Source organism: Mycetohabitans endofungorum, assembly GCF_002927045.1.
Taxonomy (GTDB): domain Bacteria; phylum Pseudomonadota; class Gammaproteobacteria; order Burkholderiales; family Burkholderiaceae; genus Mycetohabitans; species Mycetohabitans endofungorum.
Window position 1 is genome coordinate 115343 of the sequence record NZ_PRDW01000004.1, and the last position, 57671, is coordinate 173013.

41 protein-coding genes, 1 tRNA gene and 2 pseudogenes (2 of these 44 running past the window's edge) are annotated in these 57671 nt (G+C 62.6%); 26 read left to right on the forward strand and 18 right to left on the reverse strand.

Going from position 1 to position 57671, the window contains the following annotated elements:
• The 8 genes and pseudogenes from B0O95_RS05340 to truB all read left to right on the forward strand — a co-directional run.
• A protein-coding gene (locus tag B0O95_RS05340) for a LysR family transcriptional regulator (protein WP_104076965.1) crosses the window boundary here: on the forward strand, positions 1-393 show its 3' portion. It extends 510 nt beyond the left edge of the window; 393 of the gene's 903 nt are visible here — the last part of the coding sequence; the start codon falls outside the window, past its left edge; its stop codon occupies positions 391-393.
• Positions 394-682: 289 nt separating this feature from the next.
• Positions 683-1253, forward strand: a pseudogene (scpB, locus tag B0O95_RS05345) (SMC-Scp complex subunit ScpB); the annotation flags it as partial.
• Between the two features lie 260 nt (positions 1254-1513).
• The gene (gene rluB / locus B0O95_RS05350; protein WP_104076967.1) at positions 1514-3196 is read left to right on the forward strand and encodes a 23S rRNA pseudouridine(2605) synthase RluB; all 1683 of its coding nucleotides are present in this window, start codon (positions 1514-1516) and stop codon (positions 3194-3196) included.
• A gap of 392 nt (positions 3197-3588) precedes the next feature.
• Positions 3589-4047: a ribosome maturation factor RimP gene (rimP, locus tag B0O95_RS05355; protein WP_104077100.1), complete on the forward strand. Its 459-nt coding sequence runs from the start codon at positions 3589-3591 to the stop codon at positions 4045-4047.
• Positions 4044-5519, forward strand: a complete 1476-nt coding sequence (gene nusA, locus B0O95_RS05360) for a transcription termination factor NusA (protein ID WP_076794966.1) — start codon at positions 4044-4046, stop codon at positions 5517-5519. Before rimP ends, nusA begins: the two co-directional genes overlap by 4 nt.
• Positions 5520-5624: 105 nt before the next feature.
• Positions 5625-8534 (forward strand): translation initiation factor IF-2, encoded by a 2910-nt coding sequence (gene infB / locus B0O95_RS05365; RefSeq protein ID WP_104076968.1) that lies wholly within the window; start codon positions 5625-5627, stop codon positions 8532-8534.
• A gap of 65 nt (positions 8535-8599) precedes the next feature.
• Complete coding sequence (gene rbfA / locus B0O95_RS05370; RefSeq protein ID WP_076784971.1) at positions 8600-8968, forward strand: 30S ribosome-binding factor RbfA; 369 nt, start codon at positions 8600-8602, stop codon at positions 8966-8968.
• Between the two features lie 21 nt (positions 8969-8989).
• On the forward strand, positions 8990-9934 hold the full coding sequence (gene truB / locus B0O95_RS05375; protein ID WP_104076969.1) for a tRNA pseudouridine(55) synthase TruB: 945 nt from the start codon (positions 8990-8992) through the stop codon (positions 9932-9934).
• 10 nt (positions 9935-9944) lie between these two features.
• Here truB and B0O95_RS05380 read toward each other — a convergent pair whose 3' ends face one another.
• Positions 9945-11135 (reverse strand): hypothetical protein, encoded by a 1191-nt coding sequence (locus B0O95_RS05380; RefSeq protein ID WP_146063987.1) that lies wholly within the window; start codon positions 11133-11135, stop codon positions 9945-9947.
• A gap of 61 nt (positions 11136-11196) precedes the next feature.
• Between B0O95_RS05380 and B0O95_RS15360 the strand changes: the two genes are divergently transcribed.
• Positions 11197-11388 (forward strand): hypothetical protein, encoded by a 192-nt coding sequence (locus B0O95_RS15360; protein WP_146063988.1) that lies wholly within the window; start codon positions 11197-11199, stop codon positions 11386-11388.
• Positions 11389-11521: 133 nt separating this feature from the next.
• Here B0O95_RS15360 and B0O95_RS05385 read toward each other — a convergent pair whose 3' ends face one another.
• From B0O95_RS05385 to B0O95_RS05405, 5 genes are all read right to left on the reverse strand, one after another.
• Positions 11522-13045, reverse strand: a complete 1524-nt coding sequence (locus tag B0O95_RS05385) for a hypothetical protein (protein ID WP_146063989.1) — start codon at positions 13043-13045, stop codon at positions 11522-11524.
• A 412-nt stretch (positions 13046-13457) separates the two neighbouring features.
• Positions 13458-15017, reverse strand: a complete 1560-nt coding sequence (locus B0O95_RS05390; RefSeq protein WP_104076972.1) for a DHA2 family efflux MFS transporter permease subunit — start codon at positions 15015-15017, stop codon at positions 13458-13460.
• Between the two features lie 9 nt (positions 15018-15026).
• Positions 15027-16283 (reverse strand): HlyD family secretion protein, encoded by a 1257-nt coding sequence (locus B0O95_RS05395; protein WP_104076973.1) that lies wholly within the window; start codon positions 16281-16283, stop codon positions 15027-15029.
• 68 nt (positions 16284-16351) lie between these two features.
• Positions 16352-17830 carry an efflux transporter outer membrane subunit gene (locus B0O95_RS05400; RefSeq protein ID WP_104077101.1) on the reverse strand — a complete coding sequence of 493 codons (1479 nt, stop codon included), beginning with the start codon at positions 17828-17830 and terminating at the stop codon, positions 16352-16354.
• A gap of 188 nt (positions 17831-18018) precedes the next feature.
• Positions 18019-18495, reverse strand: a complete 477-nt coding sequence (locus B0O95_RS05405) for a MarR family winged helix-turn-helix transcriptional regulator (RefSeq protein ID WP_104076974.1) — start codon at positions 18493-18495, stop codon at positions 18019-18021.
• A gap of 280 nt (positions 18496-18775) precedes the next feature.
• Here B0O95_RS05405 and typA point away from each other — a divergent pair, with 280 nt between their 5' ends.
• The 5 genes from typA (at position 18776) to zapE (ending at position 27862) form a co-directional block, all read left to right on the forward strand.
• Positions 18776-20602 carry a translational GTPase TypA gene (typA, locus tag B0O95_RS05410; RefSeq protein ID WP_104076975.1) on the forward strand — a complete coding sequence of 609 codons (1827 nt, stop codon included), beginning with the start codon at positions 18776-18778 and terminating at the stop codon, positions 20600-20602.
• 325 nt (positions 20603-20927) lie between these two features.
• A complete protein-coding gene (locus tag B0O95_RS05415; protein WP_104076976.1) occupies positions 20928-23783 on the forward strand; it encodes a 2-oxoglutarate dehydrogenase E1 component in 2856 nt (951 codons plus the stop codon).
• A 113-nt stretch (positions 23784-23896) separates the two neighbouring features.
• Entirely contained in the window at positions 23897-25192 is a 1296-nt protein-coding gene (gene odhB, locus B0O95_RS05420; RefSeq protein WP_104077102.1) for a 2-oxoglutarate dehydrogenase complex dihydrolipoyllysine-residue succinyltransferase, read from the forward strand.
• A gap of 15 nt (positions 25193-25207) precedes the next feature.
• A complete protein-coding gene (gene lpdA, locus B0O95_RS05425) occupies positions 25208-26638 on the forward strand; it encodes a dihydrolipoyl dehydrogenase (protein WP_104076977.1) in 1431 nt (476 codons plus the stop codon).
• 126 nt (positions 26639-26764) lie between these two features.
• Positions 26765-27862, forward strand: coding sequence for a cell division protein ZapE (zapE, locus tag B0O95_RS05430; protein ID WP_104076978.1), 1098 nt, complete (start codon positions 26765-26767; stop codon positions 27860-27862).
• 132 nt (positions 27863-27994) lie between these two features.
• On the opposite strand, the pseudogene B0O95_RS05435 reads toward zapE, so the two are convergent.
• A pseudogene (locus B0O95_RS05435) lies at positions 27995-28477 on the reverse strand (DUF2147 domain-containing protein).
• Between the two features lie 382 nt (positions 28478-28859).
• Here B0O95_RS05435 and B0O95_RS05440 point away from each other — a divergent pair.
• The gene (locus B0O95_RS05440) at positions 28860-29579 is read left to right on the forward strand and encodes a DUF2968 domain-containing protein (RefSeq protein ID WP_104076979.1); all 720 of its coding nucleotides are present in this window, start codon (positions 28860-28862) and stop codon (positions 29577-29579) included.
• Between the two features lie 111 nt (positions 29580-29690).
• On the opposite strand, the gene B0O95_RS05445 is transcribed toward B0O95_RS05440, so the two are convergent.
• Entirely contained in the window at positions 29691-30854 is a 1164-nt protein-coding gene (locus B0O95_RS05445) for an AI-2E family transporter (RefSeq protein WP_233203135.1), read from the reverse strand.
• 332 nt (positions 30855-31186) lie between these two features.
• On the opposite strand from B0O95_RS05445, the gene B0O95_RS05450 reads away from it, so the two are divergent.
• Together B0O95_RS05450 and B0O95_RS05455 are read left to right on the forward strand one after the other, a co-directional pair.
• Entirely contained in the window at positions 31187-31543 is a 357-nt protein-coding gene (locus tag B0O95_RS05450; protein WP_233203136.1) for a chemotaxis protein, read from the forward strand.
• A 149-nt stretch (positions 31544-31692) separates the two neighbouring features.
• Complete coding sequence (locus B0O95_RS05455) at positions 31693-32268, forward strand: DUF4142 domain-containing protein (protein ID WP_104077103.1); 576 nt, start codon at positions 31693-31695, stop codon at positions 32266-32268.
• A 155-nt stretch (positions 32269-32423) separates the two neighbouring features.
• Here B0O95_RS05455 and B0O95_RS05460 read toward each other — a convergent pair whose 3' ends face one another.
• Positions 32424-33233, reverse strand: a complete 810-nt coding sequence (locus B0O95_RS05460; RefSeq protein WP_233203138.1) for a MipA/OmpV family protein — start codon at positions 33231-33233, stop codon at positions 32424-32426.
• A gap of 507 nt (positions 33234-33740) precedes the next feature.
• On the opposite strand from B0O95_RS05460, the gene B0O95_RS05470 reads away from it, so the two are divergent.
• On the forward strand, positions 33741-34250 hold the full coding sequence (locus B0O95_RS05470; RefSeq protein WP_104077104.1) for a ferritin-like domain-containing protein: 510 nt from the start codon (positions 33741-33743) through the stop codon (positions 34248-34250).
• A gap of 377 nt (positions 34251-34627) precedes the next feature.
• Here the strand turns inward: B0O95_RS05470 and B0O95_RS05475 are convergent, their stop codons facing one another.
• Complete coding sequence (locus B0O95_RS05475; protein WP_233203139.1) at positions 34628-34984, reverse strand: CBS domain-containing protein; 357 nt, start codon at positions 34982-34984, stop codon at positions 34628-34630.
• Positions 34985-35505: 521 nt separating this feature from the next.
• On the opposite strand from B0O95_RS05475, the gene B0O95_RS05485 reads away from it, so the two are divergent.
• The 5 genes from B0O95_RS05485 to rpiA all read left to right on the forward strand — a co-directional run bounded on the left by B0O95_RS05485 (position 35506) and on the right by rpiA (position 41976).
• Positions 35506-36948, forward strand: coding sequence for an oxygen-independent coproporphyrinogen III oxidase (locus B0O95_RS05485; RefSeq protein ID WP_158249449.1), 1443 nt, complete (start codon positions 35506-35508; stop codon positions 36946-36948).
• Between the two features lie 114 nt (positions 36949-37062).
• Positions 37063-37147: transfer RNA gene (locus B0O95_RS05490), tRNA-Leu, on the forward strand.
• Between the two features lie 245 nt (positions 37148-37392).
• Positions 37393-39924: a ribonuclease R gene (rnr, locus tag B0O95_RS05495; protein ID WP_104076984.1), complete on the forward strand. Its 2532-nt coding sequence runs from the start codon at positions 37393-37395 to the stop codon at positions 39922-39924.
• Between the two features lie 142 nt (positions 39925-40066).
• Positions 40067-40816, forward strand: coding sequence for a 23S rRNA (guanosine(2251)-2'-O)-methyltransferase RlmB (gene rlmB, locus B0O95_RS05500; protein ID WP_104076985.1), 750 nt, complete (start codon positions 40067-40069; stop codon positions 40814-40816).
• A 461-nt stretch (positions 40817-41277) separates the two neighbouring features.
• Positions 41278-41976, forward strand: coding sequence for a ribose-5-phosphate isomerase RpiA (gene rpiA / locus B0O95_RS05505; RefSeq protein WP_104076986.1), 699 nt, complete (start codon positions 41278-41280; stop codon positions 41974-41976).
• Between the two features lie 110 nt (positions 41977-42086).
• Here the strand turns inward: rpiA and B0O95_RS05510 are convergent, their stop codons facing one another.
• Entirely contained in the window at positions 42087-44075 is a 1989-nt protein-coding gene (locus B0O95_RS05510) for an ATP-binding cassette domain-containing protein (protein WP_104076987.1), read from the reverse strand.
• A gap of 142 nt (positions 44076-44217) precedes the next feature.
• Here B0O95_RS05510 and B0O95_RS05515 point away from each other — a divergent pair, with 142 nt between their 5' ends.
• Positions 44218-44697: a glutathione peroxidase gene (locus B0O95_RS05515; RefSeq protein WP_104076988.1), complete on the forward strand. Its 480-nt coding sequence runs from the start codon at positions 44218-44220 to the stop codon at positions 44695-44697.
• Between the two features lie 244 nt (positions 44698-44941).
• Here B0O95_RS05515 and B0O95_RS05520 read toward each other — a convergent pair whose 3' ends face one another.
• The 7 genes from B0O95_RS05520 to dapC all read right to left on the reverse strand — a co-directional run bounded on the left by B0O95_RS05520 (position 44942) and on the right by dapC (position 53141).
• Positions 44942-46153, reverse strand: a complete 1212-nt coding sequence (locus B0O95_RS05520) for a porin (RefSeq protein WP_104076989.1) — start codon at positions 46151-46153, stop codon at positions 44942-44944.
• A 663-nt stretch (positions 46154-46816) separates the two neighbouring features.
• Entirely contained in the window at positions 46817-48262 is a 1446-nt protein-coding gene (cls, locus tag B0O95_RS05525; RefSeq protein ID WP_104076990.1) for a cardiolipin synthase, read from the reverse strand.
• Between the two features lie 190 nt (positions 48263-48452).
• Positions 48453-49346, reverse strand: a complete 894-nt coding sequence (gene prmB, locus B0O95_RS05530) for a 50S ribosomal protein L3 N(5)-glutamine methyltransferase (RefSeq protein WP_104077105.1) — start codon at positions 49344-49346, stop codon at positions 48453-48455.
• A 112-nt stretch (positions 49347-49458) separates the two neighbouring features.
• Positions 49459-50598, reverse strand: coding sequence for a succinyl-diaminopimelate desuccinylase (gene dapE, locus B0O95_RS05535; RefSeq protein WP_104076991.1), 1140 nt, complete (start codon positions 50596-50598; stop codon positions 49459-49461).
• Between the two features lie 12 nt (positions 50599-50610).
• Positions 50611-50985 carry an ArsC family reductase gene (locus B0O95_RS05540; protein ID WP_104076992.1) on the reverse strand — a complete coding sequence of 125 codons (375 nt, stop codon included), beginning with the start codon at positions 50983-50985 and terminating at the stop codon, positions 50611-50613.
• Positions 50986-51813: a 2,3,4,5-tetrahydropyridine-2,6-dicarboxylate N-succinyltransferase gene (dapD, locus tag B0O95_RS05545; RefSeq protein ID WP_104076993.1), complete on the reverse strand. Its 828-nt coding sequence runs from the start codon at positions 51811-51813 to the stop codon at positions 50986-50988.
• A gap of 68 nt (positions 51814-51881) precedes the next feature.
• Positions 51882-53141 carry a succinyldiaminopimelate transaminase gene (dapC, locus tag B0O95_RS05550; protein ID WP_104077106.1) on the reverse strand — a complete coding sequence of 420 codons (1260 nt, stop codon included), beginning with the start codon at positions 53139-53141 and terminating at the stop codon, positions 51882-51884.
• A 252-nt stretch (positions 53142-53393) separates the two neighbouring features.
• Between dapC and smc the strand changes: the two genes are divergently transcribed.
• Complete coding sequence (smc, locus tag B0O95_RS05555; protein ID WP_104076994.1) at positions 53394-56912, forward strand: chromosome segregation protein SMC; 3519 nt, start codon at positions 53394-53396, stop codon at positions 56910-56912.
• Between the two features lie 39 nt (positions 56913-56951).
• Positions 56952-57671, forward strand: partial view of a cell division protein ZipA C-terminal FtsZ-binding domain-containing protein gene (locus tag B0O95_RS05560; protein WP_104076995.1) — the 5' portion only. It continues 495 nt past the right edge of the window; 720 of the gene's 1215 nt are visible here — the first part of the coding sequence; its start codon is at positions 56952-56954; its stop codon lies beyond the right edge, outside the window.

Consider the following 57671-nt stretch of genomic DNA (forward strand, 5'->3'; position numbering starts at 1 on the left):
TGCCCGGCCAATCACCGGTTGGCCGCCGGCTCGCAAGTGCAATGGGGCGCTTTGGCCGGCGAGTCGCTCGTGCTGCTCGGCCCGGAGTCGGGCAGCCGGCCGATCATCGACCGGGTGCTGCGCGAGCATGGCGTCGTCTCGCCGGTCGTGCAGGAGTTGGGACACTCGGCGACGGTGTTCGGATTGGTCGAGGCCGGCGTGGGCATTAGTGTGCTGCCGTGGCTGTCGCTGCCGTTGCCGGCCAATTCCGGACTTGTCGCGCGTGCGTTGCTGCCACGCGCGCAGCGCACGGTGGAACTCGTGCGTCGCCGCGATCGTTCACTGTCGCCGGCTGCCCAGGCGGTATGGGAACTGGTGCGCACGCTGCCCGCCCGGGCTGAGGATCTGACATGAGCGGGCCTCGCAACACGCTGGGCGTGGCACACGGCACACGGCGGCTTACGCGCGTGCCTTGATCTTTACGCGTTGCGTTTTTTTGCGTACCATAACGTTCAGTCACGCGCTTCCTTATGGAATTCCTCTGGCTTCCCGGCGCGGTGTGGTCCGTGGTCATCCTGCCAACCCCCGGGCGTGCTCGCATCAATATGATCGATCAGAAGCGGGCGAGCGCGGTCTTTCGTCATGCGCGCTGTTCAGGCGCTTTTGATCCGATTCATTGACCAAACAGGTCTGGTCCAGCTGAATGAATACCCAAGAGGCGAAAATCGTCCTCGAGACTGCTTTGATTTGCGCGCAGGAGCCGCTCAGGGTCAGTGACATGCGCCGACTGTTTGCCGACGAGATCTCGGCTGATACGATCCGTGCGCTGCTCGAAGACCTGCGCACGGACTGGCACGATCGGGGTGTCGAGTTGGTATCGGTAGCAACTGGATGGCGATTCCAGAGCCGTCCGGCAATGCGTGCGTTCCTGGATCGGCTCAACCCGGAGAAGCCGCCGAAGTATTCGCGTGCGGTGCTCGAGACGCTCGCGATCATTGCGTATCGTCAGCCGGTCACGCGTGGCGATATCGAAGAGATTCGCGGTGTCACGGTTAGTACGCAGGTCGTCAGGCAGCTGGAGGACCGTGGATGGATCGAGGTGATCGGGCATCGTGACGTGCCCGGGCGGCCGGCGCTGTACGCGACCACTAAGCAGTTCCTGGACGATCTCGGGATGGCCACGCTGGACGAGTTGCCGCCGCTGTCTGACCCAAGCCCACAGGGACAGGCCGATCTGCTGGCGCAGCGCGCCATCGAGTTTGCCGATGGCGACGAGGAACCGAACTGCGCTGCGGTGACCGGTGAGGAAGTCCCGCCCGCGCACGATCCGGTAGATGACCTAGCAGCGCATGGCAATACCGACGGGGGTGACGGGCACGCGCACCCAGCAGCGGCGGCCGCACCTGGCGGCGTCGAAAAAATTGATGAGCAGGCGCCGAGCGACCCGATATCGCGCGACGTTTGACGTGACACGTACACCGACCCCGGCGCAGCTGAATGGCGCGTGCCGGCATTCTGACACTCAGAGGTTGTTTTGAACGAGAACCACGATCCCGATTCTCCCGAGTCCGGTCCTGCCCGCGTGGCGGCCGTGGACGATCGCGATGCGGGCCAGCGCGCCTTGCCGGTGCTGCCGGCCGCGGAAGGCAGCGACGGCCAAGAGCGGCCACGGCGCGGTTTGCGCCGTGGGCCGCGCAGCCTGATCGCTCGCCGTCGCGCGGTGGCCAAGTCGAAGGCGACCGATGCGGTCGATGCTGCGCCGGCCGCGATGACCGAGGCGCCACCCGACGGCGAGGTGGTCGCGCATGTGCGCATGCCCCGTAAAGATCCCGCCAACAAACGTCAGGGCAAGGGCGTCAAGCGTGACCCTGAGGCGCGCCGCGATGCCGACGCCCCCCATCGCGAGCCGCGCGCCAAGCGTGACGCCAGCGCGGCGCCGGCCAGCGGTTCCCAGCAAGGCGGGGGGCGCGACGACGACGTATTCGCCTACGTCACGTCGCCGGCGTTCGATGCCGATAACACTGGTGCGGGCGGTGTGCGCGCGCCGATGCTGCGGCGCGGCCGCAAGGGCAGCGCGCCGGCCGGCAAGCGCGTGTTGTCGGCCGACGACGACGCGCCGAAGCTGCACAAGGTGCTAGCCGAGGCCGGCATGGGCTCGCGTCGCGAAATGGAGGAATTGATCATTGCTGGGCGCGTGTCGGTCAATGGCGAGCCGGCGCACATCGGCCAGCGGATCATGCCAACTGACCAGGTGCGCATCAATGGCAAGCCGGTCAAGCGCAAGCTGCCGAACAAGCCGCCGCGCGTGCTGATCTATCACAAGCCGGCAGGCGAGATCGTCAGCCATGCGGATCCGGAAGGTCGCCCGTCGGTGTTCGACAAGCTGCCGCCGATGAAGACGGCGAAATGGCTGGCCGTCGGTCGGCTGGATTTCAATACCGAAGGCTTGTTGTTGCTGACCACATCCGGTGACCTCGCAAACCGTTTCATGCATCCGCGCTACCAGGTTGAGCGCGAATATGCGGTGCGGGTTATCGGCGAATTGGCCGAGAGCGCGCGGCAGAAGCTGCTCAGCGGCGTCGAGCTAGACGACGGTCCGGCGAGCTTCCTGCGTATTCAGGATGGCGGTGGCGAAGGCACCAATCGCTGGTACCACGTGGCGCTTGCAGAAGGCCGCAACCGCGAGGTGCGTCGCATGTTCGAAGCCGTGGGTCTGACCGTCAGCCGGTTAATTCGCACGCGCCATGGCCCGATCGTGCTGCCGCGTGGCCTCAAGCGTGGCCGTTGGGAGGAACTCGAGGACAACCAGGTGCGCGCGTTGATGTCAGCCGTCGGGTTGAAAGGACCGGGCGAGGACAAGGCGGAGCGCGGCAAGGCGACGCCGCGTCGCCAGCCCGATCCGATGCAGACGGCGCTCGGCTATATCGGCTACGATGCGCCGGGTCCGCAGCGGCGATTTGGCCGCGGTGCGCGCGGCGGCGCGAACTGGACTTCGTCCACGCCGCCGGTGCCCGGGTATACCGGCTTTGCCGCCGCGCACGGGCACGGCAATATGGCGGGTGGCAACCGTGATAACCGTGACGCCAATGGCAACCGGGCACCCGTCAAGGGCGCGCAAAAGGGCAATTCGCGTGGGGGTCGCGGCGCGCAGACGGCGCCGCGCCAAGGTGGTGCGCGGCAGGGCGGTGCACCGCGGGGGCGCCCGCGCGGTCGTTAAGCGTGCGCCTGCCGGAGGCGTCCCTCGTGCGTGGTATAGCGTGCCGCCGCGCCGCGCGCGTACCACCGCGTGGTCACGTTTCGGTTTCGATATGCCGCGTGGATTGCGGGTCGCGGCGAAAAACGCTATAATTTCGCAGTCGCTGGGCACACGTTTTATCAGTTAAGGTGCGGCTCGAGGCGCGACCACCGGTAAAAAGAAGATGGGCGTGTTGGCGCCCATTTTTTTTTGCCGTTGCCGCAGTGCGTCGTTATCGTGGCGGAGCTGGCCCGATGACGCTGCTTCGCAGTACTGCCGCTTCCGTGCGCCGCGTTGCACGAGCGTGCCCGGTACCGCGAAACAGGAAGCCGGACGCGCGTTGGCGCGGTCCGTGCTGCATGAGGTCAAACAACGTGCAATTGTCGGAACTGATTGAAAATACTGTTACCGGGCTCGGATACGAGCTCGTCGATTTGGAGCGCTCCGGCCGCGGCATGCTGCGCGTGTTTATCGACCAGCCGGCGGGCATCGCGATAGACGATTGTGAGAAGGTGACGCGCCAGCTTCAGCACGTGCTGACCGTCGAAAATATCGACTATGAACGTCTCGAAGTTTCGTCGCCGGGGCTAGATCGGCCGCTGAAGAAACGGGCGGATTTCGAACGTTTCGCCGGTAGCGAGGCGATGGTGACGCTGAAGCAGCCGCTGAACGGCCGAAAATCGTTCCGCGGCATCCTGCACGCGCCCGATGGCGACACGATAGGTTTGGAATTTGAAGGAAAAGACGGCCCGGCGAGGCTCAATTTCAAGCTCGCTGACATGGACCGTGCTCGTCTTGTTCCGCAAGTCGATTTTAGGAGCCGCAAACAATGAGTCGCGAAGTGTTGATGCTGGTGGATGCGCTGGCGCGCGAGAAAAACGTCAACAAGGATGTGGTATTCGCCGCGCTCGAGGCCGCGCTCGCTTCCGCCACGAAGAAGCTCTTCGACGAGGATGTCGACATACGCGTGTCGATCAACCGCGAGTCTGGCGAGCATGAGACTTTCCGCCGCTGGCGCATCGTGCCGGACGAGGCGGGCTTGCAGCAGCCGGACCAGGAAATCCTACTGTTTGAGGCGCGCGAGCAGGATCCGGATGCGCAATTGGACGGTTATATCGAAGAGCCGATCCCGTCGATCGAGTTCGGTCGCATCGGCGCGCAAGCGGCCAAGCAAGTGATTTTGCAGAAGGTGCGCGATGCGGAGCGGGAGCAGATCCTGAACGATTTCCTCGAGCGTGGCGAGAAGATCATGACCGGCTCGGTAAAGCGGCTCGACAAGGGCAACCTGGTCGTCGAATCGGGGCGGGTCGAGGCGTTGCTGCGCCGCGACCAACTGATCCCGAAAGAGAATCTGCGCATTGGCGATCGCGCGCGTGCGTATATCGCCAAGGTCGACCGCACGGCGCGGGGGCCGCAGATCGAGCTGTCGCGCACCGCGCCCGAATTCCTGATGAAGCTGTTCGAACTCGAGGTACCCGAGATCGAGCAGGGCTTGCTCGAAATCAAGTCGGCGGCGCGCGACCCCGGCGTGCGGGCGAAGATCGCAGTGGTGGCCTATGACAAGCGCATCGACCCGATCGGCACGTGCGTTGGCATTCGCGGTTCGCGCGTGCAGGCAGTGCGCAACGAGTTGGGTGGCGAGAACGTCGATATCGTGCTATGGTCGGAAGATCCTGCCCAGTTCGTGATCGGCGCCCTTGCGCCGGCTGCCGTGCAATCGATCGTCGTTGACGAGGAAAAGCACGCGATGGATGTCGTCGTTGACGAAAACGAGCTGGCTGTCGCGATCGGCCGAAGCGGCCAGAACGTGCGGCTCGCCAGCGAGCTGACCGGCTGGCAGATCAATATCATGACGCCGGACGAGTCCGCCGAGAAACAGTCGCAAGAGCGCAAGGTGCTGCGCGACCTGTTCATGGAGCGACTGGACGTTGATGAGGAGGTCGCCGACATCCTGATCGACGAAGGTTTCACGAGCCTCGAGGAGATCGCGTACGTGCCGCTCAACGAGATGCTCGAGATCGAGGCGTTCGACGAAGACACGGTGCACGAGTTGCGCAATCGCGCGCGCGATGCGCTGCTGACGATGGCGATCGCGAATGAGGAAAAGGTCGAAAACGCGTCGCTCGACCTGAAGAGCCTCGATGGGATGGATCGGGAGCTGCTCGCTAAGCTCGCCGAGCACGAGATACACACGCGTGACGATCTGGCCGAGTTGGCCGTTGACGAGTTGGTCGAGATGACCGGCATCGACGAGGAGGCCGCGAAGGCGCTGATCATGAAGGCGCGCGAGCACTGGTTCCAGTGACGGGCGCGAAGCGAGATTATGATGGCGCATTGAAATGACGCGGCCCGATAGGCCGCACCGGGATGTCAACTGCAAGGACCGCTGTCCTTGCCTCAAGAGGGATGAATGGCGAGCAACAACGTAGCCCAATTTGCCGCGGAACTGAAGATGCCTGCAGGCCTTCTGCTCGAACAGCTTCAAGCTGCGGGTGTGCAGAAAGCTAGCGCTGACGACGTATTGTCCGAAGCGGACAAGGCGCGTTTGCTGGATCACTTGCGCAAGTCGCACGGCAGCGCTGACGGCGACAAGCGCAAGATCACGCTGACGCGTCGGCAGACGTCGGAAATCAAGCAGGCCGACGCAACCGGCAAGGCTCGCACGATCCAGGTCGAAGTCCGCAAGAAGCGGGTGTTTGTCAAGCGCGACGAGCCAGGTACTGAAGCGCCGAACGGCGAGGACCAGGACAGTGCGACTGCCGAACTCGCGCGTCGCGAGGAGCAGGCGCGCCTCGAAGCCGAGGCGCTGGCTCAGCAGGCGCGCGAATTGCGCGAGCGGCAGGAGCGCCTTGAGCGCGAGGAGGCGGAGCGGCGCGCCCGCGAGGAGGCAGCGCAGGCGGAACGGCGTCGCGCCGAGGAGGAAGCGGCGAGGCGCGCGGAGCAGGCGGCCCAGGCGCAGGCTCAGGCGCGCGCGGCTGCCCAGCAGGTGGCCGAGCAGCAGCGCAATCACGATGTGCCACAACCGGCCGGCCAATCCGCCGCCGCCGACGCCCGTGCGGCGGCCGAGCGCGCCGCCGAGCGGGAGGCGGCGAAGAAGGCCGCCGACGATGCCCGCGCCGCCGCCGATAAGGCACGCCTGGAGCAGGAGGCCATCCGCAAGCGACGGGAAGCGGCGGAAGCCGAGGCGCGGGCGATCCGCGAGATGATGGCGACGCCGCGCAAGGCAATGGTCAAGGTGCCTGAGCCGCCAAAGCCGGCCGAACCGGCCAAGACCGCTGAGGCGAAGGGCACGCTGCACAAGCCGGCTAGGCCGGCGGGCGCGGCAGCGCCGGCCCGACCGGCCGCTGGGGCGAAGAAACCGGTGTCGGCACCGACGGCTGCACCCTCTGGCGACAAGAAGAAAGTCCCGGGCAAGAGCGGTTGGCAGGACGATGCGGCGAAGCGGCGTGGCATCAAAACGCGCGGTGATTCGAGCGGTGGTGTCGACCGTGGTTGGCGGGGTGGTCCGCGCGGCCGTGGCAAGCATCAGGATGCGCATACGAATTTCCAGGTGCCGACCGAGCCGATCGTGCGCGAAGTGCACGTGCCGGAGACGATCACCGTAGCCGATCTCGCGCATAAGATGGCCGTCAAGGCCTCCGAGGTCATCAAGGTAATGATGAAGCTCGGCCAGATGGTGACAATTAATCAGGTGCTGGACCAGGAAACCGCGATGATCGTCGTCGAGGAACTGGGCCATCATGCGGTTGCCGCGAAGCTCGACGACCCGGAAGCGTTGCTGATCGAAGGCGAAGCGGCCGATGTCGAGGCGCTGCCGCGCCCACCGGTCGTCACGGTGATGGGCCACGTCGACCACGGCAAGACATCGCTGCTCGACTATATCCGTACCGCGAAGGTCGCTGCGGGCGAGGCGGGGGGCATCACTCAGCACATCGGCGCATACCACGTCGAGACGCCGCGTGGTGTGATCACGTTCCTCGATACACCGGGCCACGAGGCGTTTACCGCGATGCGTGCGCGGGGCGCGAAGTCGACCGACATCGTGATCTTGGTGGTCGCGGCCGACGATGGCGTGATGCCACAGACGAAGGAGGCGATTGCGCATGCGAAGGCGGGCGGCGTGCCGATCGTCGTGGCGATTAACAAAATTGACAAGCCCGACGCGAATCCGGATCGGGTGAAACAGGAATTGGTCGCGGAAGGTGTGGTGCCGGAAGAGTACGGTGGTGATGCGCCGTTCCTCGAGGTGTCCGCCAAGACCGGACAGGGCATTGACGACCTGCTCGAGAACGTGTTGCTGCAGGCCGAGGTGCTCGAATTGAAGGCGCCCATTGAGGCGCCGGCCAAGGGTATTGTGATCGAGGCGAAGTTGGACAAGGGCAAGGGCCCGGTCGCGACGATCCTGGTGCAGTCCGGTACGCTGTCGCGTGGCGACGTCGTACTGGCGGGCTCCGCGTATGGCCGCGTGCGGGCGATGACCGATGAGTTCGGCAAAGCGGCGAAGTCGGCGGGGCCATCGATTCCGGCCGAGATCCAAGGGCTGTCCGAGGTGCCGAACGCCGGCGAAGAAGTGATCGTGCTGCCGGATGAGCGCAAGGCGCGTGAAATCGCGCTGTTCCGGCAAGGCAAGTTCCGCGACGTGAAGCTTGCGAAGCAGCAGGCTGCGAAGCTCGAAAGCATGCTGGAGCAGATGGGTGCCGGCGAAGTGCAGAATCTGCCGCTGATCGTGAAGGCCGATGTACAGGGCTCGCAGGAAGCGTTGGTGCATGCGCTGCAGAAGCTGTCGACCGACGAGGTGCGCGTGCAGATTGTGCACAGCGCGGTGGGCAGCATCAGCGAAACGGACGTCAACCTGGCGACCGCGTCCAAAGCCGTCATCATTGGCTTCAACACGCGTGCCGACGCCCAGGCGCGCCGGCTGGCCGAGGCGAACGGCGTTGATCTCCGATACTACAACATCATCTATGATGCGGTAGACGAGGTGAAGGCTGCGATGTCTGGCATGCTGGCACCGGAAAAACGCGAGGCGGTGATCGGCACGGTTGAGGTGCGGCAGGTGTTCAAGGTGCCGAAGGTCGGTGCGGTCGCCGGCTGTATGGTGACCGACGGCATCGTCAAGCGCGCGTCGTCGGTCCGGGTGCTGCGCGACAACGTGGTGATCCATACCGGCGAGCTTGATTCTCTCAAGCGCTTCAAGGACGACGTGAAGGAAGTGAAGCAGGGCTTCGAGTGCGGCTTGTCGCTGAAGAACTTCAACGACATCCAGGAAGGTGACCAATTCGAGGTGTTCGAAGTTACCGAGGTGGCGCGCACGCTGTAATCTAATGCGCCGGCGCTAGGGGCGGGGCCGTCAGGCTCCGCCTTTTTTGTTGGCAGGAGTGGACTATGCCGAAAAAACGCAGCAGTGGCGATCGCAACGTGCGGATCGCTGATCAGATCCAGCGCGATTTGTCGGAGTTGATCGCGCGTGAAGTCAAAGATCCGCGGATTGGCCTGGTGACGATCCAGGCGGTCGAGCTGACCCCGGATTACGCGCATGCAAAGATATTCTTCACGACACTGACTGGAGATCCCCGGCAGACGCAAGAAGCGCTCAACCACGCGGCCGGCCACTTGCATAACTTGCTGTTCAAACGCCTGCACATCCATACGGTGCCGACGTTGCACTTTGTGTTCGATGAGTCGATCGAGAAGGCCGTACACATGTCGCGGTTGATCGACGAGGCGAACGCAACGCGCGCCAAGGACGACTGACCCCGGGAGCGCGATATCGATATGACGCAACGACGCGATCCGACACGGCCGCGCCTTGTCCGGCGCCCCGTGGACGGTGTGTTACTGCTGGACAAGCCAGTGGGGCTGTCCAGCAATGATGCGTTGATGCGCGCCAAGCGCCTGTTCAACGCGAAAAAGGCCGGGCACACCGGAACGCTAGACCCGCTTGCGTCTGGTCTGTTGCCGCTGTGTTTCGGCGAGGCGACCAAGTTTTCGCAGGATCTGCTTGATGCGGACAAGACCTATGACGCGACACTGAAGCTTGGCGTGCGCACGACGACCGGTGACGCGGAGGGTGACGTGCTGCAGATACGGCCTGTTACGTGCGACCGGGCGGCGCTCGACGCGGCGCTCATCGCGTTCCGTGGTCCAATCATGCAGGTGCCGCCAATGTACTCGGCGCTCAAGCGCGACGGCAAACCGCTCTATGCATACGCGCGGGCAGGCCATACGCTCGAGCGCGAAGCGCGTGCGGTGACGATCCACGCGTTGGAATGCATCACGTGCGCATTGGACGGTGCAGCGTCCGTGACGATCCGCGTCACGTGCAGCAAGGGCACCTATATTCGCGTGCTGGCTGAGGACATTGGCGAAGCACTGGGTTGCGGCGCGCATTTGACGATGCTGCGCCGCACCGGTGTTGGAGCATTGACGCTAAACGACGCTGTAACGTTGGATGAACTGTCCGATGTGGACGAGCCGCGACGTTTGGCCTATCTGCAACCGATCGATGCGTTATTATCAACGTTTGCGCCAGTCGAGCTGGATGCCGAAATGGCCCGGCGTTTCACGCACGGCCAGCGGTTGCGGTTGGGAAATGAACCGAACGTGGGTGACGACGTCAGGGTCAGGGTATATGACGCTGACGGGCGTCGGCTGCTTGGGCTCGGCCGGTGGCAGTGTGGTGTGCTGTTGCCAGAACGCCTGATTGCTCCCCGCAGTTAACGCCGGTTCGTTACGCGATTTCGTTGAATTGACTTTCGAGCCACACCGCCATCCTTTGTCGCTGTTCGGCGGGCAGCGTTGCCGATATCGATTCGAGCAGCGAAAGCGCGGCGCTGAACTGTTCGAGCGTCATTTTGCCCGAGTGCCACAGCGTGTGGCTTAGCGCTTGCACCCGATCCCATCGATCCTGTTGCGCTGCCGCCGATGGCGGCGCGGCGTCATCGAACCGTGCTGTGTCGGCATTGGCAACGTGGTGCACCGCCGCGGTGGCGGCGATCAGCGGCCCGACCGCGTCCGCGTCGCTATGCTGAGTAGCAATCGATATCAAGTTGTCCAAACGGTCTTGCTGTTCGGTGCTTTCCAGCCGTTGCAGGCACGGCACGAGTTCCGCTATCGAAGTGGGTGGTTCTGCTATCGCGGCATGCACCAATGCGTCGAAACTGGCTGCGCGCTCGTCATCGGGCAAACGGTTTAACAGCGATGCCATGACCTCAATGGCGTCCACTTTGTCCGGTCCGCGCAACTTCCTAATTGCGTCGAGTCCTACATTGAATGCCGCTCGCTGCGCAGAGTGCTCTGGCACGATTGCATCGTGGGGGCTGTCGGAACTGTAACACATGTGGTTAAAGCACCTGGGCAGCACGTCGATCAATGCCCGGTACGGGATGGCACTTGCCTGTGCCGGTTGCCGCTCGAGTTTGGATAGCGTCCAATGAATTGCGTCCAGGTGCCCGTCCTGCATCCATGGGATTTGCTCGATTACGTGTGTTTGAAGCTTCGTCTTATCCATAGGCAACCGGCAAGCGGCGTCGAAGATGTCTTTGAATTCCTGCAGCGGCGCTTGCTGCTCATCGCTGCCCAGTTCCATCGCACGCGCGTGGAGCCGCGCTGCGCGGATTTGCAACCACGACGCTTGCCACGCATGGGACGACGCGGTCGCGAACGACCACAGGTGACGATAAGCAGTGGTTTGTTCGATGTTCGTCGTGGGTTCAGCGACTCGACAGGCGATGATCTCAAGCACTTCTAGCGGCAGCTTCGTCAGCGTTGGCGTGTGCTCTGGCAGTCTGCTCGCGCGATTGCGCGTCGGCGGAACCTCCGAGGCCGCGCTGCGCGGCAGTGACGCCAATGCGTCCAATCGATAGTCGTGTGACGTCGCCGGCATCTGGCGTGACGCCGGCATCTGATTGGATGCAACCAATGCGGTCTCGGCGTCCGGGACCTCAGGAGCGCAACCTGCGCCCGTCATGCAAGGTAAATAGGTGAACAAGTTTATTGACATCGCGTATTTTCATTTCAAGCCGTTTAACCCAGGGGCTGGCGGGCGCGCTGCGTCGATCATGCCGCCCAATGCGATGGGGCTGTATCGCATTGGCCAATGTCCCCTAATCGTGGCGAGTTGCCATGTGCTGCACAGCATAGTCATTACGCCAGCGCCGGAGCTAGTAAGGTAGTCGGAATCGACAGGGAAACGAAATTTACCCGTGCTCGACGCAGCCCACGTTGTGCCGGTGTCGTGCGGGTGTGGTCAGCAAATATCGCGGCCTAAGGGATCAGTGCGCTACCGATCGTTCCTGCTCCGTGCTGCTATGCGAAGGGGAATGCAATGCGTGCCAGACGAGACTGGGTGGGATCCGTGCACCGCTTGCGCCATTGGTCTATCCAAGGTTGCGAAGAGGGCGAAAAGTTGACGGAGCTGCCTCGGAGTCGAAATGGGTCTTCAAGCGCCGTCTGCGCATCGCGACTATTGTGTGGCGTGGCGCAATCTAGCATACGGGCCAGCATGTCGAAAACTTCGCGCTTTTGGTCATCTGGCGAACGGTGTATCTGTGCAACGAGGCAGGAAAGGAGTTCGACTCTCGAGTGCAATTGCGATCGGCTCAATACCTGGCTTTGTGTCGGAAACTCGCTGACTTTACGAAGTAGCCACTCGTACATTGGCTGTTGCTCTGCCTGAGGAACGGCACTTAGCTGGCTAGCAACGGCGGCTAATACCGTGTTTGCGTTGCGGTCCCTAGATGGGTCCAGCGATTGGTCTGCAAGGCTGCGAACCGCTGCGCACGCCGCGCTAGCATGTTCGCCTGGAAGACGGACCGCGGTATTCAGCAAAGGTTCGATCACGCCTGTGATGCGGTGTTGCGTTGCCACTTGCAGCAGTGCGTGCCAGCGTGCAGGTCTGTCGTTATTGGAAAGAAGATGGAGGTGAGCCACGAGCGTTGGTGCCGATGCACCGCCATGTTGCTGTACAACGGACAGCAAGCCATCGAATTTCGCAGCACGCTCTTCTGTTGGAAGTTGTGAAAGTAGTGGCGCAAGTGTTTCCACCAGCTTCGGACTGATGGCGTGTGCTGTGCTCACCAGTGCATCAAAACGGGGCGCCAAATCTTGCGCAGGCAGCTTGGGCAGCGCGGCCGCTAACATAGCCTCAGTCGCTTTCTTCTTGACGATTCTCTCAGCGACACTATTCGAGTGCGGCGGAAGCTGGGGCGCGGCGTCGATCAGTTGGAGCAGTAATGCGTGCAGGTTGGCACGAGTGTCTCCGTCGGACCGCCAGTCGTCGATGATGCTTGGTATCGCGTTAACGACGCGCGGTATTTCATTAAACAGCGCAATATACTGTGCTTGGCACTCATGGAGATCGGTCTGCTTGAGTCCGGCGGCGACGTATTGCGCCGCACGATAAGCGTCGTATGTCGGCAGGCAGTGCATCTGACCGATGATATAGGCTTCCACCGAAGGGCGCCGTGGTTGCAGTGTCATCGCGCTAGCAAAGATTTCTGTGAACTTGTCAACTCGCTTCGGTTCGTTGAGCCGCTTTAGGTCGCTGGCCTGCTGCGCGAGCTTTGCGCCCTCAAGTTCAGGCCTTAGCCATTCGGACAAACCGGGTATCACCAACGAAAACTGTTGCAGACTGTTGAAGTAGGATCTGCATGAATCCGTCCAATTCGGTTCGTTGATCATCTTCGCGATGATCATATGAATTTCGTTGGGCAACCTCAGCAAGTGCGGCGGCAAAGCTGTGACGTCCGTTTTGGGCGTACTCGCGCGAGAAGCGCGCGACGCGTTGCCCTTGTGCCATGTTGGTTGCCGCAGTGCCTTGAACTTTGTCAATGCGTTGGCTCGATCCGATGTGGAACCGGCCGATCGTGACGGGCGTTGCGGTTCGTGATCCATGACGTCGGGTTTGACGCAGGCCACCAAGTAACGAGAACAGTTTTTAAACCATGCGTTTGGCACGTTGCCCCCCGTAGATCGATTTTGGACGCAGATAGTAAATCGTCTAAATTAGTTTGTTATGCAAATTATCGAACTGGGCATTTGAATTACGAACGACTTCTATACGGTCAGTATTTGGGCGACACGAATATGATGGAAACCGACACTTGTCGCGGGCTGCGCTTAACAAGCGCGTTTGCCGGAACCACGACTCGACATGATCAGAGGGTGAAGCGGCCAATGTGTTGGAACGGGGGGCGCGACTGGCGGTCTGTAAGGGGGCCACCCGTCGCACCGAACCTGGCGTTCAATGTGCGGCTGATGCTGCGGCCCCTGCATCGCTGCCGCTGCCGCGTTCAGGCTTGGTGATCCAGATCAACGCAATCAGGGCGATGAAGATCGCAGCGGAGAGGTAGAACAGGTCGTTGACCCCCAATTGCGCGGCCTGTTGTGTCATGAGATTGTTGACCATCCCATATGACTGCGCTTCACTCATGCCGAGTGCGCGCATTTGAGCGACCGATTGCCCGAATACCGGGCTGAATTGACCGGTTTGCTCGGCCAGTTGCGCATGATGCAGGATCGTGCGATGGTCCCATGCGGTCTGGAAGATGGACGTGCCAATGCCGCCGCACATGATCCGCACGAAGTTTGACAGGCCCGAGGCCGCGGCGATCCGATGCGGCGGCAAGCCGGACAGCGTGATCGACACCAGCGGGATGAAGAACCCGGCCATGCCGATGCCCTGGATAAACGTGGGCACCATCAGCGCAAACGTATCGACGCCGGTCGTGTACCGCGAACGCAGGTAGAAACACAATGCGAACACGGTGAACGCTGCGGTCGCAATGTAGCGCGGATCGGTCTTCGGCATGTATTTGCCGGTTAGCGGCGACAACAAAATTGCGAAGATGCCGACCGGCGCCATGACCAGTCCCGCCTGCGTGGCGGTATAGCCGATGTGCGTCTGCAGCCACAAGGGCAGCAGCACCAGGTTACCGAAGTACAATCCGTAGCCGACCGACAGCGCCACCGTGCCGCCGGTGAAATTGCGCCGCTGAAACAACGACAGATCGACGACCGGATGCTTGTCGGTCAGCTCCCATACGACAAAGAATGCGAAGGTGATGATCGCGATCAGTGTCAGCACGATGATCGTTGTCGAGTTGAACCAATCGAGGTCCTTGCCCTTGTCGAGCATAATCTGTAACGAGCCAACCCACAGCACGAGTAGCATCAGCCCAACGCCGTCGATTGGCGCGCGTTTGACCTCGGAGTCGCGCTTGCGGAAGATCACCCACGTCGCGATCGCAGCGACGATCCCGACCGGGATGTTCACGTAGAAGATCCACGGCCACGAATAATTATCGGAGATCCACCCGCCCAGGATCGGGCCGAGCACGGGCGCGACGAGCGTGGTCATGCCCCATAGTGCTAGCGCCATCGCGGACTTGGAACGCGGGTAGCTTGCCAGCAGCAGCGTTTGTGAAAGCGGGATCATCGGACCGGCCACCGCGCCCTGTAGCACGCGCGATGCCAGTAGAAATGGCAGCGATGGCGCCAGCCCGCACAACCACGACGAGATGACGAACAGCACGATCGACGTGAGAAATAGCCGGACCTGGCCGATTCGCTCGGTCAGCCAGCCGGTCAACGGCACCGAGATCGCGTTGGCGACGGCGAACGACGTGATGACCCACGTGCCCTGGTCCGACGACACGCCAAGGTCACCGGAGATCGTCGGGATCGCTACATTGGCGATCGACGTGTCCAGTACGTTCATGAACACGGCGAGCGAGACCGCGATGGTCCCGACCACCAGTTGCATGCCCGACAGCGGCGGGTGAGACGCTTGTGTCTGGCTCATGGTATAGCCCTACCGTGCGGCGTGCCGGGCTGCGGCCGGGGCCGGCTTGGCCGTACCCGCGGAGGCGGAAACGGAAGCGGAGGCGGCAGCAGCGCCGCCGCTGCCGTCGTTCTCGCGGATGATGCGCTCGATTTCAGCATCGGCCTGCTTGCCGTACTCGTCGAACACGTCGGTCTGGTACACCATAGTCGGTGCGTTGCCGAGTTTGCCGCCTTGCTCGTCCTTGATCGACACGTTGGCGGTCATCGACAGGCCGATGCGCAGCGGGTGCTTCCTCAACTCCTCGGGATCGAGCTGCACGCGCACCGGCAGGCGCTGCACGACCTTGATCCAGTTGCCGGTGGCGTTTTGCGCGGGCAACAGCGAAAAGGCCGAGCCGGTACCGGCCGAAAAGCCCTGGATCTTGCCGTGGTACACGACCGATGAGCCGTAGACGTCGGAGGTGACCTCGACGGGTTGGCCGATGCGCATGTGCTTGAGCTGAACTTCCTTGAAGTTCGCGTCGACCCAGACCTCGTTCAGCGGCACGATCGCCATCAGCGGCGTGCCGGGCGACACGCGCTGGCCCACCTGCACGCTGCGCTTGGCGACATAACCGGTCACCGGTGCAGGCAGTATGTTGCGCGCGTAGCTCAGGTAGGCATCCCTAACCTTGGCCGCGGCCGCCAGTACGTTCGGATGCTGTGCGATCGCGATGTTGGCGGTCAACACGCGGTTGGACGCCAGCTGTTGCTGGGCGATGTCGAGAGCGGCCTGCGCGGCCTTAACCGCGTCACGCGCATGCGAGATTTCCTCCTGCGATACCGCGCCGGTCTGGGCGACCGTCAAACGGCGGCGCAGGTCGTCCCGCGCGCGTGACAGGTCGGATTGGCGCTGCGCGACCGCGGCCTGGTACTGGTTGTTGTTCACGTACAGCGTACGGACCTGGCGCACGGTCTGTGCCAAATCGGCTTCAGCCTGTTGCAGCGCGACGCGCGAATCAGCCGGATCGAGCAGTACCAGCGGTTGACCCTTCTGCACGACCTGGGTGTCGTCTGCCTTCACCGCGATCACCGTGCCGGTGACCTGCGGCGTGATCTGCACCACGTTGCCGTTGACGTATGCGTCATCGGTTTCCTCGTGAAACCGCGCAACCAACAGGTAATACGCGCCGTAGGCGATCGCGGCAATCACGATCACGATTGTCACCAGCACCATCAGGCGCCGGCGTTTGCCGTTGCCTGCGTTTGCGTCGGGCGTGGCGCCTTGTTGTTGGGGGCTGCTCATAAATCGCTCCGTGTCCTCAAGTCTGATTCATTGGCATGGCCGGGTGGCCGGACGTGCGGGTTGGCTCATCATTGGGCCGGCTCGGTTGCGCCGAGCACGGTGCCGTTCGCGTCGAAACCGCCGCCTAGCGCTTTGATCAGGGCCAGTTGCAGGTCGCGTCGACGCATTGTCAAATTGACCAGGGTCTGCTGCTGCGCCAACTGCAGGCTGTCGGCGTAGAGCGCCTGTAATTGCGGCGCCAGGCCGGCCTTATAGCGGATCACCGCTAGTTCGTACGCGCGTTGGCTCGCGTCGTAAGCGGCTTGCGCGTCGACGAGCTGCTGGTCGATCGAGCGGATGGCGGCTACCTGGGTCGCGACATCGTTCAGTGCACCGATTAGCGTCTGGTTGTAGTTCGCCACCGCGCTGTCGTAGTCGGCAAGCTTGCCTTTCAGGTTCGCGCGCAGCGTGCCGCCGTCGAAGATCGGCAAGTGGAGCGCCGGTCCAGCCTGGATCTGGCGGCTGCCGGACTGCAGGAACCGGCCCCAGCCGAAAGCATCGAAACCGAACCCGGCGCTCAGGTTAATGTCTGGGAAAAACTCGGCCTTGGCTACCTTGATGTTGTGCGTGGCGGCCTCCACCTGCCACCGTGCGGCGACGATGTCGGGGCGGCGCGACAGCAGGTCCGCTGGCAGGTTTGCCGGCAGCGCGATGCTGCCACCCACGCCAAGCCGCGGCGTCGCGATACGCAGCCCGCGGTCCGGTCCCTTGCCGAGCAGTGCGCCGAGTTGGTATCGCGTCGTGGTGATCTGTCCGTCCAGGTCAGTCAGCGAGGTCTTGCTTGTCGCAATGTTGCCCTCAGCGGTGCGGCGCTCCACCTCAGTATCCAGGCCTGCGGCGAGGCGCCCTCGCGTGATGGCGCCTACATCGGTGCGGTTCGAGACCTCGCGCTGCGCGACCTCACGCAGCGCGTACAGTTGCGCGAGCTGGTTGTAGGCGCGCGCTACCGACGTCGCCAGCGTTAGCCGCGCCTGTTGCGCCTCAGCTGCGGCGACTTTCTCCTGGGAGATCGCCGAGCGCAGCGCTTCCCGGTTTTTGCCCCACAGGTCCAGTTCGTACGTCGCGCTTGCCAGCACATTGTTTTCGCTGTACCACGCGCCGCCATACGGCGGCGGGAAGAGCGCATTGCCCGAGTAAAGTTCGCGCGTCCAAGTGTATTTCGCGTCCGCCTTGGGCAGCGTGCTGGCGTTGGCGCCCTGCACATACGACGCGGCCTTGGCCAGCCGCGCCTGCGCCAGGGCAATGGTCGGACTGTCGGCCAGCGCCTCGTCGATTAGTTGCGGCAATTGTGGATCGCCGAACTGAGCAGCCCAATCCAGCGCGGGCCAGGTGCCGCCTTCAGTGGGCAGACTTTGCGCGCTGTCGAAGCTGTCGGCCCGCGCCGGCTGCTTGTCGCTGCGCAGCCCGATATAGTTGGCGCAGCCGCCGAGCACTAGGGCGGTCGCCACCAGCGCGGCGGCGCACCGGGCCAGCCGCGCCGGCGGGGCGGAGAATGAAACGACTTTCATCGATCGGTCCTTCGGATGACCCATATATTGGACATTGCAACCAAATTCCTACTATCAGCCAACAAAAAGTCAACTAAAAAGCTTGCCAATACAACTGATTGCACGCGGCATAACCGGATTCGTCGGCGCGATCTGGCCGCTGATGGTGCGATCTGGCCGCCGACTTAGGCAGCGGGGTCGCCTGGCGCTTAACTGGGCGTTTCGTCGCAGTTGACCAGGATGCGGCGCAGCATGCTTTTGAGGAAACCGACTTCGTCGGGGGTGAAACCGGTCAGCAGCTTGTCCAGTACCCGGTTGTATATCGCTGGCATCCGTGCGGCCAGCGCGGTCCCTTCGTCCGTCAGCTTGAGGCGCACGACACGACGGTCTTCTTCACTGCGCACCCGGCAGAGCAGGCCGCGTTTCTCGAGCCGGTCGATGAGCCGCGTCACCGCGCTCGCGTCGATGCCATATTCGCGTGCAAGCTCGGCCGCGGCAAGGCAACGGCCACTGCCGAGCATGAACAGGATGCTTGCCTGCGTGCTGGTGATGCCTAGTTCGGCCATCGTTTGCTGCGACACCATGTTCCAGATGTTCGAGCGGACCCGCGCGAGCAGATAGCCGACGCTCTCGCCGAATGGGTAATTTGCGATTTCGGGCGGCAATTCGGTGTTCGGACTCGACATAACAGGTGTATCGGCAATAGTTGACTTGGCATGGATTATAGGAACCGCCGTGGAACATCGCAACGGGGTTTTCCGCAAAACTGCTTAAAACCGTAGGATAGTGCGCCGTGCGCACTGCGCATGCATGTCGCGGACGCCGCAGCGTGGTAGAATCTTTGGTTTCCAATTTGGCGCCCGTGCCTGCGTCGCTCGCCGCTGCGGTGCGACCTCCGGGCTGCGTGCAGCCGCTTTGCCTTGCGTCGGCCCGCTTCGCCACGCACCGCGTTCGAACGATTCCTCTATGACACGCCCGCTCCGCAATATCGCCATCATCGCGCACGTCGACCATGGTAAGACCACGCTCGTGGACCAGCTGCTCCGGCAGTCCGGCACGTTCCGTGAAAACCAGCAAGTCGCCGAGCGCGTGATGGACTCGAACGACATCGAGAAGGAGCGTGGCATCACGATCCTCGCAAAGAACTGCGCCGTCGAATACGAAGGCACGCATATCAACATTGTTGACACGCCGGGGCACGCCGACTTCGGTGGCGAAGTCGAGCGCGTGCTGTCAATGGTCGATTCAGTGCTGCTGCTGGTCGACGCGGTCGAAGGGCCGATGCCGCAGACGCGCTTTGTCACGAAGAAGGCGTTGGCGCTCGGGCTCAAGCCGATCGTGGTCGTCAACAAGATCGACCGTCCGGGCGCGCGGCCGGACTGGGTGATCAACCAGACGTTCGACCTGTTCGATAAGCTCGGCGCAAACGACGAGCAGCTCGATTTCCCGGTGGTCTATGCATCGGCGCTGAACGGTTATGCCAGCCTGGACGCGCAGGTACGCGAAGGCGACATGCGCCCGCTGTTCGAAGCGATACTGCAATACGTGCCGGTGCGCGAGGCCGATCCGCACGCGCCGCTGCAGTTGCAGATCACGTCGCTGGACTATTCGACCTATGTCGGCCGCATCGGTGTGGGCCGCATCACGCGTGGGCGCATCAAGGCCGGTCAGCCGGTCGTGATGCGTTTTGGCCCGCAGGGCGAGCTGTTGAACCGCAAGATTAATCAGGTGCAGGTCTTCAAGGGGCTGGAGCGCGTGCAGGTGGACAGCGCCGAGGCCGGCGACATCGTGCTGATTAACGGCATCGACGATGTCGGCATCGGCGCGACGATTTGCGCACCGGACGCGCCGGACGCGCTGCCGATGATTACCGTCGATGAGCCGACGCTGACGATGAACTTCTGTGTGAACACGTCGCCGTTGGCGGGCAAGGAAGGCAAGTTCATCACTAGCCGCCAGATCCGCGAGCGGCTGAACCGGGAGCTGAATCATAATGTCGCGTTGAGAGTCAAGGATACCGGCGACGAGACGGTGTTCGAGGTGTCCGGCCGCGGCGAGCTGCATTTGACTATCTTGATTGAGAACATGCGTCGTGAAGGCTACGAACTCGCGGTATCGCGCCCGCGTGTGGTGGTGCGCGAGATCGAGGGTGTCAGGCATGAGCCGTATGAGCTGCTGACCGTGGATCTCGAGGACGGTCATCAGGGCGCGGTGATGGAGGAGCTGGGACGCCGCAAGGGCGAGCTGCTTGACATGGCGTCCGACGGCCGCGGGCGTACACGGCTGGAATACCGGATTCCGGCGCGTGGACTGATCGGCTTCCAAAGCGAATTTCTCACGCTGACGCGCGGCACCGGCCTGATGAGCCACATCTTCGATGCATACCAGCCGATGCGGGACGGCACGATCGGCGAGCGGCGCAACGGCGTGCTGATTTCGCAGGATGACGGCGCCGCGGTCGCGTACGCGCTGTGGAAGCTGCAGGATCGTGGTCGCATGTTCGTGTCGCCGGGCGATGCGCTATACGAAGGGATGATCATCGGCATTCACAGCCGTGACAATGACCTGGTGGTCAATCCGATCCGCGGCAAGCAGCTGACAAACGTGCGCGCATCGGGGACCGACGAGGCGGTGCGTCTCGTTCCGCCGGTCCAGTTGACGCTCGAGTATGCGGTCGAGTTCATCGACGACGACGAGCTTGTCGAGGTCACGCCGCAGTCGATCCGGCTGCGCAAGCGGCACTTGAAGGAGCACGAGCGCCGGCGCGCGAGCCGCGAGGCCGCGGCCGACTGACGGGCGACGCTGTAGCGACGCCGCCGGTCGGCGAAGCCCGTTGTGCCGCATCGGCGTCATGCCAGCATGAGTCGGTGTGGCGTTTTTGTATCGGTGTGGTGCAGGCGACCCGTCCTCGGTCTGCTCCGTTCAGGCCCGGCATCGGCCCGCTTGCAGACGAGGCAAATAGCCGCAATATGCTAAACGTGATAAGCTTCGCCGATGCATGTTTTAGGTCCTTCCCAGCAGACTTGATTCGCGCAATCCGCTACACGGTCAGGCCGTCGCGCGGAAGGTTTCGTAACCCGCTATTTCTCGAGAAACTCGAAGAAAGGTGAGCGTCAAAATGATGAAGCAATTCCAGCTGAACTCGTATTTGTTCGGCGGCAATGCTCCGTACGTGGAAGAATTGTACGAAGCATATCTCGATAATCCGGCGTCCGTGCCCGAGAACTGGCGCAGCTACTTCGATGCATTGCAAAACGTACCTGCGTCGGACGGCTCGAATGTGAATGACGTGGCCCACGCGCCGATCGTCGAGTCCTTCGCCCAACGGGCCAAAGCGAATGCATTCATTCCACGTGGCAGCAACAACGATCTGTCCACTGCGCGAAAGCAAGTCTACGTTCAATCGCTGATCGGCGCCTATCGCTTCCTCGGCTCGCAATGGGCCAACATCGATCCTCTGAAGCGCCGCGAACGTCCGCATATTCCCGAACTCGAACCTGCGTTTTACGATTTCACCGAAGCCGACATGGACCAGACGTTCCATGCGACGAATCTGTACTTCGGTTTCGAGCAAGCATCGTTGCGCGACATCGTGAAGGCGCTGCGCGACACGTACTGCGGCACGATCGGCGCGGAATTCATGTACATCAGCGACCCTGAGCAGAAGCGCTGGTGGAAGGAGCGGCTGGAGTCCACGCGCTCAACGCCGAATTTCTCCGCCGACAAGAAAAAGCACATTCTCAAGCGGCTGACCGCGGCCGAAGGCCTGGAGCGTTACCTGCACACGAAGTACGTCGGCCAGAAGCGTTTCTCGCTCGAAGGCGGCGAGAGTTTCATCGCGGCGATGGATGAGGTCGTGCACCACGCAGGCAGCAAGGGCGTGCAGGAGATCGTGATCGGCATGGCCCACCGCGGGCGCCTGAACGTGCTCGTCAACACGCTCGGCAAGATGCCGGCGGATCTGTTCGCCGAATTCGAAGGCAAGCACGTTGACGACCTACCGGCTGGCGACGTGAAGTACCACAAGGGCTTTTCGTCCGATGTCTCGACGGCTGGCGGTCCGGTGCACCTGTCGCTAGCGTTCAATCCGTCGCACTTGGAAATCGTCAACCCGGTGGTGGAAGGCTCCGCGAAGGCGCGCATGGACCGTCGTGGTGACCTGGACGGTCTGCAGGTGCTGCCGGTGCAGATCCATGGCGACGCGGCTTTTGCCGGCCAGGGTGTCGTGATGGAGACGCTGAATCTGGCGCAAACGCGCGGCTACGGCACGTACGGCACGCTGCACATCGTGATCAACAACCAGATCGGCTTCACCACGTCCGATCCGCGCGATGCGCGCTCGACGCTGTATTGCACCGATGTCGTGAAGATGATCGAGGCGCCGGTGTTGCATGTGAACGGCGATGACCCAGAGGCGGTCGTGTTCGCCACGCAACTGGCGATCGATTTTCGGATGCAGTTCCACAAGGATGTCGTGATCGACATCGTCTGTTTCCGTAAGCTCGGCCACAATGAGCAAGATACGCCGGCGGTCACGCAGCCGCTGATGTATAAGAAGATCGCGCAGCATCCCGGCACGCGCGCGCTGTATGCGGAGAAGCTGGTAACGCAGGGCGTGATCGGCGCCGACGAAGCCGATCAGTATGTGAAGACGTACCGCAAGGCGATGGACGAGGGGCATCACACGAGCGACCCGGTGCTGTCGAACTACAAGAGCAAGTATGCGGTTGACTGGGTGCCTTTCCTGAACCGCAAGTGGACCGATGCGGCGGATACCGCAGTGCCGCTGGCCGAGCTTAAGCGCCTGGCCGAGCGGATCACGACGATCCCGGAGAATTTCAAGCTGCACCCGCTGGTTGAGCGCGTGGTCAACGACCGTCGCAAGATGGGAGCCGGTGAGCAGCCGCTCGACTGGGGCATGGGTGAGCACTTGGCGTTTGCATCGCTGGTGGCCTCTGGCTACGCGGTGCGCTTGACCGGACAGGACTCGGGCCGTGGCACGTTCACGCACCGCCACGCGGTGCTGCATGACCAAAATCGCGAGCGCTGGGACGATGGCACGTATATTCCGCTACAGAATGTTGCGGACGGGCAGGCGAGCTTCACCGTCATCGATTCGGTGTTGTCCGAGGAAGCGGTGCTCGGCTTCGAGTATGGATATTCGACGGCCGAACCCAATACGCTGGTGGCATGGGAGGCTCAGTTCGGTGACTTCGCCAATGGCGCGCAAGTCGTCGTTGACCAGTTCATCTCGTCCGGCGAGGTCAAGTGGGGCCGTGTGTCTGGGCTGACGATGCTGCTGCCGCACGGCTACGAAGGGCAGGGCCCGGAACACTCGTCGGCGCGCACCGAGCGGTACCTGCAATTGTGTGCGGAGCACAACATGCAGGTCGTGCAGCCGACGACGCCGGCACAAATGTTCCACCTGCTGCGCCGCCAGATGATCCGGCTGTTCCGAAAGCCGCTGATCGTGTTGACGCCGAAGTCATTGTTGCGCCACAAGGAAGCGGTGTCGGACCTGTCCGAGTTGGCGAGCGGCGCGTTCCATCCGGTGCTCAGCGAGACCGATGCGTCGATCGACCCGAAAAAAGTCAAGCGCGTGCTCGTTTGCTCGGGCCGTGTCTACTACGATCTGATCGCCCATCGCCGCGAGGCAAAGAATGCCGACGTCGCGATCTTGCGTATCGAGCAACTTTATCCGTTCGCGCACAAGCAGTTCGAAGCCGAGTTGAAGAAGTACGACAACGCGACCGAGGTCGTCTGGGTGCAGGATGAACCAAAGAATCAAGGACCCTGGTTCTACATCGAGCACCACCTCGCTGAAGGGATGCGGGACGGCATGAAGCTCGCGTACAGCGGGCGTCCGGCGTCCGCGTCGCCGGCGGTCGGCTACTACGCGAAGCACTACGAGCAGCAGAAGGCGCTGGTCGAGGGTGCGTTTGGCCGGCTCAAGAGCGCGACGCTGATCAAGTAATCACGCAACGATGAAGCCGAGGGGGGCGAATGCTCGTCCCCCCGGGGGCCGTGCGCCGCGTCTCCAGCGCCTGGTCGCCCGATACGGCACGATACGTATTCAGGATAATGACGATGGCTATTGTTGAAGTTAAAGTTCCGCAGCTTTCGGAGTCGGTGTCCGAAGCTACGATGCTCCAGTGGAAGAAGCAACCGGGGGAAGCGGTTGCGCAAGATGAAATACTGATCGAGATCGAGACCGATAAGGTCGTGCTCGAAGTGCCGGCGCCGGCTGCGGGCGTGCTCGCTCAAGTGATCAAGCACGATGGCGACACAGTCGTTGCCGATGAGGTGATCGCCAAGATTGATACCGAAGCGAAGGCCGGCACCGCGGCGGGTGCGACGGCGACGGAAACAGCCGCCGCAGCAGCAGGCGCCGAAGTGAAGCCGGCGCCGCAAACCTCGCCGACTCCCGCGGCGCAACCGGCTGCGACCGGCTGCGCAATCGCGTCGCCGGCCGCCTCGAAGCTGCTCGCGGAGAAGAACCTGAGCGCCGGCCAGCTGAGCGGCACCGGCCGCGACGGTCGGGTGACCAAGGGTGACGTGCTAGCAGCCGGCGCGTCGCCGGCCGCCAAGCCGGCCGCGCCGGCCAGCGTCGCTGCGAAGGCGGCGCCGTCGCGCGCCGCGTTGCCGCAAGTCGCTGCGCCGGGTGCGGACACCTGGCTGACGGACCGCCCGGAGCAGCGCGTGCCGATGTCACGGCTGCGCGCGCGGATCGCCGAGCGCCTGCTCGAGTCGCAACAGACTAACGCGATCCTGACCACGTTCAACGAAGTGAACATGGCGCCGGTCATGGATCTGCGCAGCAAGTACAAGGATCGCTTCGAGAAGGAACACGGCGTGAAGCTTGGCTTCATGTCGTTCTTTGTGAAGGCGGCCGTGCATGCGCTGAAGAAGTTCCCGCTCGTGAACGCGTCGATCGATGGCAACGACATCGTCTACCACGGCTACTTTGACATCGGCATCGCGGTCGGCTCGCCGCGCGGCCTGGTTGTGCCGATCCTGCGCAACGCAGATCAGATGAGTGTTGCGGACATCGAGAAGAAGATTGCCGAGTTTGGTGCGAAAGCCCGGGACGGCAAGCTGTCGATCGAGGAAATGACCGGCGGCACGTTCTCTATCTCGAACGGCGGCGTGTTCGGCTCGATGCTGTCGACGCCGATCATCAACCCGCCGCAATCGGCGATCCTCGGCGTGCATGCAACGAAGGAGCGGCCGGTCGTTGAGAACGGCCAGATCGTGATCCGTCCGATCAACTATCTTGCGCTGTCGTACGATCACCGAATCATCGACGGTCGTGAGGCGGTGCTGTCGCTCGTCGCGATGAAAGAAGCGCTGGAAGATCCGGCACGCTTGCTGCTCGACCTTTAAGCGAGGAATGTCTTCATGGCAAAAGAATTTGATGTCGTCGTGATCGGTGCGGGCCCCGGTGGCTACATTGCGGCAATCCGCGCCGCGCAGCTCGGCAAGAGCGTTGCTTGCATCGAGAAGTGGAAGAACCCGGCCGGCGAACTCAAGCTCGGCGGCACCTGCCTGAATGTCGGCTGCATCCCGTCGAAGGCGCTGCTGGCCTCGTCCGAGGCGTTCGAGGATGCGTCGCATCACCTCGCCGATCACGGCATTTCGGTATCGGACGTGAAGATCGATATCGCGAGAATGCATGCGCGCAAGGACGCGATCGTCAACAAGATGACCAAGGGCATCGAGTTCCTGTTCCGCAAGAACAAGATTACGTGGCTCAAGGGACACGGCAAGTTCACCGGCAAGACGGACGCCGGTTATCAGATCGATGTAGCCGGTGAAGGCAGCACGGAGTCGGTGGTCGCACGCAACGTGATCATTGCAACCGGCTCGAAGGCGCGCCACCTGCCGTTTGCGAAAGTGGATAACCGGATCGTCGCGGACAACGAAGGGGCGTTGGCATTCGATTCGGTGCCTAAGAAGCTGGCGGTGATCGGCGCGGGCGTCATCGGGCTCGAACTGGGTTCGGTGTGGCGGCGCCTCGGTGCCGAGGTGACAGTACTCGAGGCGTTGCCGTCGTTCCTCGGCGCCGCCGATCAGGGATTGGCGAAGGAAGCCGCGAAGCAGTTCGCGAAGCAGGGATTGAAGATTCACTTGGGCGTGCAGATCAGCGAGGTGAATGCGACCGATAACGGCGTAACGATCTCGTACGCGGACAAGGACGGTCACGCGCAGAAGCTCGAGGCCGACCGCTTGATCGTGTCCGTGGGCCGCGTGCCGAATACCGACGACCTCGGTCTCGACGCGATCGGGCTGACGGTTAACGAGCGCGGATTCATCGACGTCGACGACCATTGCCGTACCAAACTGCCCGGCGTCTATGCGATCGGCGATGTGGTGCGCGGTCCGATGCTCGCGCACAAGGCCGAGGACGAGGGCGTGCTAGTCGCCGAGGTAATCGATGGGCAGAAGCCGCACATCGATTACAACTGCATCCCGTGGGTCATCTACACGGAGCCGGAGATTGCGTGGGTCGGCAAGACCGAAGAGCAATTGAAGGCGGAAGGCCGACAGGTCAAGACCGGACAGTTCCCGTTCATGGCCAACGGACGTGCGTTGGGCATCAATCGCGCCGATGGTTTCGTGAAGATGATTGCCGACGCGAATACCGATGAACTGCTCGGCGTGCACATCATCGCGGCGAATGCGTCCGATTTGATCGCCGAGGCGGTCGTCGCGATGGAGTTCAAAGCTGCATCGGAGGACATCGGGCGGATTTGCCATCCGCATCCGTCGCTTTCCGAAGTGATGCGAGAGGCGGCGCTCGCCGTCGACAAGCGCGCGTTGAACATGTAACGCGAAGCCGGGTCCGCCTCGAGTCGAGGCGGATGCCGGGGCTGGCTGCCGGCCGGGCTGGCGTGAGCCCGCCATGCGACAGGCGGCGAAATGGGGCGGGCAATACCCGCCCATTTTCTTGTACCGATGAACGTCACCGAATACTACGAGAAGGAACTGGCTGAACGCGGCTATCAGGCCGATGTGGCGCAACAACGCGCGATCAGCCGGCTGCAGCGCTGCTACGACGACTGGTTGGCCTACAAGGCGCGGCGTTCCAATGCGTTCAGAAAGTGGATCACTCGAGCGGAGCCGCCACGCGGGGTCTATATGTGGGGCGGCGTTGGGCGCGGCAAGAGCTTCCTGATGGATAGTTTCTATGCTGTCGTGCCGGTGCAACGCAAGACGCGGCTGCATTTTCACGAATTCATGCGCGAGGTGCACCGTGAGCTTGAGGTGCTTAAGGGCCGCGCCGATCCGTTGGACGAACTGGCACGACTGGTCGCGAAGCGTTATCGATTGATTTGCTTCGACGAGTTCCATGTCTCGGACATCGCTGATGCGATGATCCTTTATCGGTTGTTGTTGAAGCTGTTCGATAACGGCGTGCAGTTCGTGATGACGTCCAATTACGAACCCAGTACGCTATACCCGGACGGGTTGCATCGCGACCGGCTGCTGCCTGCGATCGACTTGATCAACGAAAGGCTCGACGTGTTGAACGTGGATGCGGGCACTGACTACCGCCAGCGCACGCTGGCACAGGTGCAGACTTACCATACGCCGCTGGGTGCCCATGCCGACAGGGCATTGCGTGAGGCGTTCGCGCGGTTGGCTGCGGTACCAGACGAGAACCCGGTGCTGCATATAGAAAAACGCGAGATCAAGACGCTGCGCCGCGCCGATGGTGTCGTCTGGTTCGATTTTGCGACGCTATGCGGTGGACCACGGTCGCAAAACGACTACCTGGAGTTGGCGACACGCTTTCACACGATCATTTTGTCGGACGTGCCGCAGATGGCGCCGCGTATGGCGTCTGAGGCGCGTCGCTACACGTGGTTGATCGACGTACTGTACGATCATAAGGTCAAGCTGTTGATGTCGGCCGCCGTGCCGGCCGAGCAGCTGTACGTGGAAGGGCCGATGGCCAATGAATTCGCGCGGACCGTGTCGCGCATTATCGAGATGCAATCGAAGGAATATCTCGAAGCGCCGCGGCGCATCGTCGACACGTCATTGACGTGACAGTGCGCGGCCCCGTGGCCGTGCGCGGCGCGCCGTCGGCATGCCGCAGTTCGATGGGCGCGTACAACACGTGACTGCTGGCTGGCGGGGACATACAACGCGTGATTGCTGATTGACGGGGCGTGTAACGCGTTACTGCTGGCGGTTCCATGTCTGTGAGCGGCCGATCAGCGACACGCCGATATAACCGCGCACGACCAGCTTCTGGCCGTTGTCCTCGACGTGCATCTTGCACTTGTAGACCTTGCCGTTTTCCGGATCAAGGATATGTCCACCTTTCCAGCCGTCTCCGTCCTGTTTCATGCCATCGATGATCGTCATGCCAAGCATCAACTGGTTCTTGCGCGCGCCCGTGCATGCGGTGCAGCGGCGATCGGGTTGATTGTTTGCGGCCAGCCCCTTGACGATTTTGCCTGACAGCGTGCCGTCGGCTTCCTGCGCGATTTGGACCAATGCCTTCGGTTGTCCTGTGTGGTCGTTGATCGTTTACCAAACGCCAATCGGCGATGCGTTGTCGGCGGCGAAGGCGCGGGTCGTTATCTTCACGGGCCATGGTGAACCCGGTGCGATGGTGGTGTGCCGCGTCGCATGATGCAGGGTCGCGAACCGACACATACTCACAGTGCGGTACGGCACGGCGTCGACGGTGCCACCGATCATGAAAAGCATACGGCAAAGCGGCGCTGCCGTTTGGTAGAACGACTTCTAAGCGCACGTGCGGTCGCTGGCATTTGCTCATTGCGCCCAACCCGTGCCGGCCGATAGCACGCCCGAAGTGTTGGTCGATCGTAGTCAGTGAGATATGGCGGAATGCTCGCGAATTATTGCGGCGCTGGGCATCAAGGCTGGAAGTGGCACGACACCGTGCAGCATCTGGGCTTTAGCCGCGCGGTATTATAGGAAAAGATGCATCAATACTAGATCTCCGACGAGGAACCCGAAACCCACGAATTTAAGTAATATTGACCCCACGAAAAAGCGCACACTCGGAAAACAAATGAATCAATTACCACGAGCAAGGGGTAGGGTGCTGACGGCGGTTGCCGTGGCCATCGTCAGTCAAGCAGCGACCGCGTGGGCCGGTGCGCCGTCACAGGAGACGGCCAGTAGCGTCGCTATCACGCAGGAGCCGGCTGCCAACGTTGTGTTGCCCGGCGCGGTGGCGTCCAGCGCGCTAACGGCTGACGAGGCACACAATTCAACCGGCGGCAATGTCGCGGAATTGCAACGGCTGATCCACGCTTCGGCGTTGACCGAATTTCGCACGGCGTATAACGGCAGCTACGGTGCGAGCCTGCTGTTCTACGGCAAGGAGATGACCTATTACATTGCATTGTTCCAACAAAAAAACTTTTGGCGTGTGATCAAGACGCAGGACCCGGTCCGGGCCGAAGCCATCTATGCGGGTTTAGTGCGGCAGACCGTGCAACTGTCCGATATCGAAATTCGTCGTGCGCGGCTGGAGGCGCAGAAGGCATTCACCGACCGCATGATCGCGCTGTCGCGTGATCGAGCTGTGCGGTTGCAGGCAGACCTGAACGTGGCGCGCGTGCAGGAGGCGGAAGTCACAACTCGCCAGAAACAGACCGCGGCGCAGGCGCAGGCACTGGGCGAGCAGAAAGCTGCTGCGCAAACGCAGCTGCGCGAGTTGCAGCGGCATATCCGTGACTTGCAACGTCAGACCGAAGCCGGCTTGCCGCGCTCGAAGCCCCGCTGAGCGGCGTGCCTGCCGCTACGTGACTTAGCTCCGCGCAGGCGATCGAGCGCACGGCGCTCGACACCGCGGGCAGCGGCAGTTGAGCGCCGCGCTTACGCATCGCTGGATCGCTCACGCATCGCTGGACAAGTCCTCGTGCCGCGCCGCCCGCGGTGTCCGACGCCGCCGCCGCGCGCCGTTGCGCGGCAGCGGCATCGCGCCATCGACAGCGGAGGGCGGATGGGTCTCGTCGCGCGCAATGAGCACTGAAATGTCCCAGCACGCGATGAACAGCGCGGCAATCAATGGGCCGATGACAAAGCCGTTGATGCCGAACGTGGCCATGCCACCGACCGTGGAGATCAGCACGACCCAGTCAGGCAGCTTGGTGTCCTTGCCCACCAGGATCGGGCGCAGGAGGTTGTCTACTCCACCGATCACCAGTGAGCAGAACAAAACGAGCACGATCGCCTTCCACAACGGACCGGCCAGCAGGAAATAGATCGCCGCCGGCCCCCAGACCAGCGCCGAGCCGATCGCCGGCAGCAGTGACAGGAACGCCATCAACGTGCCCCACAGCAGCGAGCCGCTGATGCCGAGAATGAAGAAAATCAGGCCGCCGAGCAGGCCCTGCACCGCAGCCACCGCGATATTGCCTTTGACCGTCGCGCGCACCACGGTGGTGAACTTGCCGAGCAGCTTTTGCTTGTGCGAGTCGGCCAGCGGCACCGCTTCACGGATACGCAGCGAGATGGCGCCGCCGTCGCGTAGCAGGAAGAACACCATATACAGCATGATGCCAAAGCCGACGGCGAACTGCAGCGTATTCTGGCCGATTTCGACCGCCTGCGCGGCCACGAATTGACTGATGCGGGCGGCCCCTTCGGTCAGCCTGGCCTGCAGGCTTTGCATGTCGGCCAGGCCGACGTCGTTCAGCCAGTGCTGCGCAAACGCGGGCAGCGCGCCAACCGCCTTCTGGAAATACAGCGCGATGTTCCACTGGCCGGTCTTGATTTGCTCGTAGGCGAACGAGACTTCTTGCACGAGCGTGCCGATCATCAGGCTCACAGGCAGGATCACGACCAGCACGCACAGGCTTAACGTCGCCAGGGCCGCGAGGTTCGGGCGGTTGCCCAGCCGCATCGTCAGCGTGCGCTGCAACGGCTGGAATAGGATGGCCAAGATCGTGCCCCAAAAAATCGCGCCGAAGAACGGCAGCAGGATCCAAATGAGCGCGAACGATACCGCGAACAGCAGAATTTGAAAGCCTCTTTGATTCCGTGTGTCTTTATCCATGGGTTCGGTCGGCCGCGCCGGGCGGGCCGCGCGTAGAGAGTAATGACGTTTGCCAAGCATTCGTGCAGCGCAATCTTGACATGGTGTGTGCGACGCGTCACGCGATGGCTGCGCGCGCTGATGGCGTTCGGCGCCGCGTACAACCGGATCTTAAGCCGACGTCATGTGGCGTCCTGTGCTTCGCACTGAATACATTGGCCGCACTGGATGTGCAGCAGAGCGGTCACTCGCAATGCATCGGCTTGGCTGAAGCAGCACTCGTGTATGGACCGGGGCACGGCATCTGCTACGCATTTGCTGCTAACACAGGCCCATTTTGCATGGAGAGCATTATGAACAGCACACTGGATCCCGACAACGATTTGCCGCAACCCCACGTGCCCGGCCACGATACCGAAGCGCTCGGTCCTGGCGATTCGTCAGACACCGGCAGTGACACGGTCGGCGCGAAACGTCATGACTTCGATCGTGACACGGAGTTGGACAACCATGCGCTTGAAACGGGCATCGCGGAACAAGGCAGTGACACCGATAGCGCCGGCACGGGCGAGCGTGCTGCCGCCGATGGCGACGAGACGATAGCGCTCGATGCGGACGTGATGCCGGACCGGATCGAGCACCTACCTTCCCAGGGGCAGGCCGACAGCGAGCTGAGTGAGCCCACAGACGCTGGCGTACGCGATCGTTGACAGGGCAGCCGGAATGCTGCGGATCGATTCGGCACGTTTTCACGACAACCCGTGGCAGTGTCTCCGCAATGCGCGTGCCGGTGTGGCTGCAAAAAAACACCATAAAGGCACGGTGTTTGCTAATATCACCCGTGAGTTACGGCGGGGCTATGGCCGTGCTCGACCATGCCACTTTAATTGGAGAACCGATAATGAAGTTAACTACAGTCGCTTGCATTGGTGCACTGCTGTTTACCCCGGTTGTTCACGCTCAAACGCAGGCTGCGTCAACGACGGCCGCGAATCCGCTATCCAGCGTGGACCGTGACTTCATACAGGCGGCCACGATGTCATCGTCAACCGAGATTGATGCGGGGAAGATCGCGCATAAGAATACGAGTAACGCAGACGTCAGATCGTTTGCGCGTCACATGATCGCCGACCATATGAGGCTGACGGTGCAGCTCAAAGCGGTGGCGCCTCATGGCGTGGTGGTGCCGAAGGACAACTCCGACACCGCGCTGCTCGATTCACTTAAACCATTGATTGGCGCGGACTTCGATCGCGCGTACGTGCGTAAAATGGGCTTAGAAATGCACAAGCAAACTATCGCCGCATTCGAGAAAGAAGCGAAGGAGGGGGAGAATCCGTCGTTGAAGCAAGCGGCGCTAGAGGCTCTGCCCACACTTAGAGAGCATTACAAGATGTCGCAGAACCTTGCGGAAAAGCTGGGGGTGACCGAGTAAGTCGCAAGCAAGCCAACCTGCGCCTGTTTTGTAACGGGCGCAGGGTCGGCGAAGAGTTGCGCACGCATGACGGTTGCCGCGCTGCCACACTCGTCATCGTAGGGCTGTTGAGCGCCGTTGTGAGTGCATATCGACTTATCTGGCAAGGCCCGTCATTAAAACTGGTAATTGATCGACACGTCGCAGACGCCGTTGAGCCGCGTACGGGTAATCGGACTGTCGGCCGCGCTGCCCAGCAGGCGTTTGAATGCACCATCGGCGCTCACGAACCAGTGTTTGTTCACGAAGTAGACCATCGTCACACCAAAGCCGGCTGATTTCAGCCCGGCGCTCGCATCATAGCGGCGATACCCGGAGCGCAAGGCTTGGTCGGCAGTGACGCCGAACCAGCTGTTCATGTATTTCGAGTCCGCAAATGTTACGGACGGACCCGCGAACCAATAGAATTTCTCCGAGCTGCCCGGTAGGGGCATATAGGTGCCTAGGTCGAACGTCCAACCGTTCGAGCCGCCGAAGCTGCGTGTGGCTACGCCCCGGACCACCAGTGGAAACGCCTTCGATACCACGTACTCGGCGGCGATCTTCATTTCCGGCGCCGGGTTGATGTTGTCTAGTCCAGCCAGCCGTGACGCATCGTCGTGTGCGCGTCGGCCAAGATCGTATGCCGCCGCGACGCTCACGCGCCAATTCGGACCGCGCAGCACATTGACGCCGATGCCTTCGCCGGTCGATAAGAAGGCGAGGTCGCGATAGCGCATGTCCACGCTCGGGCCGACCAATGTGCGATACCGATTCTCACCCTCGTAGCGTGGCTCGAATGTCGAGCCGATGCCAATCCTCGCCTCCCATTCCGGGATGGACGACATGTACAGTTTTTGCAGTGGAACACCAGCCGAATACTGCCATTCGCCCAGCGGCGACGGGGTTTGCGCCTGCGTCGGCGCAGTGTAAATCGTCAATGCCATTGCGGCTGCGGCAAACGGGACGGCATCCCGTCGCAGCGAGCCGCGAACGCGACTCGTTGAGCAGGGTCGTTGTTTCGCAGTGCAGATGTCGAGCGCCATTGAGTCTCCGATTGTTAAGCGGACGAGCCAGGGAAGCACGTACTGTGCCAATCGGACGCAGGGCCGTCCCGTTCCTGTGTTGCAATGCAGCCTCGCTGGGGTACTGTCATGTGCAGCAGTCTGCGGCGAAGACTGGATGCGGCAACGACAGCACAGTGTAGTGAAAAATTTGCCGTCATGGGGCGCTGTCTCGCGCCAGGCCACACGCCGCTTACCTGGCCTCTCGGGCCGGCACCGGTTGATCGCGCACCCGTGCTATTGCCAGAACGAGTCGATCGTGATGAGCGACCTGTATCGCATGCCACGCAGAGGCCACCGCGTCCTGCCGGGTATGACGGTTGCGCACACCGATGTGCCGCGCATGTTGCGCGGCGCGCTATACGGTGCGGTACCGGCGAGGAAAACATGATGACGAGCCCACGCGAACATATGATCGATTGGTTGAAGGATGCCTATGCGATGGAGCAGCATGCGGAGTCGATGCTCAAGGCGCAAGCGTCGAGGCTGGAACATTATCCCAAGCTCAAACAGCGCATCGAGCAGCACATTGACGAGACGCTGTCCCAGCAAAAGCTGCTCGAACAGTGCTTGGACCGGCTAAACAGCAGCCCGTCAACGATCAAGAACCTTGCCGCTCGGGCTGCCGCGTTTGGGCAGGCGCTCGGCGGGATGACCGTCACCGATGAGGTGGTCAAGGGCAGCATGGCCAGCTATGTGTTCGAACACATCGAAATTGCCGCGTACACGACATTGATTGCGGCCGCCCGCGCGGCCGGAGACGCGGAGACGCAACGTTGCTGCGAGCAGATCTTGCCACAGGAGGTCGAGATGGCACGCTGGCTGCACGACAACCTACCGGACGTCGTGACCGCCTACCTGGCTCGTTCCGCGGGCGAGCGCGACGACGCCAAGCGTTGACACTCGCTACAGGCATGCAAGGAACCCGCTCATGGGCATGGCCAGCATCTCGCCGGGCCGGCGCGGCTTCATTCGGATGCTCGCCTATGGCGCACCGGCCGCCGCCGGCGCGCTGGCGACAGCGGCGGCCGGTGGCGACAGAGACGGGCTGCACGCTCGGCGCCGCGCCGCAACACGGCGACGTGCTGTGTTACATCACGGGCGCCAGCGGGTACGGTACGGGGTGGTCCTCGACGGCGTTGACGCTGGGGATGTTCTGCGCGGCGACGCGCATCGCCCTGATTTCGTTATCGGACCATTGTTAGCCCCACAGGTGAACGATCCCGTTGCGCACGACGATGTTGTGCTCCGCAAACGTCCACTTGCGTTCCGCCAACTCAGCGATCAACCTTGCGCGCAATTTCGCGTCGCTTGCCGATGCGCCCGGCGGTGACGTATCTTTCGATGCCGGGATGCTGGTCAGCGCCCGCACGAAGTCGGCGCGGCTCGCGATGCCACCAGCCGGTCCACCTGTATGACGGGCAGGCGCTTGATGTGCGATGCTGTTCATCCGTGCGTAGTTCGATGCGATGCCACCGATCCGGCTCGCTGAGCATGCCGACCAGCACACCCGCGTCGTCGACCATCGGCACGCCACCGATAGGGTGCTCGACCAACATCTTGGCGGCATCGCGCACCGTCATGGCAGGCGTCACGGTAATGACGCCGGTAGTCATCACGTCGATGGCTTTCATGGTCGTGTCCTCTCAAAAAAGAATCAGATTACCCACGGATAGCTTGTCAGTTGGCGCGGGCGGTTGAGTTGATCGAAATCAAGCCGTGCCTTGAGGTGGCGCGTCGGTGGGCGACGTGTGATTTGATTCCAGTCAAGGGCTCGGGCGCGGATTGAGGTGATCATTGATACGTGGAGCGAATACTTGTGTTCGCGTCGTGTGCTCGGATGGTTGGCTACCGCGATGCTTATTGATTTGCGTCATGGCGCATCGGCACGCGATACACGATGCTGCGTTTATCAATGTTGCGTCCTTTGTACACGACGGGCATCCGGCGAGCCGGCCTGCCGGGCGGCGGACCAGCTTACGAGGCGTATGCCAGAGGGAAAAATGAGTTATTTGACGTGGATGATCGGTGTGGGTGCGGCGCTGTACGCGGGCTTTGCCAGTGCGATGTGGTTCGAGACGAATCGGGGTTCGATGCGCATCCCATGTCCCGGGCGAACTGCGCCAACGGAGGAATCGAAAAGGAGAACAGGATCTTGAAGGGGTGCACGAGCGACGCGATGTCTGGTGATGCGGACCCGCACGCGCTGCGCCATTACGCGACCTATCCGGAACGCGGATGGTTCGTCGGCGCGTTCGACGAAGCGGCGCTGGTGGCCTGCTACGCCAATGTGTCGCCCATCAGCGGCGTCGGCTTGATCGACGGGGCGGGGACGAACGAGGCGCATATCGCGCTGTCGGTTGTCATACCGGCGCTTGCGCCCGGTAATGCCGCCTATCTGGCGTTTGCGCGCCGCATCGACGACGACATCGCGTTTCACCGGCAATGGGACCCGGCGCGATCCGGCGTCGCGGAGTTGCACTGGAGCGGCGAACTCGGCTTGCTCGGGGCAAGCGGCACCGCGCGGCTTGTTGCGTTGTTGCGGCAGCGGTTCGCGTTCGCGCGCGATGCCCGCTGGTCGGTTTCGCTCGATTGGCGTGTCGCACACGACGAGACGTTACTTGACACGTTGGTATTGAGCGGCTTCGCGCAGCTCGAACTGCGCGGCGGCGCAGCGCCGACGCAGCGGCTTGACGACATCGGTGGGGGTACGCGGTCGTCGGCGCTATCTCCGGACGTGGGCGAGCAGGGGCCAATGGACGCCGAGCGGTGGCGTTTGCCCGAACTCGTCGCGCTGGCCCGCACACACGGTTTTGCATCCGTAGGAACGGTGCTCGAGTACGGTGCGGGTCCATGCGGCCCGCGCGGCGTCGCACCGGGCGCGCCGCGATCGCCGGGCACGCTACAGACGCTCGATGCATTGATCGCCGCGCGTGCCATGCGGATCCGTCTGCAAACGCGTTGCACACGCGCCGATGTGCTCGCCGAGCGAGTGGCGCTGGTCGAGCGGCTGCATGCGTCCGGCTACGTGCAATTGGGTATCGACGACTACGCGCAGCGCGACGATCCGTTGGTGTCGGCGCAGCGGTTTGGCCGTCTCGTGTGCAAGCCGTTCGGCTTGTCTTCGCGTGCGACGCGATGTGTTGTGCCGCTCGGGCCGGGGGCGATCGGCGCCACCGCCGACACCTATTTCCAGCACCTGGAGGAAGTCCCGTCCGTCCCCGTGCGTTCTATCGCGGGGCGCAAGGTGTACGCGCCCGGCTTGCGCGGATGGCGCTTGTCGGCCGACGACGCGATCCGTCGCACGGTCATCCAGTCGCTGGCCACCAATTTCTTCATTGACCGGCAGGCGATCGAACTGGCGCACAACATTGAGTTTTCCGACTATTTCGCTAACGAGATCCGCGTGCTGCGCCGCTGCGCGAATGCCGGCCTGCTGTCATTGGAGGACGATTTTATCGAGACGACCGATGCAGGGCGCGTGCGTTTGGACAATCTGTGCGGCATTTTTGACCGTTATCGACACCTGCGCCATACGTGGCTGCGTTCACTGGCTGGCACAGCCCGCACGCTTGAGCCATTGCTAATGGATCACTGATCGCCAGCATTCGGGCGCGATTGGCGCAGACCAGGATCCGATTTTTACGTAATTGTTGACACAACGGCGGCAGATCAGCATAATAGCGTTCTTCGCTGATTACGCAGCAAAGCCGCCCAGGTGGCGGAATTGGTAGACGCACTAGTTTCAGGTACTAGCGGGTAACTCCGTGGAGGTTCGAGTCCTCTCCTGGGCACCAACGGTTGCGCTGTCGTGATATGACGAAGTGGTACGAGAAACCCCGTAAGATAAAGGTCTTACGGGGTTTTTTGTCTTTTCAGCCGGCTGGCGGCAAGCCGGTGGTTTACCCGTGTCAATGTGCGTGCTGTCCGCCACGCCGGCGCACCAAGCGCATCTAGCCCTGCATCGGCCAAACCCGGTGTTAGAATCATTCTCCAGTGAGTTGGCCGGCGCCACCGTGCATCGGCCGGGCAGTGACGATGCGTGACACGCCAATCCGTGCGTCGCACGCATTCACGACAACCATTCATCGACAAGGCTTTGAGCAAATACCCCTATCCGATTCCTAGCCGCGAAGAAATTCTTGGCGTATTGCGCACGACCGAACAGCCGCTTGCCGGCAATGACATTGCTGAAGCACTCGCGATCAAGCGCCAGGAGCGCGAAGGGTTTTTCAAGCGCCTCGGCGCGATGGAGCGCGATGGCCAGATCAAGCTCGACAAGCGTGGCTATTACCAGCTCACGCATCCGTCGAACTTTGTCGCCGGTCGGGTTCAGGGCCATCGCGACGGCTACGGCTTCCTGATTCGCGACGATGCCGGTGGCGACCTGTTCCTGTCCAATGTAGAGATGCACAAGGTCATGCACAACGACCGGGTGCTCGCGCGCGTGACAGGCTATGACCGGCGCGGTCGTCCGGAAGCCCATATTGTCGAGGTCACCGAGCGGGCGAACAAGCGAATCATCGGCCGGCTGCTGAACGAGAACGGTGTATGGGTCGTTGCGCCGGAGGACAAGCGGATCGGCCACGACATCCTCGTGACGCAGACGGGCAAGGTCAAGCCCAAGTCCGGCCAGGTCGTCTCGATCGAGTTAACGGACTTCCCGAGCCGTCATTCGCAGCCGGTCGGCAAGATCGTCGAGGTGCTGGGCGACATCGACGATCCCGGCATGGAAATCGAGATCGCCGTGCGCAAGTATGGCGTGCCGCACCGGTTCTCGGACGCGGCGCTGGCCCAGGCGGCCAAGCTGCCCGACGAGGTGCGCGCAGCGGATCTGCGCCAGCGCGTGGACTTGCGTGACGTGCCGCTCGTGACGATTGACGGCGAGGACGCGCGCGATTTCGACGACGCGGTCTATTGCGAGCCGATCCGGATCGGCCGGCAGAACGGCTTTCGCTTGCTGGTCGCGATTGCCGATGTGTCCCACTACGTCACCGATGGCGATGGCCTCGATCATGACGCGCTTGAGCGCAGCACGTCGGTGTATTTCCCGCGCCGCGTGATCCCGATGCTGCCCGAGAAACTGTCAAATGGGCTGTGTTCGCTGAACCCGGACGTGGACCGTTGCACGCTCGTCTGCGACATGGTGATCAATTCGCGTGGCGACATCAAGGCATACCAGTTCTATCCGGCAGTGATGCATTCGGCCGCACGGCTCACATACACTGAGGTGGCGGCCATCCTGTCGAACACGAAGGGGCCCGAGGCGGCGCGGCGTGGCGCGTTGCTGCCGCACCTGCAGCACTTGCACGGCGTGTTCAAGACGTTGCTGCAGGCGCGCGAGAGGCGCGGCGCGATCGAGTTCGACACGACTGAGACCTATATCGTGTGCAACGCCCAGGGCAAGATCGAGCAGATCCTGCCGCGGCAGCGCAACGACGCGCACAAGCTGATTGAAGAGTGCATGCTGGCCGCCAATGTGTGCGCGGCCGATTTTCTCAAGCGCAACAAGCATCCGGGGCTGTATCGAATCCATGCCGGGCCGACCGAGGAGAAGCTGGCGAACCTTCGGACCTTCCTGCGCGGTTTTGGGCTGACGTTGGGCGGCGGCGACAAGCCGCATGCAAGTGACTACGCGGCCTTGATGAAGCAGGTGCGGGAGCGTCCGGACGCATCGATGCTGCAAACGATGCTGTTGCGCTCAATGCAACAGGCGGTCTACAGTCCCGACAATATCGGGCACTTCGGCCTCGCCTATGACGCTTATGCGCATTTCACCAGTCCGATCCGTCGCTATCCGGATCTGCTTACGCACCGGGCGATTCGTGCGATCCTGGCCGGCAAGAAGTACCAGCCGCAACTTTGCGGTGACGTCGTGCTCAGTACTTCGCTGGCGCCTCAGGCGCGTGCGTTGCAGCGAGACGACGAGCGCATGCTTACAGGTGGCCGTTCGCACGATGCCATCTGGGAGGAACTCGGCCTGCATTGTTCGGCCAACGAGCGGCGCGCGGATGAGGCCTCGCGCGATGTCGAAGCGTGGCTCAAGTGCTATTTCATGCGAGACAAGTTGGGCGAGGAATACGGCGGGATGATCAGCAGCGTGACGCCGTTTGGTATTTTTGTGCAATTGGATTCGCTGTTCATCGAAGGTTTGGTCCATGTCACCGAACTGGGCGCTGACTACTTCCAATACGACGAAATCAAGAATGAGTTGCGTGGCGAGCGCACCGGGATCCGCTTCCGTCTGTCCGAGCGTGTGCGCGTGCAAGTGAGCCGTGTCGACCTGGACGCGCGCAAGATCGACTTTCGACTGGTGCGGGAGGCGTCGGCCAAACCGGTGGCGCGTGCCGCCGCACGCGGCATGCCGGCGACCGGTGGCGCTGCGGTCAACGCCAACGGGCAGGAGCCGCGCGTGCGCTCGCTCGTGGCATCCGATGGCGGTTCGCATGTGAAGAAGGCGGCGCCTGCGCCAAGTCTCCACGTCAAAGAGGCGCGCGCCGCCCGCGCCGCGGCGAAGAAACGTTCACCGGCCGGCACGGCCACCAATGGCCGCACGCGCAGCAAGAAGCGATAGATAGATCGGGACACAAGGCCGTCACGATACGGCGGCAATCGATGAAGGCGCCGCAGTCGGCGTGTTGGCTCTGCGCTCGGCTCCGGGGCGCGATGCTGTGGGCCGGCATCGCGCGCGCCGCACTTTTTTGAAAGCAGCGTTTATGGCACGTTTAAAGGTTCTATACGGATTCCATGCGGTTACGGCGCGCTTGCGTCATGATTCGTCCAGTATCGAAGAGATCTTGTACGATCCGACGCGGCGCGACCGCCGCATGCAGGATTTCCTGCAACTGGCGCAATCATCTGGGGTTCGATTGATTGCCGCCGAGGATGCACGGTTGCATGGCTTAGCCGGTACGCATCGGCACCAGGGTGTCGTTGCGCGCGCGACGGATCTACCGCTTGCGCAAAACTTGGCCGAGCTGCTCGACGTGCTGCCCGGGCCCGCGCTGCTGCTGGTGCTCGACGGGGTCACCGATCCGCATAATCTCGGCGCATGCCTGCGCGTGGCCGATGCGGCCGGCGCGCATGCGGTAATCGCGCCGCGTGATCGCGCGGTGGGACTTAATTCGACCGCTGCGAAGGTAGCCAGCGGCGCGGCCGAGACCGTGCCGTACATCACGGTAACCAACCTTGCCCGCACGCTGCGCGAGTTGAAGGACGCCGGCGTCTGGGTGATCGGCACGGCTGGCGACGCTCAGCGCAGCCTGTACGAGACCGCGCTCGATGGTCCAGTCGCACTGGTCATGGGCGCCGAAGGGGAGGGCATGCGCAGGTTAACGCGCGAGACTTGTGACGACTTGGTACACATCCCGATGATGGGTAGTGTAGACAGCCTGAACGTATCGGTTGCCAGCGGCATTGGCTTATTCGAGGCGGTCAGGCAGCGCAATCCCATCAAAAATCGATGATTTGCAGCGCGTATTACGGCTTTGATTAGAGACTGCGAATGTGTGCGCATGGGTGCATTGCGGCTGGGAGGTTCGCTGACAGTGTCGCAAGCCGCGTCTGCGTGCCGCACGTCTGACGCGAGTGAAGCAAAGCGACGGGGCCAGTCATAACGGCGGATACGTCACATCCGCTGCTGTTTGAGGGAACAGCAATTAGCAGCGTTCGAGGCTAAAACTCGAAATCAGACTTAACTGACGGGCGGCGTCACACCTACCGCCCGACTACATCATGCGGCCGATGACAGCGGATCCCGCTGATTGTGTGCCTCTTCCATTGGCGCTTCATAACACGGGTAGTCCGCGTTCGTGGAGAGGGCCCAGCGGCCAGTTCGGTGCTGCCGGCGACGATATGCATTGAATCGCGCCGCGGCCGCTCGGTTACACTATTGCGTTCCTCGTATTTTTTCTGCTGTATTTTCTAGATGACTCAAGACGAACTCAAACGGCTCGTCGGCCAGGCGGCCGCTGACTATGTGAACGAGCACGTGCCCGAAGGCGCGGTGATCGGCGTCGGGACTGGCTCGACCGCGAATTGCTTCATCGATGCATTGGCCGGCAGTCGCGAACGGTATCGCGGCGCAGTATCGAGTTCCGTTGCCACGACGAACCGGCTGCTATCGCACGGGTTTCGTGTATTCGAGCTGGGTGAGGTTGAATCGCTGCCGGTGTACGTCGACGGTGCGGACGAAATCGACCCGCATGGCGCGATGATCAAGGGCGGCGGCGGTGCGCTGACACGCGAAAAGATCGTCGCATCGGTCGCCGACGTATTCGTCTGCATCGCGGACGGCAGCAAGCTGGTGCCCACGCTCGGGGCGTTCCCGCTGCCGATCGAAGTGGTGCCGATGGCGCGTGTGGCGATCGGCCGCCGGATCGCGCAGGCGACCGGCGGCGTGCCGGTGTTGCGGGTGAAACAGGACGGCACGCCGTATATCACCGACAATGGCAATGAGATCATCGACGTCAAGGGACTCGCCATCGACGGCCCGGTGGCACTCGAGCGCGACGTGAACCAATGGCCCGGCGTCGTGACCGTTGGGCTGTTTGCCGCGCGCGGCGCCGACCTGTGTCTGATTGGCACCGAGCGGGGGGTGCAGCGCATCGACTACGCGCGGCGTTGAGCCGGATTGCGCACCGGTGACGCGGTGCGACATGCGGGGCGGTAGCGCGATGCAAGAGCGGGCACGCGGCGTACGACAGGCGACAACGCGCCGATTGCGCAATGTCGCGTTCAGCCGATTTGCTCCAGCGCCTCGTTCAATTCAAGCCATTCGGCCTCGAGCGTGGCAATCTGGTCCGCGACTTCGGCTTGGCGTTTCAATGCGTCGGTCAGTTTCGCCTTTTGCGACGGCTCGTAGCTGGTCGGCGCCGCGATGAGCGCGTCGAGCGACGCCCTCTCGGCGTTCAACGCGTCCATTTGGTGCTCGATCTTACCGATCTGGTTCTGCAGCGGTTTGCGCAGCTGTGCGGTCTTTTGGCGGGCTTGGGCATCCGCCCGGCGTTGCTCCTTGCGATTGATCGACGTGTCGGCACCGGCGAGGCCGGCCGTGTCGTTGCGCTGTGCCACGCCGGGGTCCGCTGTCTGCGCATTGGCCTGCGAGCCGGCCCGCTTTACCGCTTCGCGCTGCTCGGCCGCGTGCTGCAGCAGCCAGTCACGATAGTCGTCCAGGTCGCCGTCGAAGGATTGGATTCGATGCTGGGCGACCAGCATGAACTGGTCGGTGGTTGCGCGCAGCAAGTGCCGGTCGTGTGATACCAGGATCAGCGTACCTTCGAATTGGGCCAGCGCCATCGTCAATGCATGGCGTGTTTCAAGGTCCAGATGGTTGGTGGGCTCGTCCAGCAACAGCAGATTTGGGCGCTGCCAGACAATCAGCGCGAGCGCCAACCGGGCCTTTTCGCCGCCGGAAAATAGGCGGATCGGCGTGGTAGCCATTTCGCCGCTGAAGTTGAAGCTGCCCAAAAAGTCGCGCAACTCCTGCTCGCGCGTGTCCGGGGCGAGCCGTGCCAGATGCTGCAGGGGTGTGTCGTCCTCTCGCAACGTCTCCAGCTGGTGCTGCGCGAAGTATCCGATCGTCAATCCTTTTGCGTTGCGTACGACACCCCCGATCGGCGCTAGGGTGCCAGCCAGCGTTTTGATCAACGTCGACTTGCCTTGGCCGTTCGCGCCGAGCAAACCAATGCGCTGGCCACTCTGAATCGATACGTTGACGTCGTCGACGATTACAGCCGGTGCGTCGCCGCTGTCCGACGGATAACCGCAGCGAACCTGCTCCATCACGAGCATCGGGTTTGGTGCGCACGCGGGTTCGCGAAACTCGAAAGTGAGCGGTGACGACGCGTGCGCCGGCGCGATGCGCTCCATTTTTTCGAGTGCCTTCATCCGGCTTTGTGCTTGCCGAGCTTTCGTGGCCTTGGCCTTGAATCGGTCGATGAAGCTATGCAGGTGCGTAATCGTGCGCTGCTGCTTCTCGTATGCGCTTTGTTGTAACGCGAGCTGTTGTGCCCGCTGGACTTCGAATTGACTATAGTTACCACCGTAACGCTTGATCTGGCGTTGTTCCAGGTGCAGCGTGACATTGCATACCGAGTCGAGAAATTCCCGGTCGTGCGAAATGACGATCAGCGTGCCCGCGTAGCGATGTAGCCAGTCTTCGAGCCATACGATGGCGTCCAGGTCCAGGTGGTTCGTGGGCTCGTCCAGCAGCAGCAGGTCGGAGCGCGACATCAGCGCCTGCGCGAGGTTCAGCCGCATGCGCCAGCCGCCGGAGAAACTGGCGACCGACGCCAGCGTCTGTTCGAGCGTGAAGCCCAGGCCGAGCAATAGCGCTTGCGCGCGCGCTGGGGCCGAATAGCCGTCGACATCCGCCAGTGCCGCATGCGCGAGCGCTTGCTCGGCGCCATCGTCGTTGGCGCACGCCGCGGCGATACGTGCTTCGATGTCGCGCAATTGTGTGTCACCGTCCAACGTGTAGTCGAGCGCGCTGCGCTCGACCGCGGGCGTTTCCTGTGCCACATGCGCAATGCGCCATGAAGGCGGCAGCGCGAGTTCGCCGGCATCCGGCTGCAGTTGACCGCGTAAAAGGGCGAACAGCGTTGACTTGCCCGCGCCATTCGCGCCGATCAGGCCGGCTTTTTCACCCGGGTTCAGCGTGAAGGTTGCTCCTTCGAAAAGCGACTTCGTGCCGCGCGACAGACTGAGTTGGTTGAAGCGGATCACGGCAGGACCATCATGGGGATGCGTGGAAAGTCATTATTGTAGATCGGCCCGGCATCGGACAGTCGTGCATCCGGCCGATGCCGGGCAGTCCGGAGTTGCTCTACACTGCGAGTATTATCTCGTGTTCGTACAAGGAGTCCGGATGAGCCAGCTCTATTCATTTTCCGCTCGCTCGCTGCAGGGCGACGACATTCCGCTGGAGCGCTACCGCGGCAAGGTCCTGCTGATCGTCAACACCGCCAGCGAATGCGGGTTCACGCCCCAATATGCGGGGTTGCAGGCCTTATATGAGCGATATGCGGCGCGTGGCCTGGAGATACTGGGCTTTCCGTGCAACCAGTTTGGCAAGCAGGAGCCGGGCGACGCGCAGCAGATCGGCGCATTTTGCGAGAAAAACTACCAGGTCAAGTTCCCGATGTTTGACAAGATCGATGTGAACGGCGCCCATGCGCATCCGCTGTATCGCTATCTGACCGAGGAAGCGCCCGGCTTGCTCGGGACCGAGGCGATCAAGTGGAACTTCACCAAGTTCTTGATCGATCGCGAAGGCAGGCCGGTCAAGCGCTATGCGCCTGTCACCAAACCTGACGCGATCGAGCCGGATATTGAGAAGTTGCTTTGACGCGGCTGAACTTGTCAGCATACGTGCCGGTGCATCTTCTTGCATTTGTCGGCCGATGCACGTGATGGGAGGGTGACGACGACCGAGGGCTTCTGCCCACCGGCTAGCGGATGGTGAGACCATCGGTCAATCGCGTAATGCAGCTTTCTGTGCGGCTGCGTGTCCACGCGGACACGCAGCCATGTGGGCGCCGCTGCTGCCATTAACGAACAGCTGTCAGCGCTTCGATCAAGACCGTGACAACTTAGAACCGGTGCACGATCCCCGCGGCGGCGGCAAACTGACTTTGCGATGACGAGGGCGCAGCGTTCATCGCATCGCCGATCGACGCGGTGGCCTTGACCACGCCCGTGGTGCCGTCCGGTGCAACGGTAAACGTATTGCCGCTTGCCCGTTGGTAAGCCTGCACCATGTAGATACCGGTACGCTTTGACAGGCTATAGTACTGCGACAGATTGAACTGATTATACCGCGCTGCGTGTTCGATTCCGTTGGCCTTACTTGCGCGCGCATGGTTATAGCCGGCAGCGAGGTCCCACACCGGGCTCGGTTTCCAATGCAGCGCTACACCTGCCGCATTGAATGTGGCTTGATTATGAAAGCGCGACAGAATACCTGGCACGTACTGTGTGTTCGTATAAGAGAGCGAAACATCAAAGTCAGGCGTAAATTTCCACCCGCCTGTCACGCCGACGCGTTGTTGTGCCTGCGCGGTTTGATACCCATAGTTGATCGCCGACACGGGGGGCTTGCCGTTGGAGTTGGTCGCCGATTGCACGTCCCACTCGCCGCCGCCGACGGCGGCGTTATTGACGCGTTGGAATCCCGCAGCGATACCGAACGGTCCGTTGATATATTGCACGCCCGCACTCCACGTCGAACCACGGTACGCACTGCCGGGCACGCCCGCGAATGCATACGATCCTCCGAACTTCAGTCCATTGAGGTTGGGGGACATATAGACAATCGAACTGTTCGTGCGGTACGCCATATTAAGGGAGCTGATGTCACCCGGGTGCGAGCCGTACGCCGTGAGCCACGTCGTCGGGCTATATGGCGCGAGCAATGTGTAATAGGCTGTATATTGGCGGCCTGCTGTCACGGTCCCGAACTCAGGATGCGCCATGCCCACGAATGCCTGCCGACCGAACTGAGCGTTTTTTTCGAATAGGGCGTCACCATTTGCGCCGTTGAAACCGGCTTCTAGCGTGAATAGGGCCTTCAGCCCGCCGCCAAGATCTTCGTCGCCCTTGAAGCCGATGCGGTTGCCTAACCAGACGCCGTGGGCCATCTTGATGGCCGACCGTCCGCCATTGATCGAGCCCGGCGCTGTCTGGCTAGTTTGATAGCCAATTCCGTTGTCCACGGCCCCATATAACGTGACGTTGCTTTGTGCCCAAGCGGCATTCGCGGCAAGGCCACTGAAGGCCACAATGGTCATCGCTCGCTTTTTCATTGGTTCTCCTTTTTTGCAGCTGACGCTGGTCGCGCGCTGCGTGTGGCGGTTCGGTTTGGACGGATTGAAGCCGTCAAAACGCAAGCTCGGCGGCAGCCTGTCCCGGACCTGACCACCCGGCAGGGCTGCACGCTACTTTGTGTCCGGCCATTCGACGGACCGGACAGTCTTAATGGTAAGTGGCAAAAAGTACGGCGTTTCGTGCGGATGGCTTGTTTAAAGCGGAATCTGGCGGCCAACGTACAGATATCAGGAAAAGATTGCGGTTCAGCAAACACTTTGCGGCGTGACACTAAAGTCATCCGGGATCACGCCGTCAAAGGACGGTAATGTCGGCATTTCGAAGATTGATCCGATGGGTCGATTAGTGTGAACAATGCAATCAAATTCGTAGTCGTTACTATGAATTTTGGAGCAGTGAGCATGATGAAGCTAGCATTGAAATTGCTTTTGGCCGCCACGTTCCTACTGTTGATGTTCAGCAGCGCCATGTATGGATTGGCTCGTTGAACCAGTCGATCCATGCATGCGACGATGGGTCAGGGTCACCGTAAAAGCCTGGAGGCGTTTAAGTCGGCACACGATGGTCTGTCGTGGGCGACCGTGTGGTGGCTGGCTTCGATTGCGTACCGGTTACCCGGTCATCACATCGAGCCCGCGTCGCTATAGAATCGGCGCGAACAGCCGCGCGACGTGCATCGCCATGCGCCGCCACGCCGGCGTGCGCGCGTGTTCGCTGGTTTGGACCGGATCAGACAACGCGAAATCGGCCTCGAGCATGGCCGCGACCTCTGCGGCAAACGTGGAATCGACAGTCAATAGCATGATCTCGAAGTTCAGGCGAAATGACCGATTATCGAGGTTCGCACTGCCGATCGCGGCGGCGACACAATCGATTAGCACAACCTTTTGGTGAAGGAAGCCGGGGCGATAGCGGAAGACCTGGATGCCCGCATGCACCATGTCATGCGCGTACAGTCGGGAGGCTTCGAAAACGACGATATGATCGCGGCGCGACGGAATCAGCACGCGCACGTCGACGCCGCGCATCACGGCGAGCCTGAGGGCGGCGAATACGGCCTCATCGGGTATCAAGTAAGGGCTGGTGATCCAGATGCGCTCGCGGGCCGCATGAATCGCTGCGACGAAGAACAGCGAGCAGGTTTCCTGACGGTCGGCCGGACCGCTGGCGATGACCTGACAATGCATGTTGCCACCGCACGGGCGGATGGGTGGCGTGGTACGGGGCAGCCGCTGCGTGGCCCAGAACCAATCCTCGACAAACACGAATTCGATTTGCTTCACCACGGGCCCACGCACTTCAACGTGCGTATCACGCCACGGCGATAACGGTGGTTTGCCACCCAGGTATTCGATACCGACGTTGTGGCCGCCAACGAATGCGCGTTCGCCATCGACGACGACGATTTTGCGGTGATTGCGGAAATTGAGTTGGAAGCGGTTGACGAAGCGGCGGTTGGTGGCGAACGCATGCACCTGCACGCCGCCGGCACGCAGCGCACTGACGTAGGCCACCGGCAGGTCGATACTGCCGATGCTGTCATACAGCAAATGCACCTGCACCCCTTGTGCCGCCTTGGCCAGCAGTGCATCGCGCAGCATGTCGCCGACTGTGTCGGCCCGAATGATGAAGAACTGGATGAGCACGTAGTGACGTGCCGCGTCGATTGCGTCGAAGATCGCCGCAAACGTCGCCTCGCCGTTGACCAGCGTGCGCACGTGGTTGCCGGCCAAAAACGGCATGCGCGCGAGCGACGACAGTGCGGTGATCGTCTGTACGTCCAGCCGATCGACCGGCGCGCTGTCCAGCGCGTCGGATTGCGTGCCGATGTCGCCGACCAGGTCCAAACGCCGCTCCCGGATCGCCTCGTACTCGACGCGTCGCGCGTCGACATAACCCTCGAAACGGCTACGCCCCAGGAAAAGGTACGGAACCAGCGTCAGGTAGGGCATTGCGACGAGCGAAACCGCCCACGCGATCGCCCCTTGCGACGTACGCGTGTGGAGAATCGCATGGCAGGCGGCGATGACGCCGAGCACATGCGCACAAGCGACCCATGTACCGAGATGGAGCCAATCCAGTTGCATGAAGGAAAGCGAGCCGATGACGGCTCGCGCAGTGCGGCATGCGTTGCATCTTACCTGTCATGGCCTTTTTTCGGCAGTGCCGATGTGGTGTGCATGCCGCAACGGCGCGTGTATCGGGGCGATGTGGCGCCGCAGCGTGCGGTTGCGTCTTTTGTTCAGCGGTGCTGTATCATGACAGGGCTGTCTTGCATCATGATTTGCGACGCGGCAGGTCTGCCGCACGCAGCAAGAAGACGCTGTCGTCGCCGGCATGGGTCGGCAGCCACGTCAGCGGCAGGCCGCCGAACGCGGCTTCGACGTGGTGCCGCTCGTTGCCGATCTCGACGACCAGCAGGCCGTCGTCGGTCAGCCAGTCGCGCGCGGCGCCGATGATCCGGCGCACGATGTCCATGCCATCGGAGCCCCCCGCCAGCGCCATGGCCGGTTCATGGCGATATTCGGCGGGCAATGCCTGCATCGACGCCTCGTTGACATAAGGCGGGTTGGCCAGAATCAAATCGTACCGGCGTGGCGGCAGCGGCTCGAACAGGTCGCCTTCGAATAGCGTGATCCGCTCATTCAAGTCGTAGTCATCGACGTTGCGCTGCGCCACCTGCAGCGCATGCGCCGACAGATCGACCGCGTCGATCTCGGTGTAGGGGAATGCGTCGGCCGCCATGATCGCAAGGCAGCCAGAGCCGGTGCACAACTCGAGCACCGCGCCTTGTTCGTCGGGCGTGTCGATCCACGGCGACAACCGCTCGAGCAGTAACTCACCGATGAGCGAACGCGGCACGATCACGCGCTCGTCGACATGGAAGCGATAGCCGTGCAGCCAAGCTTCGTGTGTCAGATAGGCGGCCGGTAACCGCTGCGTGACGCGCCGCTCGATGATGTCGAGTACCGCGCCGATTTCGTCGTCCAGCAGACGCGCATCAAGGAATGGGTCCAGCGTGTCGAGCGGCAGGTGCAGCGTATGGAGCACTAGATACGCGGCTTCATCATAAGCGTTTGCGTTGCCGTGGCCGAAGGCCAATTGAGCCTGGTTGAAGCGGGTGACCGCGTAGCGCAACAAGTCGCGGACGGTCGAAAACGAATGATTCATGGTAAGCGACGGCATGAGCGCCGGGTTGAGCGTTGGCGGGTAGGAAGGGGCGCGGCGGCGTCAGGCCGGGCTGGGGTTGGCGCCGCCACGGTAGCGCCAACCGCCCCGTACATCATGCAACGAGACGCTCCAGTACACCCCGATACACGTTTTTCAGCGGCTCAATGTGGGCCAACTCAATATGTTCATCGACCTTGTGAATCGACGCGTTACACGGGCCAAACTCGATGACTTGCTTGCAGATCCGCGCAATGAAGCGGCCATCGGAGGTGCCGCCGGTGGTCGAGAGCGCGGGGCGTATGCCGGTCTCGGCCTCGATCGCCTGCTCGAGCGCGTTGGACAGCTCGCCGCGCGGTGTCAGGAACGGCATGCCGCTCAGGTTCCACGTCAATTCGTAGTCCAGCCCGTGGGCGTCGAGGATCGCGTGCACGCGCGCTTTCAACTCGTCGGGCGTCGTCGCGGTCGAGAAGCGGAAGTTGAAGTCGACGCTTGCACTGCCCGGGATGATATTAGTTGCGCCAGCTCCGGCATGCAGGTTCGATACCTGCCATGTGGTCGGCGGGAAGTACTCGTTGCCCTGGTCCCATGCTACGCGCACGAGGTCAGTCAGCGCGGGGGCGAGCAGGTGCACCGGATTCTTGGCCAGGTGTGGGTACGCGATATGACCCTGTATGCCACGTACGGTCAACGTACCGGACAGCGAACCGCGTCGCCCGTTCTTCACCGTGTCGCCGAAGCGATCGCCGGAGGTTGGCTCGCCGACCACGCAGTAGTCCAGGCGCTCGCCGCGCGCTTCGAGTCGTTCGACCACCTTGACCGTGCCGTAGCGCGCTGGTCCTTCCTCATCGCTGGTGATCAGCAGGCCGATCGAGCCGCGGTGCCGCGGATAGGCGGCGACGAACTCTTCGGCCGCGACGACAAAGGCGGCCAGCGACGCCTTCATGTCAGCCGCGCCGCGTCCGTACAGCCGGCCGTCACGTTGCATCGGAACGAATGGATCGCTGCTCCATTGCTCGAGCGGCCCGGTCGGCACCACGTCGGTATGGCCGGCGAACGCCAGCAGCTTGCCCGCCGGGCCGTCAGCGCCGCGCTTGAGTGCCCACAGGTTGGTGACACCGCCCTCGGCGATGGTTTCACAGTTGAAACCGAGCGCCACGAGGCGCTCGGTCATCAATGCCTGGCAGCCTTCGTCCTCGGGCGTGACGGACGCACAGCCAATCAGGGCCTCGGTTAGGGCAAGCGTGCGGCTCATAGGCAGGAAAGGTCAGAACAGCGTTTGATACTGGTCGGCCGAGAAGCCGACCGCTTTAATGCCGTCGTCGGCCACGACCACGGGACGCTTGATCACCGACGGCTTGTCGATCATCAATGCGATGGCGCCGTCAGTCGTGCCGGCCGCCGCCTTTTGCTCGTCGCTGAGCGCGCGCCATGTGGTGCCGCGCCGGTTCACGAGCGTGTCCAGCGGCACTTGGGCGAGCCAGCCGCGCAGCAATGCGGCGTCGACGCCGGCCTTTTTGACGTCGTGGAACGCGTACGTGACACCGTGCGCGTCGAGCCAGTCGCGCGCCTTTTTCACGGTGTCGCAGTTTGGGATACCGTAGACGGTCAGCGCGTTGCCGCGCGACTTGCTGGCGGCCATTCAGTCGCCCCGTAGCAGTTCGTTGATGCCGACTTTCGAACGGGTCTTGGCATCGACTTTCTTAACGATCACCGCGCAGTACAGGCTGTATTTGCCGTCAGCCGACGGCAGGTTGCCGGCCACGACGACAGAGCCCGGCGGCACGCGGCCGTACATGACTTCACCGGTCTCGCGATCATAGATTTTCGTGCTTTGGCCGAGATAAACGCCCATCGAGATGACCGAGTTCTCCCCGACGATCACGCCCTCGACCACTTCGGAGCGCGCGCCGATGAAGCAGTTGTCCTCGATGATCACCGGATTGGCCTGCAGCGGCTCGAGCACGCCGCCGATGCCGACCCCGCCGGACAGATGAACGTTTTTGCCGATCTGCGCGCACGAGCCGACGGTGGCCCACGTGTCGACCATCGTGCCTTCATCGACGTATGCACCGATGTTGGTGTACGACGGCATCAGCACGACGTTCTTCGCGATATACGAGCCGCGGCGCGCGATCGCCGGCGGCACGACACGAAAGCCCCCGGCGGCGAAGTCCTCGGGCGTATAGTTCGCGAACTTGGACGGCACCTTGTCGTAGAACTGCGAGTAGCCGCCGGCGGCCATCGGCACATTATCCTCGAGCCGGAACGACAGCAGCACCGCCTTTTTCAGCCATTGGTTGACGACCCAGTCGCCCTCTTTCTTTTCTGCCACGCGAAGCGTGCCGCGGTCCAGCTCGCCGATCACATGCGCGACAGCCTCGCGGATGTCGGCGGGGGCGGACTTCGATGACAGCTCGGCGCGGTTTTCCCAGGCGGTGTCGATGATTTGCTGCAATGGTTGCGACATGGCTTGATGACTCGAATATGGTTGGTATCGATGCAATGCTTGCGCGCCGTGCGGTAGGCGTCGGCGCGCTACAGGCTTTGGCAGAATTGGACGATGCGCCGCGCGCCTTCGACGCATTCGGCGCTGTCCGCGACCAGCGCGATGCGCACGTAATCGCGTCCCGGGTTGGCGCCGTGCGCGGTGCGCGCGAGATACGAGCCTGGCAGGACGGTGACATTATAGTCGGCGTATAAGCGTCGCGCGAATGTGCAATCGTCCAACCCGGTGCGCGACACCCGCGCCCACAGGTAAAACCCCGCGTCGGGCATCGTGACATCCAGCACGTCGGCCAGCATCGGGGTGACGGTGCCGAACTTCTCGACGTACTGCCGGCGGTTGTCGCACACGTGCTGCTCGTCGCCCCACGCAGCGATGCTCGCGGCCTGGTAGACGGGGCTCAATGCCGAACCGTGATAAGTACGGAACAACAGGAAGCGCTTCAGGATCGATGCGTCGCCGGCAACGAACCCGGAGCGCATGCCCGGCACATTCGAGCGCTTGGACAGGCTGGAGAACATTACGATGCGCTCGAAGCCGCGGCCCAGTGCATGGGCGGCCTGCAGCGCGCCGAGCGGCGGATTGCATTCGTCGAAGTAGATTTCGGAGTAGCACTCGTCGGACGCAATCGTGAAACCGAAGCGCTCGGACAGCGCGAAAATCTCCCGCCAGTCATCCAGGCTCAACACGGCGCCGGTCGGATTGCCCGGCGAGCACACGTACAGCAGCTGCGTGCGTGCCCAGACATCATGCGGCACCGTGCCGTAATCGCATACGTAGTGGCGGGCCGGATCGCTGTTCACGTAGTACGGTTGCGCGCCGGCGAGCAGCGCCGCACCTTCGTAGATCTGATAGAACGGATTCGGGCACAGCACGACCGGCGGCCCGCCCGCGTCGCTTGCACGGCTCGCGTCGACGACCGTTTGTGCGAACGCGAATAGCGCCTCGCGTGAGCCGGCCACCGGCAACACGTCGGTGGCCGGGTCCACCGACGGCAATCCATAGCGGCGTTGCAGCCACGCTGCGATCGCGTGCCGCAACGGCAGCGTGCCGGCGGTCGCGGGGTACGACGCCAATCCATCGAGCGACGCGCGGACAGCCTCGCGAACCAGCGCCGGCGTCGGATGCTTCGGCTCACCGATGCCGAAACTGATCGGCGCGTGGGCCGGCGAAGGCGTCACGCCGTCGAACAGCGCGCGCAGCTTTTCAAATGGATACGGTTGCAGCAGGTCGAGACGCGGATTCACTGGCAGGCCTTTGTGGCGACGTCGGGCATGGCGTCGGGCTGCCATGTCGACAATGAGGACAGGCGCCGCCGCACCGGTGCACGCGGCCGCCGCGTTGAACTCGGGTTGATTCACAAACGCATAATTATAGCGTGCCTGCGTGCGCGGGCGTGCCGCTTGCACACCACACTGCGTGATGAATGGCCCAAGCCGGTTTGGACCGCCAATCGGCGATGGTATGATTGGCCCCGAACGTCCGGGTGCCGCATGGGTGCCGCGCGGACTCCATGCAATCTCTCTAGAACAGCGAATATCGCCGTGCGTCTGACCTCGATCAAGCTCGCTGGCTTCAAGTCCTTCGTCGATCCTACCCATTTCCAGGTGCCCGGCCAGCTCGTTGGTGTCGTCGGCCCCAATGGCTGTGGCAAGTCGAACATCATCGACGCGGTGCGCTGGGTGCTTGGCGAATCGCGCGCGTCCGAGTTGCGCGGCGAATCGATGCAGGACGTGATCTTCAATGGCTCGACTGCGCGCAAGCCGGCCAGTCGCGCCAGCGTCGAGTTGGTGTTCGACAACGGCGACGGGCGGGCGGCGGGCCAATGGAGCCAATACGCGGAAATCGCGGTCAAGCGCGTGCTCACGCGTGACGGTACGTCCAGCTACTACATCAACAACCTGCCGGCGCGTCGGCGCGACATCCAGGATATCTTTCTAGGCACGGGCCTGGGCCCGCGCGCGTACGCGATCATCGGCCAAGGCATGATCGCGCGGATCATCGAGGCCAAACCCGAGGAGTTGCGTGTCTTCCTGGAGGAGGCGGCCGGCGTGTCCAAATATAAGGAGCGGCGCCGGGAGACGGCGAACCGCCTGCACGACACGCGTGAAAACCTGACTCGCGTCGAAGATATCGTGCGCGAACTCGGCACGAATTTGGACAAGCTCGAGGGGCAGGCCGTGATCGCGCAGCAGTTCAAGGCGTTGCAGGCCGAGGGCGAGGAAAAGCAGCGACTGCTGTGGCTGCTGCGCAAGAACGAGGCGCAGGCCGAACAGGAGCGCCAGCAGCGGGCGATCGGCGCCGCGCAGGTCGAGCTTGAGGCACAGACGGCGAGGCTGCGCGAAGTCGAGGCGCAACTGGAGACGATGCGCGTTGCGCACTACGCGGCTAGCGATGCGATGCAGGGCGCGCAAGGGGCGCTGTACGAGGCCAATGCCGAGGTCAGCCGGCTGGAAGCGGAGATCAAATTCATCGTCGAGTCGCGCAGTCGTGTGCAGAACCAAATCGCGGCGCTCACCGCGCAGCGGGATCAGTGGCAGAGGCAGGCCGAGAAGGCGCGCGACGAGTTGGCCGACGCGCACGGGTTGCTTGCCGAGGCCGAGGAGCGGGCGGCGCGCACGCAGGACGACGCGGCTGCGCAAAACGATGCGCTGCCGGCGTTGGAAGCGCGGTGGCGCGATGCGCAGGCCAAGCTTAATGATGAGCGGGGTGCGATCGCGCAAGCGGAGCAATCGTTGAAGCTGGAGGCGACGCACCAGCGCAACGCCGACCAGCAACTGCAGCAGTTGCAGATGCGACTGGAGCGCCTGAGGAGCGAGCGGCAGGGACTGGACGCGCCGGATGAGGCGCAACTCGAGGAACTGCGCATACAGTTGGCCGAGCACGAGCAGATTCTGGACGATGCGCAACAACGGCTCGCCGACGCGCAACAGCAGGTGCCGCAGCTAGACGAGGCGCGCCGTGCTGCGCAGGAGCGCGTGCAACAGGAAAACGCGCGGATCCACCAGCTCGATGCACGCTTGACCGCGCTCAAGCAGTTGCAGCAAAACGTGCAGACTCAGGGCAAGCTCCAGCCGTGGCTGGACAAGCACGAACTGGCCGCGCTGCCGCGCCTGTGGAAGAAGCTGCACATCGAGCCCGGCTGGGAAATAGCGCTGGAATCGGTCCTGCGCGAGCGACTGGCCGCGCTCGAAGTCTCGAATCTGGACTGGGTCAACGCGTTCGCCACCGACGCGCCGCCGGCCAAACTCGCGTTCTATGCGCCGCCGCCGGCCGGCAAGCCGCTGCAGACGCCGGCCGGACTGCGGCCGTTGTTGGCGCTGCTGCGCATCGATGACCCGGGACTGCGCGCGGTGCTGGGCGACTGGCTCGCCAATGCGTTCGTGGCCGACGATCTCAGCCAGGCACTCGCCGCGCGCACCCAGCTGCCGGAGGGCGGATGCTTCGTCATTCAGGCCGGCCATCTGGTTACCCGCGTCGGCGTGCAACTGTACGCAGCCGATTCCGAGCAGGCCGGCATGCTCGCACGACAACAGGAAATCGACAATCTCGGGCGTGAGGTTCGCGCTCAGGCGCTATTGGCGGATGAAGCACGTGGTGCCGCGGTGCGCGCCGAGGCCGCGCATACGCAGGCCACGCAGGCGCTGGCCGACGCGCGGGCACAGGTCGAACGTGCGACGCAGCGGGTGCATGCATTGCAACTGGACGTGCTTAAGCTGACCCAGGCGCACGAGCGTTACACGCAGCGCAGCGCGCAGATCGGCGAGGAACTCGACGAGATCGCCGCGCAGATCGACGAGCAACGGGCACTGCGCAGCGAGTCCGAGAGCAATTTCGAGCGTTTCGACACCGAGCTGGCCGAGTTGCAGGCGCGCTTCGAAGAAGGGCAACTGGCGTTCGAGGCGCTCGACGAGACGTTGTCAGACGCACGCCAGAAGTCACGGGAGTTGGAGCGCGCGGCGCAGGATGCGGTCTATGCGCAGCGCAATGTCGCCGCCCGTATCGACGAACTCACGCGCAGCATCCAGGTCGCGCTGGAGCAGGACGAGCGGGTTGCCGGTGCGCTGGAAGAGGCGCGCGCCGAACTGGAGACGATCAACGAGCAAACGGCCCATACCGGGTTGCAGCAAGCGCTGGCATTGCGCAGCGAGCGTGAGCAGGCGCTGCAGGCGGCGCGAGCCGAACTCGATGCGCTGACCGGACAATTGCGGCAGGCCGACGAGCAGCGCCTGGCCGCAGAGCGCTCGCTGCAGCCGCTGCGCGACAAGATTACCGAGTTGCAGCTCAAGGAGCAGGCGGCACGGCTCAATCGCGAGCAGTTCGTCGAGCAACTGGAAGCAGCCGGCGTCGACGAGGCGGCGTTGCAAGCCAAGCTCGGCGCGGACATGAAGCCATCCTACCTGCAGGGCGAGGTGACGCGGATCAATCATGCTATCACCGCGCTTGGCCCGGTGAATATGGCGGCGTTGGACGAACTGAGCGCGGCCCGCGAACGCAAGCAGTTCCTGGATGCGCAGTCGGCCGACCTGCAGCACGCGATCGAGACGCTCGAGGACGCCATCCGCAAGATCGACGAGGAGACGCGGGCGCTGTTGCAGGGCACCTTCGACGAGGTCAACCGGCATTTCGGCGAACTGTTCCCGCGCTTGTTCGGCGGTGGGCAGGCCAAGCTGATCATGACGGGCACGGAGATCCTCGATGCCGGCGTACAGGTGATGGCGCAGCCGCCAGGCAAAAAAAATTCCACAATCCACCTGCTGTCCGGCGGCGAAAAGGCGCTGACCGCGACGGCATTAGTGTTTGCGATGTTCCAGCTTAATCCGGCGCCATTTTGCTTGCTGGATGAGGTTGATGCGCCGCTGGACGACGCCAATACCGAACGCTTCGCGAACTTGGTGCGGGCGATGTCGGACAAAACGCAGTTCCTGTTCATCTCGCACAATAAGATCGCGATGGAAATGGCCCAGCAGTTGATCGGCGTGACGATGCAGGAACAAGGCGTGTCGCGGATCGTCGCGGTCGATATGGAAACGGCCGCGGGCTTCGCGCAGAACGCTGGGTAATGGACAGCAACACGAATAAGCTTTGCTGATGGAGTCTGCATGGATGAATTGACGCTCGGATTGATAGGTGCGGGCGCAGTGGTGGTGACCGGCGTGGTCGCGTATAACGCGTGGCAGGCGGCTAAGTTACGCCGCAGAATGCCCCGGCCGATGCCGGACGATGCTGCGGCGGAGCTGGCGCGCACCCCTGACGCGAACGAGGAACGGCCGTTCATCGAGCCCGCGGCCCCGGGCGCACGCCGCGAGCCCGGGTTTGGCGCGGATCAAGCCGGGGCGCGCCGCGAACCGAGTTTCGGACCGTCGGCGGCGGCGCCCGATACGCCGATCGATCTGCAGGCAGAAGGCGGCAGCGCCGCGCAGGCCGAGCCGCCCGCCGCGGACGACGGGCAGCAGGAGCCGATCATGCCGGCTGCGACGACAATCAATGCCGCGCCGCCGGCGCTTGTGGATCGGCGTATCGACTGCGTGGTCCCGATCCGCATCGCCGCGCTGGTCGCCGCTGAGAAGGTGCTGCCGCTCGCGCAACGGTTGCGGCGTGCCGGCGCCAAGCCGGTGTTCATCGAGGGCAAGGCCGAAGGTGGCGAGCACTGGGCGTTGCTGCAGCCGGGCGGCCGGTACCACGAGTTGCGAGCGGCGGTGCAACTGGCCAACCGCAACGGGCCGCTGAACGAGTTGGAATTTTCGGAGTTCGTGTCCGGCGTGCAGGCTTTCGCCGATGCGCTGGATGGCGCGCCTGAATTTCCGGACATGATGGAAACG

Excerpts from the sequence above, each read along its gene's own strand:
- nusA (WP_076794966.1), top strand. The coding sequence starts at position 4,044 with ATGAGTCGCGAAGTGTTGATGCTGGTGGATGCGCTGGCGCGCGAGAAA.
- infB (WP_104076968.1), top strand. The coding sequence starts at position 5,625 with ATGGCGAGCAACAACGTAGCCCAATTTGCCGCGGAACTGAAGATGCCT.
- rbfA (WP_076784971.1), top strand. The coding sequence starts at position 8,600 with ATGCCGAAAAAACGCAGCAGTGGCGATCGCAACGTGCGGATCGCTGAT.
- truB (WP_104076969.1), top strand. The coding sequence starts at position 8,990 with ATGACGCAACGACGCGATCCGACACGGCCGCGCCTTGTCCGGCGCCCC.
- B0O95_RS05390 (WP_104076972.1), bottom strand. The coding sequence starts at position 15,017 with ATGAGCCAGACACAAGCGTCTCACCCGCCGCTGTCGGGCATGCAACTG.
- B0O95_RS05395 (WP_104076973.1), bottom strand. The coding sequence starts at position 16,283 with ATGAGCAGCCCCCAACAACAAGGCGCCACGCCCGACGCAAACGCAGGC.
- B0O95_RS05400 (WP_104077101.1), bottom strand. The coding sequence starts at position 17,830 with ATGAAAGTCGTTTCATTCTCCGCCCCGCCGGCGCGGCTGGCCCGGTGC.
- B0O95_RS05405 (WP_104076974.1), bottom strand. The coding sequence starts at position 18,495 with ATGTCGAGTCCGAACACCGAATTGCCGCCCGAAATCGCAAATTACCCA.
- typA (WP_104076975.1), top strand. The coding sequence starts at position 18,776 with ATGACACGCCCGCTCCGCAATATCGCCATCATCGCGCACGTCGACCAT.
- B0O95_RS05415 (WP_104076976.1), top strand. The coding sequence starts at position 20,928 with ATGATGAAGCAATTCCAGCTGAACTCGTATTTGTTCGGCGGCAATGCT.
- odhB (WP_104077102.1), top strand. The coding sequence starts at position 23,897 with ATGGCTATTGTTGAAGTTAAAGTTCCGCAGCTTTCGGAGTCGGTGTCC.
- lpdA (WP_104076977.1), top strand. The coding sequence starts at position 25,208 with ATGGCAAAAGAATTTGATGTCGTCGTGATCGGTGCGGGCCCCGGTGGC.
- zapE (WP_104076978.1), top strand. The coding sequence starts at position 26,765 with ATGAACGTCACCGAATACTACGAGAAGGAACTGGCTGAACGCGGCTAT.
- B0O95_RS05440 (WP_104076979.1), top strand. The coding sequence starts at position 28,860 with ATGAATCAATTACCACGAGCAAGGGGTAGGGTGCTGACGGCGGTTGCC.
- B0O95_RS05445 (WP_233203135.1), bottom strand. The coding sequence starts at position 30,854 with ATGGATAAAGACACACGGAATCAAAGAGGCTTTCAAATTCTGCTGTTC.
- B0O95_RS05450 (WP_233203136.1), top strand. The coding sequence starts at position 31,187 with ATGAACAGCACACTGGATCCCGACAACGATTTGCCGCAACCCCACGTG.
- B0O95_RS05455 (WP_104077103.1), top strand. The coding sequence starts at position 31,693 with ATGGCCGTGCTCGACCATGCCACTTTAATTGGAGAACCGATAATGAAG.
- B0O95_RS05460 (WP_233203138.1), bottom strand. The coding sequence starts at position 33,233 with ATGGCATTGACGATTTACACTGCGCCGACGCAGGCGCAAACCCCGTCG.
- B0O95_RS05470 (WP_104077104.1), top strand. The coding sequence starts at position 33,741 with ATGACGAGCCCACGCGAACATATGATCGATTGGTTGAAGGATGCCTAT.
- B0O95_RS05475 (WP_233203139.1), bottom strand. The coding sequence starts at position 34,984 with ATGAAAGCCATCGACGTGATGACTACCGGCGTCATTACCGTGACGCCT.
- rlmB (WP_104076985.1), top strand. The coding sequence starts at position 40,067 with ATGGCACGTTTAAAGGTTCTATACGGATTCCATGCGGTTACGGCGCGC.
- rpiA (WP_104076986.1), top strand. The coding sequence starts at position 41,278 with ATGACTCAAGACGAACTCAAACGGCTCGTCGGCCAGGCGGCCGCTGAC.
- B0O95_RS05515 (WP_104076988.1), top strand. The coding sequence starts at position 44,218 with ATGAGCCAGCTCTATTCATTTTCCGCTCGCTCGCTGCAGGGCGACGAC.
- B0O95_RS05520 (WP_104076989.1), bottom strand. The coding sequence starts at position 46,153 with ATGAAAAAGCGAGCGATGACCATTGTGGCCTTCAGTGGCCTTGCCGCG.
- cls (WP_104076990.1), bottom strand. The coding sequence starts at position 48,262 with ATGCAACTGGATTGGCTCCATCTCGGTACATGGGTCGCTTGTGCGCAT.
- prmB (WP_104077105.1), bottom strand. The coding sequence starts at position 49,346 with ATGAATCATTCGTTTTCGACCGTCCGCGACTTGTTGCGCTACGCGGTC.
- dapE (WP_104076991.1), bottom strand. The coding sequence starts at position 50,598 with ATGAGCCGCACGCTTGCCCTAACCGAGGCCCTGATTGGCTGTGCGTCC.
- B0O95_RS05540 (WP_104076992.1), bottom strand. The coding sequence starts at position 50,985 with ATGGCCGCCAGCAAGTCGCGCGGCAACGCGCTGACCGTCTACGGTATC.
- dapD (WP_104076993.1), bottom strand. The coding sequence starts at position 51,813 with ATGTCGCAACCATTGCAGCAAATCATCGACACCGCCTGGGAAAACCGC.
- dapC (WP_104077106.1), bottom strand. The coding sequence starts at position 53,141 with ATGGCAGCCCGACGCCATGCCCGACGTCGCCACAAAGGCCTGCCAGTG.